Genomic DNA, 57483 nt, shown 5'->3' with positions numbered 1-57483 from the left:
CTCCTCCGCAGGCTGGCCACCCGGCCCGGCCCGACCCACACCGTCCGCGACGACGATGGCACCGTCCGCGCCCAGGTCAACGGCACCTCATACGAGGCCCTCCTGGCCATGACGATCGACGACATCCGACTCGTCGCCCGCCAACAGCCTCGCGTCAGGCGACTGCTGGACACTGTCGTCCGCGACTTGGCGGCCGTTGCGCTTCCCGTCCACCAATCGGCCATCAACCGGCGGCTGTCGCAATCCGGCAACAGTCACTGACAACCATCCGGACGCCACGACGCCATGGCCATCGTTTTTGCCGGGTTCGCCCAACCCGCGCGGCGAAGGGTGCCGGCCGGGCGCGGTCCGGCTGCTCCCACTCACCTGCCGATCGCCGAACATCACCGGCCCCCGGAAGACTGCCGGGATGAGTCAGCAGCTCCCCGAGGCCGTACGCCGGCTCACGAGGCCGCTTCCTTGCGTGCACGCTCAGCACTGAGGAAGAAGGCGCCGAGTGCCCCGGCCAGAGTGCCGAAGACGACCACCGAGTAGACCGCGAGCACCAGTTCGATGACCTGGGCGAACGGATCGCTGGCGTCGAGCGGTTCACCGGTGATGGTGGTCAGAGCGACGTCGTGTAGCGCCTGGCCGTATGACCGGTAAGAGTTGGTGAAGACCAGCAGCTGTCCGACACTGAGGATGATCGTCGTGGTGATGATCGCCAGCCAGGCGAGCCGGTCGGTCAACAATCGGCCGGCAGAGCGGGAGCCTCGAACGGCGGCGGTGATGACATCGGGAATGCCTACCTGCCGATCGACGGTGGGCCAAAGACGGCCCAGAACGACTTCCAGCACGCCCGCGCGCTCGGCGGAGATAGTCGCGTGCCGGCTCAGCTCGCTTCAGGAGCGGGTTCCGGAACTGCTCGACTGGAGCTACGGCCTGGGGTTAGAAGAAGATCGCGGATGACTGGTCGCGGTACCCTTCCCCTACTCAAGGCGTCTGCCGCTATCGGATCACGTCGGCCTTGGCTGACCGTGTTGGCTGTACGAATGGCTGTACGGCTGCGAAATGCTGCCATGACATGGCGGGAGGTTCGGTGGCGCTGAACAAGCGAGGCAGTAGGCCGATCGTTGTCGATGGCAAGGGTTGGCGGCCTGGTCCCGGCGGTCTCTCGTGGCCCCGGCTGGTCCCCGCCGCCCTGGCCCAATGGCACGCTAATGGCACACCGCAAACCCTGCCTCTGGACGACGGATCGACATGATGTTGAAGCGTGACCTCGGCAGATGAACTGCCTCTCCTTGAGGCGCTCCTCGATGCGTTCGACCGGCTATTCGACCGACGGGCCACCGTGGTCGATGTGCATGCGCTGCTCTGCGCCATGACCCGAGCTCTGGCCGACTCGGCCATCCGTCAAGGACGTGGCAGCCGCCGAGTCGGCACTGGAGGGGATCATGAGATCAGGCCGAGGGTTGGCTGAGGCTGTTGAGCAGGCGCTTGACGCGGTGGATCCACTGAGGCGCCGCATTGCCGACCGGTTGTAGCTCTTTAAGGCGGCTATGCAATCTTGGCTAGCGTGCGATGGGTGCCCAGCGATGCTCGGCGTCGGGTCGTCTTCATCTGTGTGGCCGGCGTCCCCAACCCGCAGTTGGCCTACGCTCCAGCGTCCGCGTCATACGGGCCGTACGGTGACGAATCGCAGCAGCAGGAACATGCCCCCCAACACGATGGCACCCAAGCAGGGGAGAGGCTCGTCGCGGAAAAGCACGACGCCGACGGCGACGAAGACAGCGCTGGTAGGCATAAGCAGCAGGTCACGGCGTGTGAAGCCGAACCGTTCCTCGTACACCCCGCCCGACGCGATCATGCTGCCGCCGCCGACCTTGCCGCGAGCCAACGGCATCCTGGGTCGCTGAGTGACGGTGACGTAGGCGAAGGCTCCGAGCCAGCCGGCGACCGCGAAGCTGACCACGCCGTCCCATGGGAACGGCAGCCCGGCAAGGACCAGCCGGTACAGCAGCAGGTAAGCAACGATCGTCACCGCCAGAGCGACGCCAAGCGCCCACCAGCGATGCCGCGGACGGACCACCGCCTGCCACCACAACAGAACCAGCGGGCCGCCCGGAGCCAGCACCACCGGACGCATCCACAGCTCCGGGTCACTGCCCCTCACCACTCCGACCACAACGACGACGCCAAGCATGAGGACCGTCGCGAGAGGCGGCCCCAGGATCGCCCAGCGAAGGCGCAGGAGATTCGCATCGTCCGGCACGCAGGCACCGAACGGGAGACCGCACCGGACATCTCGCGACAGGGGTGATCAACCTGATCATGCACTCCGAAGGCGACGGCACGCTGGCCACGGCCATCGGCCCGAAGCTGCGTTAACTGTTGCTGCGTTAACTGCACCTGTGGCCAACACCGCGGGCGTCGACACACTTCGCCACGGGCAAGCACCAATGGCATGCTCTTCCGGTGTTGAGGCAGTTGGACGACGGCATCGAGATCACCGCCGAGGCCGGGCTTGGGTCGGTCCGTCTTCGTTGCGCCGAGCGACCGTGGGACGACGAGGTACTTGACCTGCGGTGCGAGTTGGCCGATGACGGCGTCAGTGCCCTGGCCTGGGTCCGGACGCTCAATGGTGACGGGATCTTATCGTGGGCAGCCGAGCTCGCTGAGTCGTACGCGGGGTGGGACGACGTGCGAGCCTGGGAGTCACTAGAACATGACCTCCGCATCGACGCGACGCATGACGGCCGAGGCCACGTCAGTCTCCGTTTCGTCATCCGGGGCCCGCGGGGCTACGACCCGAGGGCGTGGGAGGCATCCGTCATGGTGTCTCTTGACGCCGGCGAGGACATGCGACGTCTCGTCGCCGAACTCAGCAACTTGGTCTCGTAACGCGGCCCCGACGTCGGAAGCCTCCCTCGTATGGCGGAGCGGCTGGTCTCTGTCGGGGTCCGGGCGATGGCATGCTGGCACACCGACTACTGCCGAGATGGCCGGATCCGGCCAGTAGCGGGCCAGCGCCCGCCGTCTACGAAGGGCTGCACAACCCAGTAATGAGCGGCGGCCGACGGCACCGGGCCGACGGCGAGAACCCACTCGTCGCCGAGCATGCCGATACGCCACGCCGACACGCTGGCCGTGTGGGAGGAGAACGGCCGGCTGGTCGTCGTCGACCTCACGCGCCGCCAGGCCGTCGCCCGCCTGCGTACGCGTCCTGTGAGCGGCGCGACACCACTCATCGGTCTGCGGGCCACCACCACTGAACAACGCGCGTGCGGCGGCAGAACGGGCCCCGGTTGCCGTCCGGAGCCCGTTCCGCTCAAGCAGGACGGCGTTCAGCTGATGTGGCCGCTACTCCCGGGCCTACCCATCTCGGGCACCCGCAGCGCCGCGACCGATCAGCATCCCCCGCCGCCGGACATGGCGTTTCTGCAGATCGAAGGAGGACGAGGGCGATTGTCCCCAAAAATCGGGGATCGAGGGATTCGCTCGTGGAGCGTGATCGTCTGCGTTTGATCCGGAATCCGCTCGTCGAGCCAGCGGGACCAGAACTGCTTATTTCGCCAGTTTTGATACGCTTTCGAATAACCAAAGATCGGGTGGCGGGTAAGCGATTTGGCCGAGGTGGTGTTGGTAATGGTGATTGTCAGGTCCGCGGCGCCGAAGTCATCGACGTTGCTCGCCTTCCATTTCACTCTGTAGGACCCCATCATCGCAACCTCCAGGTTTCCGTAGGTAGGCTGATTGAGAACGTGTCTTCCAATAACCATCAGCTCCTTGAAGGCAGTTGTAGCGTTCTTGGGATCCCCGAGACTCTTGCCGAGGTCACCCTGAATCTCGCCGGAGTGTATGAGCTTCGTTATTTCCTCGATGGCCTTGCGGAGGAATGGGTCTTTACGGAGCTGTTCGGCGAAGTAGTCGCCATCCTTGAATTCAAAGTTCATCCCCCGCTTGTTGAAGAACTCGCGCAACAGGTCCTCTGCGTTCAGGTCCTTCCATGCCTTGTAATTGCCGCCGGTCCTGATGCCCGTCGGCTTGCCGACGGGACTCTTCTTCCATTTGTCGGTCCGGCCGGCCCAAATTCGCTTCGAGCGAGACTCCGCCTCAGATCGAGTCATTCGGCCGGCCGCGACCTCGTCGGAGATCAGACCGGTGGGATCGGATCGGGTGACCGGAGAGTTGTTTGCGTAGTTGTAGGGGTTCCACTGTTGCGGGTCGGCGGTGTCGATGATGGGGTCGACGGAGATGAAACGGCCGATGGTCGGGTCGTAGGAGCGGGCGCCGACGGTGGTGAGCCCGGTCGGGCTCATCGGCTTGTTGAGGAAACCGCGGTTGTCGGGGTATGCAGCGGTGGTGCCACGGGGTGCGCCGTAGGGCGTGTACTGGCGCCAGGTCGGTGTCTGGGCGGTGCTGTCGAGGTAGAGGGCCGGGGTGCCCTGGTGGTCGGCGAGCGCGAAGGTGTAGTTGCTGCCGCCGCCGGACCGGATGCAGGTGCCGCCGCCGGGCAGCGCGTAGTAGCGGTCAACGTCCATGACGCCGGTAGCGGTGCTGAGGCTGAGTTGTTGCCCGGGTAGGTAGAGGGTGGTCTTGCCGGGTTCCCTCTGCAGGAGCAGGTTGCCGTCAGCGTCGTACAGGAAGGCGTTGGTGCCGCTGCTTCCGCCGGTCACGTCGGTGAGTTTCCCGGCGTCGTCCCAGGTAAGGCTCTGCAAGCCCTGGGCGGCATCGCGACCTGTCATGTTGCCGGCGGCGTCGTACGAGTAGCCGGTGGTGCCGGTGGTGCCGCCGGAGGAGCTGGTGGCGGTGAGGGTGTGGGGTTGGCCTTGGCCGTTGCCGTCGTAGGTGTAGCTGGTCGTGACGTCACCGGCACCGGAGAGACCGCGCTCGACCTGTTTCGTGCGGTTGCCGATCGCGTCGATCTCCCAGCTGGTCCAGTACGCGCCGCCCCCACCGACGTTGTTGCCCACCATGGACCGATTGCCGCCGGTAGGGGTGGTCGCGCAACTGTCGGTGGCCGTCCACGCTTCGGTGAGCCGGTTCAGGCCGTCGTAGCCGTAGCACTGCGTTTCGGCTGCCGCGCCGTGACGTCTGCTGATCTTCTGGTCGATCTTGCCGGACAGGTCGTAGCGGTACTGCTGCTCGTCGAGCGGGGTGGCAGCCGTGCTGCTGGTGGCCTTGCTGACCAGTTGCTTGGCCAGCCGGCCGGTGTGGGTGTCGTAGGTGTTGGTGACCAGGGCGAAGCTCGTCGAGGAGCCAATCTTCTGCTGGTTGGCCCGCCCCCACGCGTCGTAGCTGACGTGCTGGCTGTAGGCGTCGAGGCCAGCGAGGGTCGTCGGCAGGTCCAGCAACCCGGAGTACCCGTGCAGGACGGTCTCGGCCGGCAGACTGCCCGTGGCCGGGTGACTGTCGCTGAGCGGCAGGCCGAGCACGTCGGTGTAGCTGTGCTCGAAGACGTACGACCCCGCCAGGGCACCTTCGCTGTCGGGGATGGTGATGGTCTGACCGAGGCTCTTGCCGAAGACGTTGAAGTCCTTCTGTTGGGTGGTGTACGCCTGCCCGCCCCGGTAGGCGATGGTGGTGGTCAGTTGACCGACCGCGTGGGTGACCCCGGCCACGTCGTTGCTGTTGTCATACACCCACTTCGCCCGTTGGTTGGCCGGGGATTGGTTCGCCACCGTCGCCGCGAACTCGCCGGTCTTGCGGTTGAGCGCGTCGTAGGTGTTTGACAGGACCTTGCCCCGGCCGTCGGTGACCTGCTCCAGGTTGCCGTTGGCATCGTAGGAAAGGCTGCTGTCGCCGGCGTCCGGGTCCGACTTGGCCACCAACCGACCGAGCAGGTCGTACGTCGATGTCCACACATTGTTCTTCGCGTCGGCCAGCGTCGTCTGGTTGCCGCGGGCGTCGTACCCGTAGCTGCTGGTCGTGGTGGTGCCGCCGGTCAGCGTGTAGGTGCCGGTGAAGGTGTCGGACGGCGGCGTCACCGTCGGCCGCACCGGGTATTCCACGAGCTGGGTCTTCCGGTCGAGCGGGTCGGTGATGGTGGTGGCCACCGTGCCCCCGTCCGGGGGGACGACGGTGGTGCGGTCGCCGTGGTGAACGGTGGTCGTGGTCGACACGGTCACCCCGTTCTTCGCGGCGACGACGACCACCGCCCGACCGAGACCGTCGTAGGTGGTGAAGGTCTGGTTCGGCACCTGCTTGTTCAAGCCGGTCGCCGACACCGGGGGGCTCACCGTCGGCAGGGTGCTGTTGTCCCACCATCCGTTGTACGAGGCTCGCGTCCAGCCTCGCGTGTCGTAGAACATGTCGGTGATCAGGCGGCCGCCCTGCGGGGTGATCGCCTGCGTCTGCCGCTCCCGTAACAGGGCGTCGTACAACGTCACCGCCGTCTGGTAGCCGTTCGAGTTGTTCAACGTTCGGCTGGTCACCGCGGTGACACCGGTCTTCGAGACCGTGTACGCGAAGGTGTGGTTCGCCGGGCTGCTCGTCGGTCGCGAGTGCAACCACACCGACGTCGACCGGCCCACCGCGTCGTACTGCTGACGGGTCACCACACTGTTCGCGTCGGTGCTGGTCAGTGTGCTGCCTCGGCGCGGGTTCACCGTCGTCGACGACGTCTGCTGCGAGGGGTTCGTGCTCGACGCGCCGGTCACCAGGCCCACCGCGTTCGTGGTGTAACCGGTGGTCGACTTGTTGCCCTTCGCGTCGTAGCTGTCGACCACCCGCCCCCACGCGTCGTAGGTGCTGCGGCCGGCAGTCTGCCAGGTGTACGCCCCGGAGGCGTGGTCGGTGGCGGTACGGGTCATCGTCACGTTGCCCTTGGACGGCGCCGTCGTCTGCGGGAACGTCTCGGCGAACGTGGTGTCGTCGTAGAAGGTCCGTTCGGTCTTGACGACCTGCGCGGGCCGGTTCACCGTCGCCGGGGCGGTCAGCGTGTTGACGCTGCCCGGTGTCGAGGCGGGGTTGCCGGCGGTGAACCCGCCGCAGGCCACCGCGACGGTCTCGACCTGGGCAGTCAGGCCGAGCAGGTTCTTACCCGTGTTGGCCGGCGCGTAGGTGTAACTCGTACACCGGTCGTACGTCGGGTTGGTCGGCACGGTGTAGGTGTAGCTGTGCTTCAGTGCCCCGAGGGTGGCGCTGGCGGTGCTCGCGTCGTAGCCGTGCTCGGTGGCGGTGTACCGCCACGTCGGTGACGCACCGCTGGTCACCGCCTCCCGGGTGTAGGTCTTGAGCGTCTGCACCCACTGCGCGGTCAAGGCCGGCAGACCGCTGCGGGCCCGGGTCGCGGTGGCCCCGGACGCCCAGTACGACGTGATCGTCGACGTGTCGACCCGCCCGTTCTCGCCGACGTACTCGGTGGACTCCAACTCCCGGCCGGCGAACTCGTCCACGTCCTCGTGCACCCCACCGGCGGAGTCGGTCACGTTCACCGCCGTCGTCGAGTTGTTCTTCGACATGCCCCGGTAATAGGTGACCTCGGACTGGGTGCGGCGGTCGTTGACCCCGTCACCGGTGAAGGTCTGGACCTTGGCGTAGCCACGGAACTGGCCGTAGCTGCGGTACTTGGGCTTGACGACCTCGTTCTCGTCATAGCGCCAGGCCGCGCCATCGAGGTACCGGTAGCTGGTGGTCAGCGCCGGAGCGCCGCCGGTCGGGTCGGTGGAGGTCACCCGGGTGACCGCGTACTTGTGGAACCAGTCCCGGTGCGGGTTCTCGTATCCGTCCGGCATCCAGTAGACCGGGTAACACGACTTCGTGTTCGACGCGGGCGACTGCGACACCGGCGCTGTGCAGGGCACCGGCAACTCGTAGCTCGGGGCGATCACCGAGCCGGTCTCCGTGGTGATCGTCGAGATCCGTTGCCGGTAGAACGATGGCAAACCGCCCGCGGTGTCCACCCGGTTGGGCAACTTGATTCCGCTGAAGCTCACCGACGGCAGCGTGATCGCCTCCGGCGATCCACCCGCACTCGTGTCGTGCCCGGTCCGGACGATCGACGACAACCACAGCGTCGGCGAAGTGCCGTCGCCGGTCGCCGGCATCGTGTGCGTCAGGGCGTAGGAGTCGACCTTCTCGTGCTTGCCGGTGCCAATGTTCCACTGCTGGGTCTCGATGGAGGCCAGCCGCACCGTGGAGAAGAACGACGGACTCCAGCTGTCGCAGTCCGTACCCGAGGCGCAGATCAGGTCGAACGGCACGTCCGGCCAGTTCGCCTTGTTCGCCGAGTTCAGCGGCTGGCAGGTCCCGGACAGACACCGGTCCCCGGCGTGGAACACCACCCGGTTCGGCACCGTCCCGTACGCGTCACCGTTGCGGAATCCGTAGTCGATCCGGCTCAGCCACGAGTCCCGGATGTAGGACACGTCGGTGGCGCCCCTGTTCCGACCGTAACGGTTCGCGTCCTGCCCGTAGTAGTACGCCATCGCGTTCCCGTGCACGTCCACCACGTGGTCCAGGCTCCATCGGTACGCCATGGTGCACACCGACGCCGAGAACCCCGCCGGGTCGTAGCACGGATCGCCCTCGTGCGGTGAGTACACCGGCGCGTAATCCACCGACTTCGTCTCCGGCTTTCCCGACGTCCAACCGGGTAGCCGGTTGCGACCGAACTCGTAGACGGTGCCGTCGCGCAGCGTCACCCGCCAGTAGTCGGTGTCTTCCGTACCGGAGCCGTTGTTCGAATCCGTGACCCGGGTGACGACCTCACCATTGTCCGACTCCGGCTTCCATATCCGCTTGCCGGCATCCCAGACGAGCACGGTGGAGGAACCGTTCAACGACATGGTCAGAATCGACCCGTCCCAGCACCGGTCGGACGTCTTCACCGGCGACGCCCTACCGCCTGGATCGTCCTGGCACGACGCGAACGAGTGCTCGATGAACGATCGGCCCGTCGACCAACCGTCGCCCACCCAGGACGACTGGGCACTCGTCGATGCCGTCTGACCATCCACGCTCGCCGAGTCGTAGGAGAGGTCCACCGACGGCACCAGCTCCGATGCCGCGGGCGGCACCGCGATCGGATACGAATAGGTGAACGAGCCGGTGCTGCCTCCCCCGGTCCACGACCCGGACGGCTTGAGGTCCGTGGCCGCGTAGGTGCCGCCCTTGCCGCCCTCCTCGCCGGCATCCGCGACGGCCGCCAACACGAGGGAAACCCCTTCGGTGGAGCGCGCATTCGTGCCACCTGACCACAGGGACACCTCCGCCGACACCGACTGGGCCGACACGTCATTCGACGACACCAACGGCGTCCCCGACCGGCAGCCGGAAACCGATGGGGTGGTCAAGGCGCACGCCGGGAGCCGCACCAGACCCAGCCGCGATCCGTAGTTGCCGCCGAACGCCTCCGCGAACCCGGCGTAGTCCAACCCGACCCGCACCACGCCGCTCGCCTCGGCGGCACCAGCCCGCACCGATAGCAGCACGCCCTCCACACCAGCGGCCTGCGCGGCTGCCTGATCCGCGACGCGTACCTCGATCTGCTTAGGCCCCTGGTAGGCACCGTCACGCGCGACCGGGCGCACCCACACCGGCGCGTCCGCGGCGCGCACCCGCTCGCCGGCGGTCGTCGGGGCCGCAGCGGCGTCGAGCCTCAGGCGTGACGTCACCGCGGTCGGCCAGGCGGTCCGAGTCGGCCGGTAGGTGCTCTTCGCCGCGTTCGGCGGTGTCACGAATTTCGTCGGCAAGGGCTTGACGCCCTTCACCGACGGGGCCGGCTCAGCGGTAGGCATGGCCGGACTTCTCGACGCGGCTGCTGCCGGCGTCACGGTCATCATGCTCGCCACCAGCGAACCGGCGACGACGAAAGCGACGGTGGTCCGCCCGAATGCGGACACCCTGGTTCGACCGAGCCTGTTCATGCAACCCCACCTCAAGCGAAGATCGACAACAGGCCACGCTCAAGTGTTTGTTGCACACCCCCGTGGCGGTGACAACTTCTCACGTGCACCGCCGGCAAGACATCGATGAGACGCATGGTTGACTCAAATCAGTCACAATTCAACCTTAATGAGAACAAATCACAGCCAAACAATGCGCCTAGGGCTCCCCGCCTGCGTATTAATTTGCTTCACTGTGGCCGCCAGCCGACGCGGAATCCGTGGACCGGTGGCATCACATGGGGGAGGTACCGTGCTGTCCACGTCTCACGTCCGGTCCAGAACACACTCGCTCCGCAGCGGAGCCATCGGTGTCACCGTCAGCGCCGTCCTGATCGCCAGCCTGCCGATATCGGGCTCGTCGGCCGCCGCCGCACCGCCGCCCGCTCCCACGTCGCGGCCCACCAGCCCACTCGACGCGGACGCCGCGATCGATACGGCGAAGCGGACCGGCAGGCCGGTGGAGGCGACAGCCGCGGGCACCCCGACGTCCACCCTCACTGCCCGCCCGGATGGGCTGCTGGAGTTGACGCAGTCAGCAGTGCCGACGCGCAAACGGGTCGACGGCGTCTGGAAGGGATTGGACGCGACCCTGGTCCGGCAGACCGACGGAAGCATCATCCCTTCGGTCACCACGAACACGATCCGCCTGTCCCCCGGCGGGACCGGCCCCATGGCGGAGTTGACCAGCGGCGATCGGGCCGTGGCCTTCACCGCGCCGATGTCGCTACCGGCCCCAACCCTGGATGGTCCGACCGCGATCTATCGGGAGGTGTTGCCCGGGGTTGACCTGACCGTGCGGGTCACCACCGAAGGTGGTTTCTCCCACGTGTTCGTCGTGAAGACCCGGCAGGCTGCCGCACACCCGCAGCTTGCAGCCCTGAACCTGGCCACCACCACCACGGGCGTCACCCTCACCTCCGACCGGGCCGGAAACATCACCGGCCGGGACCGTACGGGCGCCGCCGTTCTCACCGCGGCCGCACCGAGCATGTGGGACTCCACCGCCAGCCGTGCCGCCGAACCCACCGCCGCTCAGGGGCAGGCCAAGTCGGACATCACCGCCCCGAGCCGCGCCGCACGGACCGCCCCGATCGGCGTTGCGATCACCGGTGGCGCACTCGCGCTCAGTCCCGACCGCAACATGTTGACGTCGAAGGAGACCGTGTTCCCGGTCTACATCGACCCCACCTTCGTCTGGACGCCGGTCGGCCCACGGATGTCCGGCTGGGCGACCCTCTCCTACTACCATCAGTCCACCAACTACTGGAAGAACACTCCCGACCCCCTCGGTCGAATGCAGGTCGGCAACTCCGGGGTCCAACACTCCAACACGCTGATCAACTTTCCCGTACCCCATGGCACTCTCCAGAGTGCCGAGATCAGCTCCGCCAATTTCAAGATCACTAATACCCGATCGTGGAACTGTGACGACAAGACCGTCAACATCTACGGACCCAGCACCACACTGACCTCCTCGAACGCCAGGTGGAGTTATTGGGAAGGCGTCAGTAAGGGCTCCGCCATCGCCTCGAAGAGCTTCGCCTACGGCTACGCCGGCTGTGCGACCAATGCCGTCTCCTTCGACATCACCAGCAAGATCCGCAGCGATGTCACAGACAAACGAGCGACCCGCACCCTCTGGATGGTCGCCGCGAGCGAGGCTTCCGACACCCGGAGCTGGAAGGAATTCGACGAGACCAGCCCCACCCTCACCATCCTCTACAACCACACACCCAACAAGCCCACGAACCTAACCACCTCCCCCAAGACGGCCTGCGCCGGAGGCTCCTTCGTCGGCGACAGCGGCGTCTCGCTGTACGCGCCGGTGTCCGATCCCAACGGCGGCACGCTGGGTGTCTCGTTCAAGCTGTGGAAGAGCAGCGACACCACCGAGACGGCCCTGGCCGCGTCCAATCCCAGCCTGCTGACCTATCCGTCCGGAAGCACGGCGGTGCTTGTCGTTCCGGTGGCCACATTGCGTACCGCCGGCGGCGGTGCCGCCACCAACTTCTCCTGGAAGGTGCAGGCGACCGACTTCCGCAGCCCGAGTGACTGGTCGGCCACCTGCACCTTCACCTACGACCCGTCGCGGCCTGGGTCACCGACGGTCAGCCAGCCGAACGACGGGGAGACGGTAGTCGGCCAGCCATGGACCTTCGACGTCACACCCGCGCCAGGGACCACCGTGCCGAAGGGCTACGTCTACCAGGTGAACGCCGGCCCACCGGTCGACGTGACCGCCGACGCCGCCGGCAACGCCACGATCACCGTGGCACCCACCCGCTTCGTCAACACCCTCTCGGTGACCAGCGTGTCCGCCGGCGGCAACTTCGGCGACACCGCCAGCGTCACGTTCAATTCGACTCCGGCCGCCAACGCCGCCGAGGGCGACCTGACCGGTGACGACTCCCCCGACCTGCTCGCGGTGGGCGGCCGGTACGCACTGCCGTCCGGGCTGTGGCTCGCTCCCGGAGGCCACCGGCAGGGCAACGTCGTGGCCACCAACATCGGTGCCCGTGGCAACGGGGTCTCCGGCTCCACCAACCCCGAGGACCCTGGCAGCAACAGCCCGGCGGACTTCAACGGCGCCCAGGCCGTCACCGGTCGTTTCTTCGGCGAAGGCTTCGAGGACGTCCTGGTCTACTACGGCAGCGGTCCACACACCGGCGGGGCCAGCATCCTGCGCGGCAACGGGGACGGTTCCGTGATCGAAGCCCTCCGCAGTGGCGTCCAGCAGAGCATCGTCGCCGATCAGCTCCGCGACGAGAACGGCAACTCACCCCAGCAGTTGGTCAATGCCGGCGACAGCCGCGCGACCGGCTCCACACTGCCCGACCTGATGGGCATCACCGGCAGCACCGAACACGGCTACCACCTGACCTACCACCCCAACCTGGGTGTGCCGGGCGGCTACCTCCTCAACCAACCCACCACCGCCCTGACACCCGCCGGTGACACCAACTGGCACAACTGGCGGATCGCCACCACCCGGACCGCCACCGGCAGCGCGATGTTCCTCTGGGAACGCACCACCGGGGCCCTGCACCTGTGGACCGCACTCGCCTTCGACGAGAACACCGGCCAGCTCACCTACGACGCCCACAGACTGCGAGCCGACGGCTGGAACACCGGTGCCGACATCGACCTCCGGGCAGCCGACATCGACACCGACGGCACACCCGATCTCTGGGTCACGACCAATGGCGGCCAGACCACCGAGTGGCGCGTCAGCGACCTCACCGGCGCAAGTGGTGCCATCACCGCCCAACCCAGCCTCACCATCATCACCGCCGACCACGCCTGGCAGCTGAACGACTCCGCCACCGGGACGGTCGGCGCGGCCAGGGACACCGCCGGCACGCTGCACGCCACCGGCACCCCCGGCGCCACGTGGAGCACCGGCGACCTGTTCGACCCGGACGTGGCCCTCGACGGCACCAGCGGCACCCTCGCCACCAACACCTCGGCCGTGCCCACCAACGCCGCCTTCACCGTCTCCACGTGGGTGAAGCTCAAATCCCACGGCGGCACGGTCGTCTCTCAGGACGGCACGAACACCGCCGGCTTCAAGCTCTGGGCTGATTCGAGCGACCAGTCATGGCGCTTCGCCATGTCACGAAGCGACGTGGCGAGCCCGATCTGGGACACCGCCAGCGCCAGTGCGGGTTCGGCGCGACTGGGCGTCTGGACGCAGCTGACGGCGGTCTTCAGCCCCGCCGCCGGCAACCTGCACAGCATGTTTCTCTTCGTCGACGGCCGCAACGTCGCATCGGCCTCCCACGGCACCCTGTGGAACACCACGAACGCATTCCGCATCGGCGCCGCGAAGACCGGATCGAGCAGCTATGGCGGCTACCTGAACGGGGAGGTCTCGCTGACCCAGACCTGGGACGTGGCGACGATGGGCCCGGACCCGGTGGCCCACGACCTCAACGGGGACGGTCGAGCGGACATCGTCGCCGCGGACTCCTCGGGAAATCTGTGGCTCCACCCGAACACCGGCAACGGCGGAATGTCGACGTTCGGCACAGCCGTCAAGATCGGCAGCGGTTGGGCGAGCCTACGGTGGAACATCCGGGACTGGACACTCGATGGTCGTGCCGATGTCCTCGCCATCCCCTCGGACGGGTTGCTCTGGATGTATCCCAACGTCAACGGGGCGCCGAGTTACCCACAGCGCCGCCAGATCGGCGTCGGTTGGGCCGGCTACACCCACGCCACCGGGCACGCCGACGGCGACCGAAGCCCCGACCACTTCGGCATCAAGGCGTCGACCGGCGAACTGTTCTACTACCCGGACGGATGCTGCAAGATCCTCGTCGGGAGATCCGCCTGGACGAACTACCGCATCTACCCGGCGGACTTCAACTCCGACGGTCGCGACGACATCGTCGCCATCGACGGCTCCGGCGGACTGTGGTTCTACCCGAACACCGGGCAGGCGGGACTGGCAATGTTCGGCACGCCCCGCCAGATCGGAACCGGCTGGTCAAATCTTCGGGTGACGATGGCCGACATGAACTCGGACGAAACGTTGGACATTGTCGGCGTCGACACCAGCAACAACGTGTGGCTCTATCCCGGCACCGGGGCAGGCGGCCTCGCCAGCCGTGTCCAGATCGCGAGCCACTGGACCACCACCAGCGCCAAGGCCATCGGCTGAGTTCCAGATTCACCCGGATCGGGTGGCGCCGCAACTGCCGCCGGCGCCACCCGATCCGGACCGGAGGCGTCCACCAATTCGATCGAGGACGGTGCGCGTGAAGATCCTTCGAAGTCTCACGGCGACGGTGGTCGCGGCGGCCATGTTGACCGTGGTCAGCCCTGGTACGGGGAGCGCCTCCGGAAACGGTTGGTACGACAGGTACGTGGCGATGGATGCCGCGTTCGGTGACAGCATCTACACCGGCCCGGACAGCGCCACCCTGGCGTGGGGCGAGAGCTACGTCCTGAACAGTTACCTGGACGTGTACGAACTCAGCCGGGACACCCGGTGGCTGGACAAGCTGGTGACCCACGTCGACCAGATCATCGCCAACGCCGACGATGACGACAACGACGGCTACCTCGGCTGGAGCACCTCCCGATACTCGCCAGACGAGGTACTGAACACCGGTTTCGAGACCGCCGCCTCGGGTGATTCGACGATGGCGGCGAACTGGACGCGCTGGCAGACCACCAGCGCCACGGCACGCCGTACCACCGATCGGGCCAGCGGCGCCTACGGCATGCAGATCAACTCCGACGGTGCCGCCTGGCGCCGGATCTACCAGCAGCTCGGCACGTACGAGCCGAACACCGTCTACGACCTGACGTTCCGGGCGAGGACCAACGGCTCGGCCGCTGGCGGTCGCGCGCACATCATCGACCGGACGACCAACACGGTCCTGTGCTCGACCGCGTTCACCAACACGACCTGGGCGACCCACAGCACCGAATGCCGCACGCCGTCGGCGGCAGGGCACGACCTGCAACTATTCCTCGGGCACAGCGACTATCAAATCTCCGGCGGCAGCGCGTCCTTCGACGACGTGACCGTCAAGGGCCGGTTCCCCTACATCGTGCACGACGGGATGATCGGCACCGCGATCGCCAAGTTCGCCCGCCTCGTGCACGGTCAGCCGTCGCTGCCCGCGACCTACGCCGAGCAGGCGGCCACATACCGAGCGTTCCTTGAAGACGAGATCGTGCCCCGCTGGGAGTCCAGCCCCTACATTGGGAACACCTGGATCTCGACGGCCGGCACGTACACACAGCCGCCAAACTTCGACTCGTTCTCCCACAGCCCTCGGCCAGCCAACGACTACCTGCCGTACAACCAGTCCCTCGCCTACGGGCAGATGCTGCTGGTGCTGCATCAGGTGAACGGAGACGCCACCTACCTGGACCGGGCCCGCCGCACCGGCCAGTTCTTCAAGGGCAGACTCACCCTCAACGGTGACGCCTACACGTGGACGTACTCGCCGCAGAGCACGGCGGTCGAGGACACATCACACGCGAACATCGACGTCGGCGCGGCGCGCGAACTCTACGAGAGTGGCAACGTCTTCACCGCCACCGACATGCAGCGCTTTACCAACACGCTGACCCAGTTGATGTGGAACGGCTCCCTGACGACGCCACGAGTGTCGAAGTTCGTCAACGGTACCGGTGACGAGTCGTTCAGCTGGCGCCTTGTCGAGTGGCTAGAGTACGCGCAGTGGGCTAAGAATATCTTTCCCATCGCCACTCAGCAGTTCCAAAATTCGAACAATGGTGCGGTCGAAATGTTGATGCTCACGCGGATCATGAAATGGGACCGCTCCAAAGTGGTCAACCAGGGGTTCGAACTCGCGACGAGCTTCGACGCCACCCAACCAGCGCAGTGGAACCGGGCCGGCTCGAGCGCCAGCACCGCCTTCCGCGACCCGGCGAACGCCTACGAGGGCCGCTACGGCCTGACCGTTCGCTCGGTCGGCGGTGCTGCCCAGCAGGTGAATCAGGGCTGGGAGGGCTGGCGGGCCAACGCCACGTACACGTTGAGCTTTGTCGGGAAAGTCGCCGGAGCGGCCGGGGGTCGAGTATGGGTGCTCAACGAGACGACCGGGACCATTTTGGCGAACGTGCCGATCACGACCACCGATTGGACTCCGGTAGCAGTCGACTTCACCTCGCCGAGCGTCGCCACCCAGGTGGTGCGGGTGTACGTCGGCAATACGGATCCCACGGTCACGGGCACCGCACACCTCGATGCCGTCAAGATCCGCGTGGCCGGGGACACCTGGTAAAGGCTCTGGCTTGCGGCGGTCGACCGGGCTCGGACCGGTTTTGGGCCGCCCTTGAGGGCCCGGACATGGGTTCCGTCGATCACCGCCCGGGACATGTCGAGCTGGTCGGCGGCTCTCAGCTTGCCGTGCAGGACTTCGTGCAGGCGTTGCCACACGTCGGCGTCGTTCCAGTCTCGCAACCGGCGCCAGCAGGTCATCCCGACCCGAACCCGAGTTCTTGGGGTAGGTACTCCCACGGGATCGCGGTGTAGAGCACGAACAGGATCCCGCACAGCACCTTGCGGTCGTCGAGGGGCTTGCGGCCCGGGAACCGGTGCCGGCGAGGCGGTCGAGGTCGCAGCAGCGGTTCGACCTCGGCCCAGAGGTCGTCCGAGACGATCCACGGCGGTGGCTCAGCCCTCCTCACGTTCAGACAAAACGACCCTCACGTCCCAGGGATACGCCCAACATCATTTCGTTAGGAGTCTTTAAAGGACAGCTGAGTACGCACACGGATGCGCGGCAACAAACTCGATGATTCTCTGGCCTCATGCCACGACACATCGTCACCCCTCGCCGGCCGTTCGCCTCGGCTTGCCACGGGGCGACAAGCATCAGTGGACTACTGGCCTGCCTTGTTGTGCTGTCATCCGCAGGATGCGGCAACTCCCACAACGTTGCCGAGGACCAGGTGATGGAGCGGGCTGAGCAGGTCGCCCACGAGACCGGGCAACGGGCGACCGACTCGCACAACCTAGAGGGCTGGGCGAGCAACCAGACGGTGCTCAACCGGCTCGTCTCCCAGACTGAGGGCGAGCGGCTCGCCTCCGTGGTCCACAACCCTGACGAGGATGGGGTGGGTCTGCTGGCAACGGTCGAGGTCGTGATGGTGGGCCAGGCATCTGAGCACTGGTTGGGTGGGGAGGAGGTGAACTACAACATCTGCGTGCGCTTCGAGGTCCATAGGGAAACCACCGGACCTCGCGAGATCACGCCGGAGGCCTTCGACTGCCCGCGCGATGTCCCAGCCACCCGGCCACCGGGGTGACGGCGACGGCGACCGGTGTCCGCGTACGGCCGCGACCGCTTCTCGTCCCAGCACAGGTGGCAACGACCTCAGGCCCCGTCCGTCACACACAAGCCAAGCAGCGCCTGGACCCTGCCGAGCAGACCATCGACCTGCGGCACTCGTTCCGACGTCCAGGCATCCGCTGGGAAATCCGCGACGACATCCGCGAACCGTTCCTCACCCTCGCCTGCGCCTGCGCCTGCGCCTGCGCCTGCGCCATCATCTGCTAGCGCCGACTCCAACACTCAAAGAGTTAGGAGTTCTTAAAGCGTAGCGGTCGGCTGAGGCCGTCGGATGAACTGTCTGTCGCGGGCGGTCACCGAAGCCGTTGGGCTGGCCGCTCGGAGGACGACATCGAGGACCAGGTCTGGATCCGCCACGTAGGCGCCGCTGGCCCATGCGGCATTCGCCTCGATCACGGCCCAGTGGCCGTCGACCAGTCCTACGTCTACGACGATGGCGGAGGGCAACGTGTGCCCATATCCGGCGATGAGATCGGTGCCGAAGGCTAGCGCGTCGGTCGACGCAGGGCCGAGGTGCAACCGGCCATGCGCGGCGTATTGGCTGCCTGTGTAGACAACACCGTCGAGCACGTGTAGCCGGTACTCGGCGGTGAAGTCGACGATGTCGCTGACGAGCACTGGAGTCCGCCGGTCGACAGCATCCGGGCCGGGCAGGCGGGAACCATCGGTGTAGATCATCGCCGGGATGTTCTTGTCGTTGGGCGACTTGATGAACGCCGGTCGACGGAGTTCGTAGGCCTCGCCGATGGCGACCAAGGTGATCTCGCGGCCGGTGAGCTCACGAGGAAGGCTAGTCAGCCAGCCAGGTTCAGCCTCCAGGGGCGCGATCCCGAGCAGCGGTGCGGCGACGTCGGCGAAGCTCGGTCCCGCGTGAAGGTGATCAGCACGCAACCCGGCGGGTACTTCGAAAGAGCCGAGCTGGACGGTGCGCAGTCCGCGTCGATGAGCGGCGTCGCGCAAGCTCTGAGCCGAGGCTGTCAGGCGCGGCGGCAGGACGAGTGTCACGGCCGATGATCCTGCCTGAATACACCGTCGCAGTTACAGCGGTTTGCTGCTCGTCGGCGACCTCGACGATGAAGACGCAGAGATATCCTCTTGAGCACCTGTTGGAGGAGGCGTGAATGGGATTGTCTGGCAGGGATTGCCCTGACTGTGGTCGGCGCGTGAGCAAGCCGTTCGAGAAGACCATCACCGGCCGGCAAGTCTGCCCGGACTGCGCGAACGCCCTGTTTATGGGCTCGGCCACTGGCACGATCACCGGCAACGTCGGTTCCGGATACGGAGTGTGGGCGATGCTCATGCGAAAGATCCGACACTCCGACTGACCCCGATTGCTGCGAGCATCGCATCATGGGCATCGCCGGATTCCGCTCGAACATGCGTAGCGTGATCTGGCTGGCGGCCGTCTGCCTGGCCGTCGCGGCGGTCATCAGCATCGCCCCGAACCCTGCTGTACCTGAGCGCGACTGGCGACCACCAGCTGGCTATGTCCTGGCCGACACGGTCTCGCTCGACGACGAGCACACGTTACGGCTCTGGACCGGGCCGTCCGGCTGGTATGTCGAGAGCATGCTGTCCGGTCGGCACCAGGCAGCCGTCGGAGCAGGCAGTGGCGGCGACCAGTCCAGCGTGAGCGAGGTCCTCAATGGGCTAGTGGGCCAGTTGTCCCTTGCTGGCGCGACGGCCGTCGCGGTCGGGTCGCCTACACCTGTGCGCGCCCGGGTTCACTCCGGAGTGTTCCTCGTCTCTACGTCGGTGATCCGATCGACCGATCGGGCAGTTCCGGTGACGCCACTCGACGTCAACGGAAAACCCCTCGCTCCGGAGACTCTCGTAGAGGTCGCCGGCCGCGGCTGATCCCTACGATCCAAAAGTTCAGCACTCGTAGCCCAACGGATGGTGATCATGGGCTGGGCTGAGGCACTCAGTTGGTGGGTTCGTGGGGCACGTACCAGCCGCCGAGTGCCTGTCGTAGTCCGCACAGGAGGATGCTCGCCGCGATCGATGTCGCGATCGCGATGAGCAGACCCACGTACCACCGGTCCCGCGGGTCGCGGCCGATCGAGTCCGCCGGGGGCGGAACTGCGGGCTGCCGGCCAGTGTTTGGTTGGCGCCAGCACTGGATACACGCTGGGGAGCTCGCGGCACGCTATCCCCGTGTCCGCGTCGACCCCAAGGTGCTCTACGTTCACGACCGGGTGTGGACCTCTGCCGGCAGCGCAGCCGGTCTGGACATGTGCCTGGAGATCGTGCGCCACGACCACGACCACGACCACGGCGCCGCCGTCGCCAACGAGGTCGCCCGCCGCCTCGTGACACCACCACACCGACACGGCGGGCAAGCCCAGACCACCAGCCGCAGACCCCCATGAAACCAGCGCCACCCGACAGCGTCCTAGCACGCTACGGTCACCCGGTTCAGACTGGGTAGAAGTGGTTCACTGGTGTCGAGTTCCCAGCCGAGCCCTGGACCTTGGCGAAGGGACGGCGCCCACCAGAGACCTCACCCTGCGGGCACCATTCCCGCACCACGTCATCACCGACGCGGGCGGATTCCCCTCGCCACAGTGCTGACCGGCGGCTGGCGGCTGGTACCTGCCCTTCCCTGGTCATCGCTGCCCGTGCTCGTTCCGGGTCCCGGTTGATCTCCAGGGCCAGACGGCCCGTGCTACCGGCCTGAGCCTGCGGCATCGCGGTGAACCGTTGGCGGATGGCGAGAGCCCCCGAGACCCCCGCCGAACCAGCCCGCCGCCACGGCGTGCCGGCCTCGGCAGTCACCCGTGCTCTGCGGGCAGGCGGGCAGGCACATGCCCGCGGCATGGCCGGACCCCGCCGGCCCGACCGGAGAGCCCGACGACGAGCAGGCGTACCAGGACGAGCTCTCCGCAGCGCTGTAGTAGTCGAGGACGATCTCCTCAAGGTTCGGTTCGCGGCCTGCCAAACGCGGTGACCTCGGCTGCGGCGAGCGCCCGCAACGCCGATGCCGGCGACCCGATGAGCGGGAACCGTAGCCGCCCGGGACTGACCTGCTCGACCGCGTCGACGCCAGGGACCAGATCAAGACCTGGCGAGGGTACGCCGGTGTACGACACGGTCACCTCGGCGCGATGCAGACCCCGTAGTTGTTCGATGATGGCGATCTCGACGAGCCGGCCGGCCCGCAGGATCGCGACACGGTCGCAGACCGCCTCGATCTCGGTCAGTTGGTGCGAGCTGAGAACACGGTCTGCCCCCGGTCCCGGGCCTCGGCGACAGCGAGCCGGAACTCGCGTTCCATCAGCGAATGGTGTTTCTCAACAGGGATATCGGGTAACTCAGGCCGCCCGCTTTGAAGGTGCTTCTACCTCGGGCAAGGCTTCTGTGCGCTTCAGAAGGGCAGTCCCTTTCGATCGCTCACCCAGAAATGGAGACGTCCCGTGTCGACGACAGGCCGCAGAGCGACACCAGCCGACCCGATGCCTCAGGACATGCCTGACCGTCGCATCCAGGACGAAGTGTTGCGGGAGCTACCGCCCGAGCTGGGTCCCAACACGGTGGCGATCCTCGAGGGCAACGCGTTCATGTATTCCGAGGCGACCGGGGACGTGCCTCGCGGTTCGATCGGCGGGTTGGTGTTCGCGGACACCCGGTTCCTCGACTGTTGGCGGCTCACCTTGAACGGGTCCCCGTTGCTGGTGCTGGAGTCGGCTCCGGTGAAGCCGTACGCCGCCGCGTTCTTCCTCACGAACCCCGATCTGCCGGACCTGCGGGCGAACAGTGTCGGCGTGCGCCGAGAGCGTCTCGTCGGCCGGGGAATGCAGGAGAGCGTCTTTGTGCAGTGCTTCTCGAACAAGCCGGTGTCGTTTCAGCTTCGGTTAGAGGTTGGGGCAGACTTCGCGGACATCCTCGAGATCAAGGAGACCGTCACGGACCGGTCGGACAAGATCGTCCGGCAGCACGCGCCGGATGGCTCACGGCTTGTCTTCGACTACCGGAACGGCCCGTTCGCGGCCAGCGTAGAGGTGCAGATCGCGCCGCCGGCCGACCGGGTGGAAGGCGACGAACTCGTCTGGGACCTGAGCCTGCAGCCCGGCGAGAAGTGGAGCTGCGAGCTGATCATTCCGTGTTTCCACGGGCCTGCTCCCGATACGTATCTGACCGCCCGCGAGTTCCAGGAGGTCTTCGACGGCGACAGGAACGACCCAGCACATCGCTGGCGCGCTGCCGCACCGACCGTGCAGGCGGATTACCAGGTGCTCAAGGACGCCTTCGACAAGTCCGTCGACGACCTGGTGGCGCTACGCATCCAGACCGACCTTGACGGCCAGGTCATGGATTTCCCGGCCGCCGGCCTGCCCTGGTTCCTCAGTATGTTCGGCCGCGATTCTCTGATCACCGCCTACCAGACGGTCTGCTTCGGCCCGCGCCTGACCCGCGGCGCCCTACGTACCCTCGCCAAGTATCAGGGCGACGAGGTCGACGAATTCCGGGACGAGGAACCCGGGAAGATCATCCATGAGGTCCGGACCGGCGAGCTGACCCAGCTGGGCATCAAGCCCCACGACCCCTACTACGGCACCGCCGACGCCACCCAACTGTGGCTCATCATGCTGTCCGAGTACTGGCGGTGGACGCTGGACGACGACCTCGTCCGGGATCTGCGTGACAACGTCCACGCCGCCCTACGGTGGATTGACGAGTACGGGGACCGCGACGGCGACGGCTACGTGGAGTATGGGACGCGGTCGCCGCAGGGCCTCGGTAACCAGTGCTGGCGCGACTCCTGGGACGGCGTGCAGTTCGGCGATGGCACGATCCCTGTGCTGCCCATCGCCACCTGCGAGATTCAGGGCTACACCTACGACGCGAAGCTACGGATCGCCGAACTCGCCGACGGCGGCCCGCTCGATGATCCCGCACTGGCGCGGCGACTCCGCGCCGAGGCCGAGGACCTGCGCGCACGGTTCAACCGTGACTTCTGGATCGAGGATCGGGGCGGCTACTACGCAATCGGACTGGACGGTGACAAGCGCAAGATCGACTCGATGACGTCGAACATGGGACACCTACTCTGGAGCGGCATCGTCCCGGAGGACCGGGCTGCCATCCTGGCCGGGCACTTGATGTCCGACGAGATGTTCTCGGGCTGGGGCGTGCGCACCGTGTCTACCGCCGAACGCGGCTACAACCCGATCGGCTACCACATGGGCACCGTCTGGCCGCACGACAACTCCCTGATCGCCCACGGCTTGGCCCGCTACGGATACCGCGACGAGGCCAACCGCATAATCACGGCGATGCTCGACGCCTCCCGATGTTCCGAATTCCGGCTACCCGAGGCCTTCTCCGGCTACGAGCGAGAGTTCAGCCGGATCCCCGTGCGCTACCCGACCGCCTGCAACCCGCAGGCCTGGGCCAGCGGAGCCCCGCTGCTGTTTCTACGCACGGTGCTGGGCCTCGACGCCCGCGACGGGCAACTCGTGCTGGATCCCGCGGTGCCGGAAGGCTTCGGTCGGATCCTGCTAGCCGGCACAAACGCCTTCGGCAAGCGGTGGGACATCGAAGTAACCGACTCAGGTAGCGAAATTCGTCCCGCTCGCTGACGTTCCGCCAGTTCACCATTGACAGGCAGGGGCCTGGCCTATGCGCTACAGCGCCTGCGGTGCGTATCCGAGATCGTAATTGCGAGCGTCACCATGACCGGGCGATCGGAGATCGACTGGCTCTGCCGAGGCGTCGGCCGGTTCTTCCCCGAACAGTGGGAACGCTTTGAAGGAGCCCTTGCACGCCAGGTGACGGCGACATCGTCGCCGCCTACGCCCGCCTCATGGAGCATCCGGACACCGCCGTACGGGAGAAGACCACGGCCGACTGGTGTGCGTGGGAGGACGCGGTCCTATCCAGAGAAACCCGCGGCGTCTCTAATCCGTACGGCGATAGTCCGGACCAGCACCCGCTGCCCGGCGACGAACAGCACGTGCCCGTGCGGCGAGTTGCGGAACGGATCTCATCGTTGAGCCAGCCGAACACCCAGGCGGCGATGCATGCATCGCCGTACTGCGGGCATCGCCGTCAGCGATGACGTGGCCGGACCTGCCGCTGTTGGTGAGGCTCCGCTCAGCGGCAGGTCCGGTCGAGAGCCGGGTTACGGGGGGTGTGATTTCCAGATACCAGAAGTCCTGCGGACAGGATTGACACCCATTCGTACAGGTGTTCAGGCTCGTGTCACCCGGGCGGACCTGCGAGGCTCGCTGCTGTTACTGCCCTGCTACAGCGTTGGCTGCGACGCCGCGACGTGTGCGGCATAGACCTCGGGCGGGCTCGCGATGTACACCATTTCGGTGTCCTCTTCAGCAACTGCGGTGTGCCTTGACCCGGCGGGCAGATAGATGACCTGGCCGGATCGTGCCACGTGGGTGGCCGACGTGGACCGGACTGTGTAGGTGCCGCGGGTGATGACCAGGACCTCGTCGTACGGGAAGGAGATATCCATCGACGCGCCCTTGGCCAAGCGGGCGTACCCGACGGTCATCGTTGCTGCCGGAAACCTTGGCAGATCAACCAGATCGGCTACGAAGATTCCCTGGTCGCCGACAGGACTCCAGGCCTCGACGTCTTCACTGGACAGCCGTATCGAAGTGTGCATTGGGGTGGTCACTGTTGACTCTTTCCTCGGCCGGGGTGCGCAAAGGCACCCAGCCTTTCGTTTCCTCGTTACCGTTCCGATCCGCCTAAACATCCGCTGGCCACATCGCTGCGCTGTTCCACGCGTGCCCAGCCCGGGTGCTGGCACTGATCGGTGCGGTGGTGCTGGTGCGAGGCGGCGGCATCAGCGTATGGAAAAGCGGATCCGGTATGGCGGTCGGCCGCGATTGTCATCTGTGGTTGGACGCGGGCGCTCTGGGGGGGTGGCGAGCCTGCCAGCGGAGTGGTGTCCACGTACAGGACCTCGTCGACGCGTTCGGTGAACTTCCAGCCGTCCGGAGTGCGTTGGTAGCGGTCGTGATACACGGAGTAGTTCAGATGTGAGCCGCCGTCGCGCATGCGCCCGAAACTCAGGACATAGGCGCGGCCGGATGCCCTGTCGCCGTCGAGCTGGATAGTGCCCGGGTGCGTGGTTTGTACCAGGTACTCCCACAGCTGCGTCTTGAGTCGCTCGATCCCGGCGCGGATCTGCTCGCGGCCGGCGAACTCGACATTGACGGCGGGGATGCGCCACACCGAGTCCTGGGTGAACAGTGACGCGAGGCGATCGTAGTCGTCCATCATCCCGGCGTCCGTGAACTCGCCGCGCAGCGCCTCGATCTCGACGCGGTCAGCGATGGCTTGGAGGTTGCTCATCGATTTTCGTCCCTTCGTCGTTGCCACCTACCCGCCAGCGGCGGGGCGGGAAGCGTCCGTCTCGAGCCATTCGGCGAACGTCGGGCCGGCGATGACGGCGTCGGGGCCGGGCAGCACCTGGCCCGACTCGTACAGCACGCTGTCCGGGTCGCCGGGGTCGCTGAGGGGCTCGACCTTGGCTGGGTCACCATTTCGGGCCGCGAGCATGGCCCCCAGGTCAGCCACGGTCTCTACCCGCGGCCCGGCAACCTCGACCATGGACCGCGTCTCGTCGGTGGTGGCCAGGTCGGCGAGCGTCTCGGCGACGGCCCGCGCGGCGACCGGCTGCCTGCGCGCCGCGGGTAGGTAGATCACGTCATCCTGCCGGCTCCATTGCATCATCGGCTCGACGAACTCGTGGAACAGGTCCGAGCGCAGGATCCGGACCGGGATCGGGCCGGCCAGCCATGCCTGCTCCTGGTCGCGTTTGGCCGCGCCGTAGCTGGTGGTCAGCTTGTCCACCCCGACGATCGACACCACCACGGCCAGCCGCACGCCGGCCTGCTCGCCGGCCCGCAGCATGTTGCTCACCGCAGCGGTGAAGAACGCGGCGGCCTGCTGCTTGTCCGGCGATGGCCCGGTGGCCGCGTCAATGATGCACTCCACACCGGTCAGGGCCGGCGCGAGACCCTCGCCGGTGACCACGTCCACCCCGGTGGCGCGTGACATCGGGACCGCCTCGTGCCCCATTTTGTTCAGCACGTCAACGACGTGCCGGCCCAGCCGACCGGTACCCCCTGCAACCGCAATCCTCATGTCATGTTCCTCCTGTCGGATCGACTCCGGCCAGCGCTTCAAGCCCTCGCCGGATTTCCGCCGTAGCGTCGCGCGCCTCGCTCAGTGACCCGGCCGACTGCCACAGCTGCACATTTTCCTGACCCTGTCCAGAGCATAACCGGCAGACCTTGTGAGCTAAACCGGTGGAATGTCCGGACGCCTACCACGCTCGCCGGGCGGCGAGGAGCCGCTGGTCAGCCGCGTAACCTCAACCTCCCTCCTCAGTCGCGCGGCCCGCGACGGATCGACGCCTGGAGCTCGTCGATCCAGTCGCCCTCGGGGTAGATGCCTTCCACGAGCCACGTCACCCCCGCCTGGGCGTACTGGTGGGCAGGGATGCCGGCCGGGTGCGAGCCGGTCGCTCAGCTCACCATCGAGCAGGACCCCGGAGCCCAGGACGTCGCGACGTCGACGCCGGCATGTTGCCCCGTACGAGCCGGCGATGCCCGGTAATCCAGCCGCGCACCTCGGCCGCTCTTGCGTCGGATGGGGGCACGGCATTGCCTGCATTTCGGATAGGAGCCGCGCGGCCCTTCCGTCCTTCAAGAGACGTACGTCAAAAGATAGACTCAGGCGGATGTGTTGGTTGCTACACCGGAGGAGGTTTCGTGCGTGCGAGAACACTTTTCACCGCCGTGGTCGTCGTCGCGGCGCTGGCCGTCACACCGGCTTCGGCCAGCTCGGCGGCTCCCGCCGACCCGCTGACACCGATCGGCTGCGTGCCTACCGATGCGACCGGTCGACCGATCCAGCTCGGGCAGGCCGACAACGGGCGCACCATCTGCCTGCGACGGTGGCAACGGCTGTACGTCACGCTCGCCGTAGACCCGGTGCGATACCCCAACCCGTACAACTGGTGGACCCCAGTCCAAGCCAGCGGCGACGTCATGGTCGCCCTGCCGCTGCCGGCGCCTCCGCCGCCCGGCACGACCGCTGCCGCATACCGGGCTGTCCAGCCCGGCCGCGGCGGCCTGGCCTCCTACCGGGACGTCTGCCCCCCCGAGATACCCTGCGGCGCACCGGTGCTGCCATGGCGGGTGACTGTAGACGTGAACTGATCCCGGGACGGCCGGCCTGCGGGCCATCACTGGGATGATGTCGGAGAGGACCGGCCCGCCGTGGAGGCTGCACGTCGTGGAGTTAGCCGGGCTCGGGCCGATCCCTGTTCGCCACCGTGCTACTGGCCGCCCTCGGCGCTGAGGTCGTCTGAATGGACCGACCCGGCGTCGCCTCCCCAGCGCCCGGCGACCCCCGTGACGACCAGCTCAACCGTGGCGAACACCCCATCGCGGCGATCTCAGGCAGCCGGCCGAGTCGGGCCGTCACATCACACGTACCGCTCGATGTCGGCCCGATTGGCCGTGAGCGGGTCGAGTTCGTGGTCGGTGCACCAGCTCAGGAGGATGCGCAGGTCTGACTCGGGGTGCGGGCGGGTTTCGCCGCGGTAGCGGCCGAGGTAGGCAGAGAGCGCTGTTTGGAGTGCCGCAACCTCGCGGCGGCTGAACGGTTCCATGTGCAAGGATTCTCGGATTGCAGGTGCTCTATCGAGCGGCCGCCGAGTCCGCCGACGAGCACGACCTGGCGATGGTGGGTTGGCCGCATGCCTCATGGCATCTGGAACTGGTCGGCGGGCCGGGCCTGCACGTTGCACCCTCATCCACGACTGAGGATCTTCTCGTACTGTATCTATCTGCGCCGGTAGACGGGTCCTTGGTCGCCAAACTTGAGACGAACGGCGGCCGGAGAGTCGCCCCAAGGCAAAAACTGGGATCGATGGGGCGTGACCGTGGAAGACCCTGACGGATATCACCTGGTCTTGTCCAGCCGCAGTTGGACCAACGCCGGGTAACCCCGCATACGCGCCTGCTCCAGCATGATCGGACGCACTCAACTCGGCAGTTCCGAATGGCGAGCGGCAGCTCCAGCCGTCACGCTGCGTGCCGCGCGGATCGCGGCAGAAGAGTGTGCCGACGGCTCCACACTCTCGCGGCCGCTTGTGATCAGTGTGCAACGACGACGGTGCGTACGACGCCACCAGCAGGTCTCGGATGCTCGGTCGAAAGCCTCACCAGATCACACCCGGTAGTACTGCACGACGCAGAACTCGTTGCCCTCCGGGTCGGTCATGACGAGGACTGCGCCCTCTTGGTAGTCATGCCGTTCACCTGTCCACCGCCCGCCCAACATCCCGATCCGATCGACCGCTTCGTCAACGTCGGTAACGGCGATGTCGAGGTGTAGGCGCGTCTTGCCGGCCTTGGGCTCCGGGACCGGCTGGAATGTCAGCACCGGGCCGCCCCCGGCGACAGTGACGCGCCGCCAGCCGGGAAGAGACTCCGTCACGCGTCCTCCAAGCACCACGGACCAGAAGTCAGCCAGTCGCTGCGGATCCCGGCAGTCGACCGTGACTCCGGCAAGTCGGCCCAGTGTCTCCACGACACCGACCATAGCGACGATGTGCAGCCCGCTCCTACTGAGGCGCACTCATCTCGGCAGTTCCGAATGGCGAGCGGCAGCTCCAGCCGTCACGCTGCGTGCCGCGCGGATCGCGGCAGATCCGGATACTCGATCAGCGTGAGCGCCGGGCGCCGGGATGGCCGGATGCGCTGCTCCCCTGCACGGCGGGTCAGGCCCGGATCCGCAGGTAGAGAAGCAACATTGCCCGACGAGAGGAACGGATGGCTTGCCGGCAGGGATGATTGGGTTGTCGAGACTCAAATCATCTGTTGTCGGGAAGCACCCGTTCGGTGAAGAGGATACGTGGTTTGGCAGGCCGGGTGAGGACGCTCAATGAACATTCGCGTCACTACAACGGTCGGCGCCCCATCGGGCGCTGCAGTTGCAGCCCAACGATCCGATCGTCCCGTCGTTGACCTGACCCACCAGCGGATCAAACGCCGGCCCCACCTTGTAGAGGGGCGACGCCATCGTAGGCACCGGTGACGGTCCTGAGGAGCTCGACATTGCTCGGGTAGGTCGCCGAGAGGAGTTCGCGTATTTCGGGTTCACGGTCATAGTCGTCGGCCAGACGTAAGCCGAGGATGACGTTGGCCATCATGCCGGCGGCGAGGGTCTGACTGGCTTGTTCGGGTGTGAGCTGGCCGCGGTTGACGAGCACTCGGTAGACGCGGAGGAAGCCGTCTCTGGCGAGTGGCCCGATCTCCGGATCGGTGCCGGCGGTGAAGGCGTGCGCGAGGCAGAGTTGCAATCCCTGCTCCTTGAACAGTTGAAGGTAGGCGACACCGAGACGCGGTGCGAGGTCGCCAGGTGCGTCGTCGTCGATCGTCTGTTCGAACACCTCGACCACTCTGTCGAGCGCGTGCTCGATCGCGGCTCGGATGAGCGCGTCTTTGCTGCCGAACAGGGACACCACGTAGGGCTGGCTCACGGCGGCCCCGCGGGCGATGTCTGCCGTGGTGGTTGCGGCGAAGCCCTTGCTGCCGAAGATCCGGATCGCCGCAGTGAGCACGGAAGCGCGTCGCTGGGACGAGGAGATTCGTTTCTGGCCCATAGTTGACATGTTATCAATCAATCAATAATCTTTGCGATGCGCTGCCGATCGGCCACCTCGGCGGGAGCACCGGCGATCGCGGCGATCGGCTCCAGCCGTGCCTTCTCATGCGCGGTGTCACGTCGCGGATGGTGCGGTACAGCTCGCCGATGGGGCGTGACACTGTGCAGTCCAGCACGATGAGAGGACCGGGTATGGACGTGCTGATGTTCGCCACCGTCGCGGTGCTGGGGTTCACGGCGTGCGCCGAGTTCGGCTCCTATGCTTTTGTGCATCCGGTGGTCAAGCGTCTGGCGCCGCGTGACCACATCCTGGTCGAACAGGGTCTGCTGCGTACCTTCGGGATTGTGATGCCGGTGCTGATGACGGCTTCGCTCGTGCTGGCTATCAGCTACGCGGCCCGCCCTGATGGGGCGGGGTTGCCCGAGGTGTTGCGTTGGGTCGCGGCCGCGACCTGGGCCACGGGCATCGTCACGACCGTGGTCGTGAACGTGCCGATCAACCTGTCCACACTGCGCTGGGACAAGGATTTCCCTCCGGAGCGCTGGCAAGAGCGCCGTAACCGCTGGGAGTGGTTTCAGGGATACCGTTCGTGGGCCTATCTCGCGGCCTTTCTGCTCGTCGCCCTCTCGGTCGCCACGGTCGGCTGAGAGAGCGTTGGATTACCCGTTGACCACGTGAAGTGAGTTGACGGGATCCGTTGTGGTCGAGGGGATTACAGAAGCGGATACCGGATCAAGCGCGACCGGCTTGCCGACGGTCAGTCGCGGCCAGTACCCACCTGACTTTGGATGCGGTGCCCGTGGGACCAGGTGGCGTGGTCTTCGTGGTCGTCGTCTACCTCGTAATCTTCCGTACCAGGACGGCCTGCCATGAGGCGCCTCATGACACGTCAGGTCAGGAGTTCGCGGGCCAGGGCCTCGGTCCACCAGCGTTCGACTTGATCGGGCTGCCAGCCGCGTTCGCCAGTCAGTGTGGTGTAGACGTCGATGTTGCAGATCGCCGCATAGATATCGACGGCCGACCGTATGTCCAATCCTTCCCGGAGAACGCCGCCCGGCCACGACGAGAACACCTGGATCCTGGTCTCGTCCCCCCGCTGACGGCCGTCGCGGTAGGCGGTCGCCAGTGCGGGCTCGGTGCGGCCCGCCTCGCGCACGAGCGCGATGATGTCACCGGCGCGCTCGAAGAGGCGCCGGTCGTAGCCGGCCATCGCCGCGAGTTGCCGCACCGGATCGTTCTCGGCCCCTTCCAGTTCGGCGAGCGACTGCGATGGATTCGCGGCGATGTCGGCTGCGTCGGCCAGCGCTTGGATCAGCCCGGTCTTGTTCCCGTACACCGCGTAGACGGTCGGCACCGAGACCCCGGCCTCCCGTGCCACGTCACGTACCGTGGTCGCCGCCCAGCCGCGGGAGAGGAACAGTCGACGGGCGGCGCTGGCGATCTCACCCCTGGTCTCTGCCGCTTGCGCCGCCCGGCGCAGTGACTCGTACCTGCGCCTGCCTGTCTCGGCGGTCATCACTTGCCCCCTTCGGTTTCCGGACCTTATATTGAATATATGTCGCGTAAACTCAGCGTCGGAATCACCTGGACGTTCTCGCGGATCGCCGGACTCGCCGGACTCGGCTTCGCCATCCTGATCGCCTCCACCAACGCCTTCCTGGTGCCAGCCGGCCTGCCCCATACCGGCGCAGAGACCAACGACGTTGTCCAGTTCTTCACCACCCAACAGGACACCGTCGGTCTCGCCTCAGCACTCGCACCGATCGCCTGGGCGCTGGCCACCCTGTTCGGCGCCGGCGCGGTCTCCGTGCTGTGGCGAACCGACCGCGAGCACGGCACAGCCTGGTCCCTGGTCGGGTTCGCCGGGGTGATCATGCAGAACGTCACCTTCACCGGCGTGATGGCCACCCGGCTCGCGCTCGCGTCAACGACCGCGCAGGACAGCAGCACGATCGCCGGACTCTGGGCACTGCACAACGCGCTGTTCGTCTTCAACGGCACCTTCCTGGCACTGGCAATGACCGGCCTGTCCATCAGCGGCCGACGCGCCGGCCTGATCCGCCGCTGGCACGGCGGGATCGGCCTGCTGGCCGCCGCACTCCAGTTCGGCTCGGCCGTACTGAGCCCTCTGGTCATCGACGACCCCGGTACGGTCGGTCTCCTCGGCCTTGTCGGCTGGCTGATCTGGGTCGTGTGGATCGTCGCCTACAGCATCACCCTGATCCGCCTGACATCCGTTTCCATCCAGGCGATACCGAATAACCGACGCACCGGTCCCGTTGAGTCATTTCGATCAGACCATCGGCAGGCCGATCTACCCGACGGCCAGCGTCGCCATCCAGCACAGCAGCGCGTCGAACCGCCGGAGAGCGCGCAGGCATAGACATCCGCTCATCGGCATGAGCGGACACCGCCCCCGCCTCTGCAAAGAATGCCAACGCTGACTCCTTCGGGTCCATCGAAGAGGTCACCACAGAGAATGCGCTGGTCACCGGCTCCCGCATCGGATCGGCGTCTCAGCTAACGGGACCGACGATGGGTCCGACGCCGGCGGTACCGCGCGAGCGGCGTCGACCATGTGCAGACCTGTCGCCGCGACGGCCACGACCTGTCACCCGGGGACACAAGCCATGCTGCGAGCATCAGCCCTGACCACTTCGGTATCCACTGGGAGGTCACGCCGCACCGCTCGACCTCCATCACCGCAGGTCATAGCCCCTCGTCTCCGCCCGGCATCGGTGAGCACCTCGGTCGCGGAGACCTCTTCGCCAACCTGCACCCAATCTGCTCCCAGATGCAAGGCCAGGTCAACCAACGACTCCTTACCGCCTTGACCTGCGCACACTCCCCCAGCAGGCGACATAGAGCACTGTCGACCGCTGCGCAGAACCGCAGAGCACTCCGCGGGAAACAGGACGCCACACCGACTCTGACCTGCGACAACGTGAAGCCGCAGGCAGGGGTGGGTGCAGTTGAGCGCCGTTCGACGCCGTTGGACGCAGTTCACGGCCGTTCAGGGCAGCCCGCTGCTCCCAACCGGCTCCCCCCAAACTGGGCCCGCATCGGACCGCCGACCCGCCGACCCGCCGACCGATCGTGAGCTGCCGGCCCAGTGCTTCGGTTGGCGCCAGCGCTGGCTCTCGCAGCCGCATCCGCCGATCCGGTAGCACGCTCACGATCACCGCGCCTGTCAGCGGCAGAGGAGTGCGCAGGCCCGCCCCGGTCTGGCGTCTCGAGCGATGATTGCGTTATGGCACACCTACCCGAGGACGTTCGGGCATCGTTTCGCTTCTTCGCCTTCTACCTGGCGAATGACACTCTCGTCATGGACTTGCTCGAGGACTTCGACTACCGACCAGTCGTCATGGCGCACGGATCGGGGCTAGAGCAGGTATTCGCCATCTTTGCCAACGTTCTGGACGTCAACGAGTCCGGCGAGGTGACTAACTACGGCGATGCCGAGTATCGAGCCGCCCAGTGGATCCGTCGCTGCTGCGACGACAGCTACAAGGTGGATCCTCCATTCGCCGGTTGGGAGCTCGATCTGCCGCTCTAGACATCGCGCGCTCTGAGGGGATTCGTCCCCTGCGTACCCAATGCGTCTCGTACGCGGATCATTCGGACGAAGATGAGCGTCACGCCGGGCAGCGCGCTACTCGCGGCAGAAGCGGATGCCTGCGGGGTTCAGCCGCGGCTGGCGTACAGGTACACGGTGACTGCATCGGGTGCGTCCAGGTTGACCAGGAGCGCTCGACGTGTGCCCTCTGCCGTGGGTTGCTCCTCGTCGAGGCCGGAGATGGTCTTGGCGGTTTCGGGGTCCCACAGGTTGCCACCACCGACGTTGTGCTTGGCGTCGACTGCCCGAAGCCCCGGCGCGAGAGCCGTTGTGAAATTCGCCGCGGCGACGAAGGCGTCGAGTTCGGTGCGCGGCATGCGGACCTTCGCCGAGAGCTGGGTTTCCAAGCCGTTGCTGTACCCGGCGGTGAGCAGCACGCTGCCGGGCGGCAGGGTCACGTGAGCGACGGCTTCCACCTGGGCCGCGCTGGCGACCTCTGGCTTGGACTGTACCGGGAGCAGGTCTATGTCATTGCTGTCGACAGACAGCCCCGCCACACCGCACGCGATCAGCGACAGGAGCAGGCTGATGCACCCAAGCACGAGTGCGGCCGTGCCACTCCGGTTGCGCGTCCTCGGCGCAGCGGTCTCGATCATGTCCAGCACGATACGGCGCGCGCCTCATCGGCATGTGCGGACACCGATCTGCTGCCGCCGCGAGGCGCCAACGCTGACGCCTTCGGGCGCGCCGAAGAGGTCTCCAGCTTGAAGGTCCTGGTCAGGGCACTGCCTGTGGGATCGGTGTCTCGAATGACGGAACTACGGCGGACTCCAGCAAGCTCACCCGCAACGCCAAGCTCCAGCAAGCTGTTTGAGGCGCCCGCCGCAGGTTCACCCACCACGACGGTCACCGCCAACCCCGATGGCCTGGTCGAATTGACCCAGAGCGCCGTGCCGACTCGCAAACGTATCGACGGCCAGTGGAAGGACCTTGGTCAGCCCTTAACGGAGGGCCGAGGCGCTAACGGATGGTGAAGGTCAGCGGGTTCGAGATGCCGAGGCCGCCGTGGGAATCGTGGACCCGCACGGTGAAGGTGGACGACGTGCCGGCCGACAGGGCCGTCTGGAACTGGTAGCGCTGTCCGCTGTTGGTCGGCGTCACGGCCAGCCGGGTTGCGCCGAGGTAAAGCTCCACCCGGCTGACGAGGTCCCCGGGATCGGTGTCGGCGACGTCGGCGACCAGCGTGACGGTCGTCGGTTCGAGGAAGTAGGTCTGCCCGCCGGGGGTGCTCAGCGCCGCCGCCGGCGGGTGGTTGGTGCCGGTGGACGCCGGCGTCACCACCGTGACCAGCAGCGGCGGCGCAGCGCCGGACAGCGACTGGTCGGTGCCGGCCGAGACGGACAGCACGAAGGTGGTGCTGGTGCCGGGCTCCCCGATCGGTGGTGTCCACAGCGCCTCGTACCGGTCACCGGTCGTCCTCACCCCCCGGGCCGCCGTGACGCCGTCCACCCGGAACGACACCGAGGTGATGCTGTGTCCGCCTCCCACGGTCGCGGTCGCCGCCAGCGGGACGGTTCCCGGCGTGGTGTACACCGCGCCGGCGGTCGGGCTGAGCCAGGTGACGATCGCCGGGTAGTCAGCGACCGGCGGTGTGGTCGTCCGGGTCGGCGTCACGCTGGGCAGGACGCCGCCGGTGCACGTGACGCCGTTGAGCGTGAACGACGTCGGTATGGGGTTGCTGCCCGACCAGGCGCCAACGAAACCGATGTTCGCGGAGCCATTGGTGCCCAGGGTCGCGTTCCAGCCCAGATTGGTCGCGCTGACCTGCTGGCCCGCCTGGGCCCAGGTGGCGCTCCAGGTTTGCGTGAGCCGCTGGTCGACTGCAGGGAACGCGAACCGCAGCGTCCATTCGTTGACTAGGTCACCCAAGTTGGTGACCGCGATGTCGGCGTGGAAGCCACCGGTCCACTGGCTGGTGACGACGTAGTTCACCCGACACCCGGCCGCCGCGTTCGCCGCACTGGCGTGTGAGATCGCGGCCATCATCGCGACCATGGCAACAGCGATGGCGGCCACAGCAGTCAGCGACTTCCGCATGGCACACCTCGCCGCAGATAGCTGGACGTCTATGAATATGTCGACTGTCCTGCTGCTCCGCCTTCCTGTCAAGGCACGCACGGCAGTCCTGCCGCCGGCAGGACAACGGACAGCCCGCCCATGGCTGATCGGTAGCGGCCACAGCGCCGAGCAGGCAGAAGAGTGGATAGCGCAGCTTCCCGCCTGGACCGCGACTGACCGTCAGGTCCTGGACGACTTCGCGTCAAAGAACGCAACGAAGTGGGCGGCCAAGTCCCGGCAGAAAACCGAGTGCCGGGTACGCGACCTCGCAATGTGGACCAGCGAGTGGGCAGATCACCAGACCGACGGCCATCAGTCAGCCCCGAGCCACAGCGCGGGGCGCCCTCGGTGATGTGGGCGCCGGTGCCGCTCTCCCGCCACAGTGGAAGCCGGCCGACACCGGCTACCTCATGACGACGACCTACCGGGCCGACTCCGACACAACTCCTCCATCGCCGTACACCGCACGTCTTCAGACCTCCGGCGATGTTGTCACCGCTATCGTTCTCGACCTTGAGGGGCAGGTCGCCGCGTCCGGCAGGCTCACGACCGCCGACGCATTCGGGATCGTCGACCAGGTCGAAACCGCACCTGCACACCGGAGTCGCGGACTGGGCAACGTGGTCATGCCGCAGGTAGGGGTGGGTGCAGTTGTGCGCCGTTCGGCGCCGTTGGACGCACTTCAAGGCCTTCAGGGCACCCTGCTGCTCCCAGCCTGCTCCCCCTGTCCGGACCCGGCACCGCCTCCTTGTAAGTCACAGGCAGCACCAGCAGTACAGGTCCTCGCCCGCGTCTCGGGCGCGCTGAGCAAGGGCGGCAACCTTCTCGATCACAGGCAGCATCTCGTCGTCAGACAGTGGCCTACTCCACGCCAGTTCCTCGATCCGCCCCCATTGCGCCGACAACTCCAGCGCCTGGGCGTTGCTGATAGAGGCGAGGGCGTCCCGCGCAGCCCGGTCCAGCGACATCAGCCACGGCCCGTCCTGCTCGTCTCCGCTCCACAACAACTCGAGGTCGACCAGGCTCGCATCCCAGTCGACCTGTCGAACGAGGCTGACAAGCTTGCCGAGGGTCACCGTCGGCTCGATGCCCTTCAGGTCAACCGCATCCACAGCTATGCCGCCGCGGCTGGCAGCGAACGGTCCGGCCTCGAAATCCTTCATCAACCTGACAGCCGCAGCGTCGTCGTTGGCCCGGAAGTAGTCGTACAGCACACCCATGGCACGGACTCCACCACAGGGATACGACAGCGGATGCCCCCACATCCGGGGGTCCGTCAGGATGCAGGTCCAGCGCTTCAATGGCGGCGCTGCCGTGGTGCGGGGCAGGTGACGATGTCCCATGGTCCCAAAGGCGACCGCCGGCCGAACGGCGCAGTTATCGTGTCCGACGTGAACCTCGCGGATTGTGATCGATGCGGCCAGCACAGATTCGGCGGCCTGGACGCGCGGGTGGATGGGTTCCGGGTGGGAAGGGTTGGATCGTGGGTATCGCGTGGCGCGAGTCGCCGGAAGAGCTGGTCGGGCTGCTACGCCGACACGGCCTGACTCCGGACCGGGTGGACAACGTCGAGGCGGCGTGGAAGGCGTTCCGCGAGTTTCTTGCCCGGCCGGTCGACGGCTTGGAGCCAGGGCCGGACAGCGACGCCGATGGCTTCATTGTTCAGTGGGGCCGGTACAGCTGGCACGATCGACTTCCCAGCCTGAGCTTCACCAGACAGTTCGCCGTCGACGTGCGGGGAAGCTGGACCGAGACCGACTGGTACCAACCAGAGATCTGGCAGGTGAGCCTGGAGTTGGTCTTCCCAGACGCACCCGCGCTCGCCGACCTAGGCCGGCTCAACGTCCAGAACACCGGGTTCGACTTCAGTCCACCCGGTCCGGAGCGAGACCATGCGATTGGTGAAGCGGAGTGGGAGGTGCAGCGCTACCCCACCTTGCAAGCGCTGTGGGCGAGCACCCCCTTGCGCAGCGCCGTCATGCTGGACCGCGCAGACTAATCACCCGAACGCCCCAGCCGCACCGGGCTACGGATGCCGGTGAGTCACTTCCGACCGACAAGTGCGCGTGGTCTGCAGTGCAGATGCGCGCAGTTGTCTTCAGGTATCGTCGCCGGCATGTCGCTGCCTGATCTGGTGCCGATTTCGCGCGAACCGGACTACCGCACCGACAGGGTAGGGCGACACGCCGACGGCCAGTTCTTCGCGGGAATACACGGCGCGCATCGCGATGACGACCACGAGCCGGATCCGGACCGGGAACGGATCCGCTGGTACGCCTACCTGCACCTGTTCGACGCCAACGGCCGCCACCGCCGGACCGACATCTCGCTCGTGGCCACCGCTCCGTACCTACGAGGTGAGCTTGCTGACCAAGCCGAGGCCCGCTTGGCTGCCCTGCTCGATCAGCTACCTGAACGGCAGTACGGCGACATCGCCATCCAACTGTTCCGCGTGGTCCACGACGGTGTCACGTTCGGCTTGATCGACGAGTCTGACCCTGAGCGAGGCGACTGGGTCGAGTTGTATCCAGACCGCCTCGGGCTCACAGAACCCTGGGACGGGCTCTACAGCACCTGATCGCCGAACACCGCCAGCATCACGTCGCAGGTCAACGCCAGCCGTCAGACCCACGCTGACATAGGCACTATGGGCGTTTCATAGCCGCCGGACGCGTGCCCGCGGCATCGGGTTGAATGCCGGGGTGATCACTATGGAGGCCGTCATCGAGGTACCCGCGGTCACCGACGGATCGCCGTGGCCGGTGGCAGCGATGGCGCCCGGATCGTGGTTGATGCTCAACGCCGGCTGTGCCGGCGACCAGGTCGGGCTGTTCGTGACGGCGCTCGCTGGCCGGATCGAGGTTCAGCCTCCTGACGGCCGCGATGAGGTCGTAAACGCGCTGCTGGCTGACGAATTTCTCATCGCTGCCGGCGACCTGCAGGTCCGCGACCCCACCACCGGGACGGTGATGACGCCGGGCTGCTGTGCCGGGCTGGAGGACTGGCGCGACTGGGCGCAGGTGTTGATCGGCGACTCGCCGTGGCTGGGACATGACCCGGGTCCGGAGGTCGAGTTCGTCAGCGACGATCTGCGGGTGCGGCAGGACGGCGGCGAGACCCGGCATCGCGGCCGGTGGGCCGGCGTCCACGTTGACCTGCCACAAAGCGCGCTACCCGGGCTGCTGATCGGCGTGCAACGGGACCTGGTCGGCTTCCTCGACGCCCTCACCGGATGGGCCACGCGAATCGGACTGCAGCGCCCGGGACCGCTCTAGTTAAAGCGATCGACAAGAACTTCGCGATCACGGCGCCGTTGGACGTACAGCACTTCCGCTAGCGCTGTCATCGGCAAACCACTCGACCAGCAGCCGATCAGGATCGGTGACCTTGGCGCCTCAGCGGGCAGGTGCGCGACGTCCGGTGGCCCCAAGCAAGTCCCACCGGTTGCCGGCGATGTCGAGGAAGACCGCGACCCGGCCGTAGGGCTCGGTTCGTGGCGCTCGGACGAAGGTGACATCGGCCTCGACCATCCGGCGGTATGCGGCGTCGAAGTCGTCGACGCGGAGGAAGAACCCGACTCGGCCGGCTACCTGGTTACCGATTGCGGCCCGTTGGTGTTCTCCGTCGGCGCGAGCGAGCAGAATCCCGGTCTGGGCGCCCGGCGGCCGGACGACGACCCACCGCTTGGGTCGACCGTCATTGGTCAGCGAGGGAGAGTCCTCGACGAGGTCGAAGCCGAGTACGTCGGTGAAGAACGCGATCGCGGGGTCGTACTCGTCGACAATCAGGGCAACCAAGTCGATCTGCACCACGGCACCGTACGTCGGACAGGTCCTTCTGGCCGCCCCGTGCGCCGACAAAGGGCAAAGAGGACGTCTGGTCCTGCGGTGTCCACACGACCTGACGGCGCCGCGGTCAAGGAGGATGCGCTGGCGGCAGCGTTGAACCTGACGGCCCTCACGGCGGACGCGGTTACCGCCCTGGCTGCCGTGACAGAACGCGACCCGCACGAAGTCCTGCGGACCCTTCAATCACCAAGCTCCGGGCAGTTGGTGCCACGTGCAGCTACAAGCGGCACCTCTGATTCACCGCCTGGACTGCAGATCGTCTATCCCGATGCCATGGACGAAAATGACTGGTCGATGACCGAGTCCAAGGGGTGGATCGAGATAACGGTCCATTGGGCCGGTAGCGAGAAAGCGATCACCTTCTACGATCCGACCCGGCTGTCTCAGGAGGTGCAGAGCGCCCTGGCCGAGTCCGGCTACTTTGTCGAAAGAGCTGCGGTTGTCGTGCCGACACTGTCACAGCAAGCCATCGAAGCGGTCGTAGCCCTCATGGCGCGGCGAAACTTCGTGGACATCCGTTGAGGCGGGGTACGGGCGAACCAGCCGCCATGGGCACTGCGAGCGCCTGCTCATCGGGTGATGGGATACCTCCACGGCGAACGACACCGACGAACGCTGACGCCTTCGGACCCGCCGAAGAGGTCACCGTTCAGGAAGCCCTGCTCAGAGGTTCGCCAGTGGGATCTGGGTCTCGGCTCGCGGGATCCGTACAGACGCCACCGCGGCGACAGTCAGAGCCGTGCATCGATGCGGGCTGGCCTCGTGATCGGTGTCGGCAGGCGTCAGTTCGACAGCCAGCAGCCAGTCGGAGGGCTGGAGGGTTGACCTCTTCGGTACCCACTGGGAGGTCACGCCGCACCGCTCCACCGCATCACCGCAGGTCAAAGCCCCTCGTCTCCGCCCGGCATCGGTGAGCACTTCGGTCGCGGAGACCACTTCGCCAACCTGCACCCAATCTGCTCCCAGATGCAAGGCCCGGCCAACCAACGGCTCCTTACCGCCTTGACCTGCACACACTCCCCTGCCAGGAGACATAGAGCACTGTCGACCGCTGCGCAGAACCGCAGAGCACTCCGCGGTGAAACAGGACGCCACACCGACTCTGACCTGCGACAACGTGAAGCCGCAGGTAGGCATGGGTGCAGTGGTCAGGCACGGCCGGGCGAACAACAAAACGACGGTGCGGTCCGCCTCTGGGCGGCCCGCACCGTTATCGAACGCCGGGCGCGTTACGCCCGTCTGCCGGAATGCTGGTGGGTGGCAGTTCCCGGCTACAGGTCGGCCTTCGTCACGCGGGAGGATTCGTACGTCGTGGAGGCCGGGGGGAGGCCCGGCACGGTGGAGACGTCCTTGACCAGCATGCCGGTCGTGGCGTCGATGGTCAGCACCTCGCTGCCCTCGCCGCCGAACACCTCGGGGCCGGCGGTGATCGTCAGCGTGGCCTTGCCGTGGGTGGTCGAGTTCTTGACGCTGACCGCGGAGATGGTGGACAGCAGACGCAGCACACCGGCCCGGACCTGCGTGTTGCCGTCGCCAGCGGACAGCGCCTGGGTGCTGTACGTCCACAGGGCGTTGTCGAAGTGCCGCTGAACGGCCTGGGGGCTGTACGGCTTCGGCTCGGCGTTGCCGCCCTTCTGCTTGATGATCACCTGGGCGTCCGCCTGCTGCTTGTCCCACACCGCCTTCTGCGCTGCGGGGTCGAGGCCGACCAGCGGATCCTTGGCTGCCTTGAGCATCTGGGTCCGGCCGTCGGCCGGGCTGCTGTCCGCCGCGGCGACGGCTGCCTTGAGGAGCGGAGCGTAGCCGCCGTCCGTCATCTGGTCCTGGTGACGGGCGATCGCCCGCTTGATGTCCTTCACGCTGTTGCCCGTATAGATCGCGTGACCGTCGGTGTATAGCGTGTAGACGACCTGCATGGTCTTGGTGCCGTGGACCTGCGTCGCCTTCACCAGCCACGCGTCGCCCGCCGCCGGGGTGACCGTCTTGATGGACCCGGCCAGGGTCATCAGCGGCGCGCGCTCGGCCGACCCGTCGACGGTGGTCGAGCCCGAGGTGGCGGCTGACGAATCCTTGCTGGCCTCCATGCCCCCGGTCGCCGACGAGTTGAGCACCACAGCGACGACTGCCGCCGCGGCGGCAACTCCCACCCCGGCGCCGATGCCCAATCGGCCCGCGATACCGATGCGGCGGCGGCGCTGAGGCGCCGGGCTGGATTCGTGGTCCCGCGTGGTTGTCGTCGTTTTCATGGTTGAAGTCGCCTCCATAGTCGTGTCCGCCGCTGATATCGCGCCCAGCAGCCGCACGGTTCCGGGGTCGGCCATAGCCGCCCGCAGCACCGCCCGCGCCCGCTGATACGCCTCCGGGCGTAGTGGTTCCGCGCTGCCCAACGCACCGACCAGATCGAGCTCGTCGGTCATCGGTGTCTCTCCTTCGCGCTGTTGCGGTCCTTCAGAAGCGCGGACACCCCCGGGGCGTCGCGCAATGCCGTCCTGGCTTGGCTCAGCAGCCGCCGCGCGGTGCCGGCCGGTATGCCGAGTGCCCGCGCGGCGTCGGCTGCGGTCAGGTCCTCCCAGGCGACGAGCCTCAGGACCTCCCGCTCTTCGGGTTTGAGCCGCGTCAGGGCCGACCGGAGCACCGCCCGGGCGTCCACGCCGAGGTCCACCGCCGACCACGGATCCCATCCAGTAGCCACGTCCGGCACGTCCGCGACCAGGTCCTCGGCCGGCCGGGACCGCCAGTAGCGCCGCAAGCGATTCAATGCCACCCCGTACAGCCACGGCCGCGCGTCGTTGTACGACCGGTCGTACGATCGCCGCGACTCGAACGCCGCAACCCAAACCTCGCCCAGGAGGTCCTCAGCCGCATCCCGCCCAGCCCGGCGAACGAGGTACGAACCGACGGCGGCCTCATGACGCTCGACCACCTCTACGAAGGCGTCGACGTCGCCATCCAGGGACCGGCCTATCAAATCCGCATCCGAAGCCATGGCCCTCCTCGGCAGAGTTCGCGCTTCACCCTGACATTGCCGATCAGGCGGCGAAGTGTTCAGGCCCCGAGGTCCGACGGCAAGCGGTCGCCCAATAGCGACCTCTCGGCGGCATGAGCGGCTGCGGCGCGGTCAGCGTTGGCCCCAAGCGTGGCGCCCAGGCCAGGGCCGAGGGCCGAAGTCGGGAGGTAGAGGCAGCGTCGCGGCGGCGAGGCTGCCACTCCACATCGACACTCTCTCCGCCGTTTCAGGGCTGGATCTGGTTCTCGATGGGGCTGCCGGAGGCGCCGAGAAATGGCGGCTCGCCCGACTTGGGCGCGACGACCGAGCCTACCGATCCGAGACTGCCCGACGAGCGGCCCTACCGCCTGGCTCCACGCCTACAATCACCACCGCCACCACACCGCACTCCTTGACCGGCACCGTGACCACGACGATGCCCTCCTTGTCATGTGTCGGAATCATGGCGATTCGGGCCCTTGCCGTCAGCTGGCGGGGAAGTAGTGGCCGTTGTCCAGATCGGCGAGCAGGCGGGGCTGAGCGGGTTCCCAGCCGAGGGTCCGGCGGGTGACGAGGTTGGACGCCGGATAGCTCTGCGTGACGATGTTCGCGAGGAACCCGAAGTATCCCGGCAGCACCAGTTCGTCCAGGGGAACGCTCACGGCGGGCAGGCCCAGACGGCCGCCGATGGCCTCGGCGATCACGCGGAACGGGATGCCTCCGTCGTCGACCGCATGCCAGTATCTGCCGGCTGGGCCCCTCTCCAACGCCAGGCGGAACACGGAGGCGACATCGCGGATGTGCACGGCAGTCCACAGGTTCGCGCCGTCTGCGGGGTAGCCGACGAAGCCCTTCTCCTTCGCGAGCGCGATCAGTGTGGGGAGGAAGCCGGCACGATCGGTCGTGTCATGCGCAATGTTGGCGATCCGCACGACCGAAGACCGCACGCCCTGCTCGGCGAGGCCGATCACGGTGGATTCCACGACGTTCCGAGCCCGCAGGGTGCCCTTGTGCTCATCGCCGCTGGGAAGGGCCGGGTCCTCCTCGGTGGCCGTCCGGCCTAGGAATCCCTGCCCAGGCGAGCCGATGCTCCCCGCCGCGACCAGCGGCTTCCCGGTGCCCGCCAGCGTCTCACCGTAGGCGAGCATGATCGGGACCTCCGCGGCGGCCACGGCGTCGATCCCGCCGGAGAAAAGCAGGTCCTGCCGGTGGGCGACGTGGATGACGCCGTCGGAGTCCGCAGCCGCCTCCTGGAGCCCGTCGAGATCCTGGAGGTCGCCGCGGCGCACCTTCGCGCCGAGCGCGGACAGCGCCGCCGCAGCAGTGTCCGACCGGGCCAAGCCGGTGACCTCATGCCCGGCGGCGATGAGCTCGGGGACGATGTACGAACCGGAATGGCCGGTCCCGCCAGTGACGAAAACGCGCATGCTGCTGTCCTTGTCAGTGATGTGGCGCGAGAAGTGCGGGTGCGGGTGCGCTCAGCTGAAATTGCTGACGCCGAGGGTGAAGTTGAAGGTCCAACGCCGTGGCGGCCAGGCTGATCATTCGCAGGCCCGTCCCTTCCAGCCAGTGCGCCGTCTCCAGGCCCCGGCATTCAGCGGCTCTGTTCGTCGACTGTCTCGTCCCGAGGGCTCAGCCAGTGAATTCGTTGACGCCGAGGGCGAAGTCCCAGTGGGCGACCCCGTTGCCGGCGAGGCCCACCGTGACCAGGCCCATTCCTTCCAGCCAGTGCGCCATTCTCAGGCCGCCGACGTCCAGCGGATGCAGCCCGAGGCTCTCGACGAATGCCGCCACTCCCGCCTTGACCTGCGCATCGTCGCCAGCCATGAAGACGTCGGGCCGGCCGTTCTCCAGGACATTACGAAAGATGGTGTTGAATGCCTTCACCACGCCGGCACCGGCCGGGGCCACCTTGGCGACTTCCTGCGCGATCGAGGTCTCCTCGCTGTGGGCCAGTCCGTCGAACGTGGCGTTGAACGGGTTGCTGATGTCGACGATGACCTTGCCCGCGAGGGCGTCTCCGTACTCGGTGACGACCGGAACGACAGCGGCGTACAACAGGGCCGTGATGACGATGTCCCCGGCCGGGACGGCGCCCCACTCGCCCGCCGTCGTGCCGCCGCCCAGAGCCTTCGCCAGGTCATCGGCCTTGGACTGATCGCGTCCCATGACCTCGACGGTGTTGCCGCCCGCCACCGCGAGCGTGCCGATGGTGCGGGCCATGTTCCCCGTACCGATGAGGGTGATGCTGCTCATGAGGTGTGCTCTCTTCCTGATTCCGGGTGTGTGTTCAGAGGGCGGTGGTGCCGCCGTCGGCGACCAGTTCCAGGCCGTTGACGTAGCTGGAGTCATCGGAGGCGAGGAACAGGGCGACGGTGGCGATCTCCTCGGGGCGGCCCATCTGCCCGCGGGGGATGAGGGACTCGAAGGCGGCCCTGGTCGCCTCGTCGAACAGTTCTTCCTGTTTGGCAGTGCCGACCTGGCCGGGGGTCAGGACGTTGACCCGGATCTTGCGGTCGCGCAGTTCGTTGAGCCAGACGCGGGCCCATGCCTGCTGGACGGCTTTGCTTCCCGCGTAGAGGCTCCAGCCGGGGAAGGCGCCGAGGGAGGCGTTGGATCCGGTCATGAAGACTGAGCCGTTGTCGTTGATCAGCGGGAGTGCCTTCTGCACGGTGAATAGGGTGCCGCGCGCGTTGAGCGAGAAGGCGCGGTGGAACTGTTCCTCGGTGATCTCGCCGAGGACGGCGGGTTCGCCCATCCCGGCGCTGGCCCACAGCACGTCGATCGAGCCCTTTTCCCGCTTGACGGTGTCGTACAAGCGGTCTAGGTCGTCCAGGTCGGCCGCGTCGCCCTGGACGGCGGTGACGTTGCGGCCGATCAGCTTGACGGCGTCGTCCAGTGCTTCCTGCCGCCGGGCCTGGATGAAGACATGCGCGCCTTCCTCGACGAACAGTTTGGCGCCGGCCAGTGCCATGCCGGTGGATCCGCCGGTGATTACCGCAACCTTGCCATCGAGCTTTCCCACGATCACTCCATTGAGTCGATGAGTATTCAAAACAGATGCTGGTCGGAGCGCCGTTGTCAACGGTTGTGTCGTCGAAACCGTCGAATGACGCAACGGGGCTCGGCTCAATTCATCATCTGTCTATGCCGATCCCAGCTCGCTGCTGCCAAGTCCGAGGGCGAATTCTTATACCGATTTCACTCCGGTCCCATCGGGTACCCATGAAGCGTGCCATTGGCCTGAGTAGGTGTCCAAGACCTCTTTCAGTCGTTGCGATACCCTGAAGGCATCGCCCGACCGGGAGGCTCCATGGATCTGGACCTGCGCAAGCTGCGCTACTTCGTCGCCGTCGCCGACAAACTGCACTTCGGCCGCGCCGCTGATGAGCTGCACATCGCGCAGCCGGTGCTCAGCCGCCAGATCCGCGCGCTGGAACACGATCTCGGCACCCCGCTGCTGATCAGGGACAGCCACGGCGTGGAACTGACCGACGCCGGCAGGCAGTTGCTGACCGACGCCGGCCCGCTGCTGGCCTCCGCGCACGCGGTCCGCCGCCGGGTGACCGTGGCCGCGCGCGGCAGCCAGCGGCTAATGGTCGGCTTCCGCGCGGGCATCACGGCCACCCCAGCGGTACGGCAGTTCGCCGTCCAGCACCCAAGCGTGATCGTGGACGTGCAGCGGATCGAAGGGGACGACCAGGCCACGCTGCTGCTCGACGGCCGCATCGACGTCGCCTACGTGCGATTGCCCATCGACGAGACCGGCCTGCGCGTCACCCCGCTGTACACCGAGCCCCGGGTGGCGGTGCTGCCCGCCGGCCACCGGTTAGCCGGCAAGGAGCAGATCACCGAGGCCGACCTGGCCGGCGAGCCGTTGGTCTGGCATGCGGACACGAGCACGCAGCCCACCAGGCGCACGCACCCTAACGCCGGATACCTGATACGCGGGGTGGACGAGACACTCGAGCATGTCGCGGCCGGCCGAGGCATCTCGTTCCTGGCCCGTTCGGCGACCGTGTTCTACTCACATCCGGACGTCAGCTATGTCCCCATCCCGCAGCTGGCACCCGACCAGGTGTGCCTCGCTGTGGCGGCATCGCGCGCCTCGCCGCTAGTCGACGACTTCGTCACCGCGGCTCAGGCGACGGCCGAGATCACGGCAGAATGTGGGAACTATGAAATGTGGCAGCTTGACGGCGGCGCCATTGCAAGAGACGGCTGATTAATCAGCGAGACAGTGTCACTCCTTTATTTCGATCTCATCGATAATGCGGAGAATCCGCGCGGATGGTGTGATCCGGCAAGGGTTGCCGAGATATCCCGAGGCAATATGGGCCAACCGACGAAGTGGGTGTCGCAACCAATTCCAACAGAACGCTCTGTGCACTACATCGGCATGAGCAGACACCGCCCTCGCCTCTACAGAAAACGCCGACGCCGACTCCTTCGGGTCCGCCGAAGAGGTCTCCACCCCGAAGCGCCTGGTCAGAGCGTTGCCTGTGGGATCGGAGTCTCAAATGACGAAACCGCGGCCGACCCCAGCAAGCCCCCACAACGCTTCACATCGACCTTTAGCACACCTACAGGCGTGGCGTTAGGCGGCCCGAGACGCCGGCCGGCGCCAGCCATCCTGGGCGCAGCAACGCCTGACCAGTTCGACCTCTACTGGGAGGTCACGCCGCACCGCTCGACCTCCATCACCGCAGGTCAAGGCCCCTCGTCTCGCCGGCATCGGTGAGCACGCCGCGGCCAGGAAGAGCACGAAGGGCCGCAGGTTGGCCCGGGACGATCCGCGCAGCTCAGCCGGGTTGAGCGCGGCTCGGCACCAGAACCCCTGGCCGCGTGGTCGAGTTGCGATGATGTTGTGGTCAACCGCGCGGCGCTCGGTCCGCAGGAGCGTCGCGACGCCGAGCTGCACGGCTCGGCGGTGCGGGGATGGTGCCGTCAGCGCGAGTCGTGGCCGGCGCAGTCGCAGCCGCAGCCTTGGATGTGCGGCGCTGGAGCGTGAGAGTCATGACCAGCACGACCAGCGCTCCGACGATCAGCCCGAGGATCGCGCTGGCCACCGTGTTGACGAGCCAGCCGAGGAGCCCGCCGAGAACACCCGTGGCGTCGTGGGCGGCGACCTCCACGTCATGCACGGCCTCGTACAGGAAGTGCAGGTTCAGCTCGTTCGTGCCGAGCAGCAGGATGTGCCCGCCCACCCACAGCATCGCCGCGGTGCCGACTACCGTCAGCACGGTGAGGACCACCGGCATGGCCCTCACCAGACCGCGGCCGAACGTCGCGACGGCGCCGGAACGTTGCGACAGGCGCAGCCCGGCGTCGTCCATCTTGACGATCAGGGCCACCACGCCGTACACCAGAACGGTTATGACGACGGCGACGACAGCCAGGATCGCCAGGCGGGACCCGAACGCCTCATCGATCACCTCATTAAGGCTGATGACCATGATCTCCGCCGAGAGGATCAGGTCGGTTCGTACCGCCCCAGACACCAGTGTCGTCTCGTCCTGCACCTTCTCCTCGCCCGCGCCGGAGGCACCGTGATGGGCGATCTTGTCCCACACCTTCTCCGCGCCTTCATAACAGAGGTAGGCGCCGCCGAGCATGAGGATCGGAGTGAGCAGCCAAGGCACGAACTGACTGAGCAGCAGCACCGCCGGCAGGATGATGAAGAACTTGTTGCGCAGCGACCCCACGGCAATGCGCTTGATAATCGGCAACTCGCGCTCGGCCGCCAGGCTCCGCACGTACTGCGGCGTGACGGCAGCATCGTCGACGACGACGCCCGCAGCCTTGGCGCCGGCCTTCGCGGCGGCCGCCCCGATGTCATCGATCGACGCGGCAGCGGCACGGGCCAGCACCGCCACGTCATCCAGCAGGGCTACGAGTCCACCGGCCAAGGGAGGGTCCTTCCAGGGTTGCGCAGAATTCGAACTGGCCCATTCTCGCCCAAGTCCCCGCGCCCGGCACGCCACCGCCCGGTCGCATCTGGGGCGGGAAGCCGGGCGAGAGCTCGAGGTGACCGGCTATCGCGCTCAGCCGACGACCCACCACCACCGCACCCGGCCCGCGCCAGCCATTGCGGAACGACACGCCTGACCACTTCGGCCCCGCCGAAGGGGTCATCACAGAGGATGCGCTGGTCACGGGATCGCCAGTGGGATCGGTGTCTCAGCTAACGGGACCAGCTACTGGTCCGGCACGGCGGGACTGTGCGCTCGAACATCGATGAGGCCACCTTTGAACAGGCGCAGACGCTGCTCGTACGACACCGGTTGGGTCTGGACCTCCCGCAACGGCAACGCCGCGCCCGCAACCCGTACGTCTTCCGCGGCCCGATCTACTGCGCCGCCTGCAACCGGCGGATGCAGGGCCAGTACAACCACGGCGCCGCCTACTACCGCTGCCGCTTCCCCCAGGAACACGCCCTCGCCAACGACGTCTCCCATCCCCGCAACGTCTACCTCCGCGAGGAGACCCAAGCTGAACGGACCCGAGCCGAAACCGAGCTGCACACGGGGACCTCCGCCGCACCACGCCGGATGACCCAGGCAGAGATCACCGCGCTGGTTCACGCCCTCGGGAACATCGTCACCGTGCTCCGCGACGCGGACCCCGCCGACAAAGCCGAGGTTCACCGCCACTCGGCCTGCGGCTGACATACCACCCCGAAGCGCAAACGGTGCACGCTGAAACCGATCTCAGCGCGCACCGTGGGCCTATGGTTCGTGTCCGAGGGGCGACACGATCCTTTACCCCACCGCCGTTGGCGCTCGGCGCAACTCTGAAGCTCACGCAAGCCTAGCTGCGGTGGTGACCTCTTCGGATCCGCCAAAGAGGTCATCGCAGAGGATGCGCTGTCACGGCGCCTCGCCCACGGCGACCACCTGCACCGGTACGGCGCGCTCCCCGGCGTGCACGCGTCGAAAGCGAGATCGTCGCGCGGAGGATCAAGCGGACGGGACCGCTGGTCGCCTCCGGAGCCTGAGCGCGGCTTGCTTTCGAGCGCGCTCGAAGCTCTAGCGTCGGCGTCATGACCACGACGAACGAGACGAAGACATGGATCATCACGGGCGCGAGTTCGGGCCTCGGTCTGGGGCTCGCCGAGGCGGCACTCGAGGCTGGCGAGCATGTGATCGGGACCGCGCGACGGGCCGAACGCTTCGACGGGCTCAAGGCGCGGTACGGGGATGGGCTCCTCGCTGTCGAGCACGATGTGCGCGACACGGCCGGAGCGGCCGGGGTCGTGCAGCGGGCGCTGGAGGTGTTCGGGCGCGTCGACGTGCTCGTCAACAATGCTGGCGCCCCGCCAGTCACCCGAGCTGCACCCCGGCGCCGGTGCCGCCCTGCTGAAGCTGCCCAGACGGGTCAACGACCGCCGCACGGACAACTCAATCGAGGAGAACGGGTGATCACCCCCAACCGAAACCCTTCGCCTTCTACGGCCGCATCTCGACCGAAGACAACCAGGACCCCGAATCATCTAGAAGCTGGCAACTCACTCGGGCAACCATGCTCCTCCAGCCTCACGGCGGCCGAATTGTCGCCGAGTACTTCGACATCGGCCAGAGTCGCTCCCTCCCATGGCAGCGCCGGACCCAAGCCAATCTCCTGCTCGCGGCGCTACGCAATCCACGGCGGGTTCTCCGCCGTCGTCGCGGAGAACCGGCGGCGTCGCTGCCGGCAGCTTCCTCGGCTTGGAGCTCCGCCTTGGCCTCCTTGATCCGATTCCGGCCCCAGCGCTCGCTGCGGCCGAACCCCGTGCCGAGGGCCAGCCCGGTGAGCGGCTCACCGGCGGCGCTGAGTCCCACCACGCCTTCCGCGTCGTCGCGTCAGCCAACGACGGCCCGTCCGCGCTCCACCGCACGGTCCCCGACCCGGCACTGAACACGAACCGGGCCTTGAAGTCGGCCGTGATCGTGCTCCGGAACCACACACTCTCCACCAGCGCGTACGTGCCGCCCGCCGGGATTGGCAGCACCAACTGCGGATCCGACAGGAAGCTGGCCGTCCGGTTCTCCGGCTCGGTTGATTTGTGCGCCCACACCGGCAGCATGGAGGGCCGAGCCGCCCAGCCGGCGATGTGGTTCCAGGCCCGGCAGCGTCCAGGGCCGGGTCGTCGCGCAGGGCGTCGAATGCCGCCACGGCCTGCGTCTCCAGCTGGCCCAGCGCGTCGAGGTCGAGCCCGTCCAGGCTCCCAGGGATCTCGAATTCCACCGTCGGCTCCTCAGCAAGGTAGGGATCTCAGTCCCGACCGGCCCGCAGCCAGCATCTGCAGTTCAGCGCACAGCGTAACCCAGTGAGGGCCACTTCCGATCAAGGCAGCCAGGGCTGCAACATGGCAGGGAATCAATGGATCCCAGGCATGGGTGATGTCTGGAGGTCCACGGCGTGACGGAGGCGGCCTCACCTCGCCACCAAGCTTGCGTCGGCACGGACAGGCGACCAGAATGCTCCAGCCTGCCCGTGCGGTGTGCCATCCGACGAGCCACGAAAGGCGGGCGCCACACATGCCCATGACGAGCAGCTAGGTCCGCAACTGTGGGAGTTCCCGCTACCGCGTGCGCGGCGGCGGCCACTCCCCCGGCGATCGCGATCTTGCTTCTTCTTGTCGTAGTCCTGCTGGTGAGGCAGGTCGACAGGAAGGGCGGAAGCTTCGAGGTCGACTGGAAAACCGTCGCGTTCCGCATCAAGTATTCGTCCAATCCTGATGGCCTCCACTCGCGTGCTGAGGCTCAGGATCAGACCGCGCAACCCGAGGTGACTGCTACGTCCGTACCGCAGCCCGCCGAGGAGGCCGCGCGACCTCCTGCGGGAGGTGGCGGCCCGTGAGATAGACGCGGTGCGGTGCCGTCGGCACCGCACCGCCTTTTTACGCCTGCACCTCGACAGACCGCGCCCGCCACCAGGCGACCCCAATGCAAGTGGGCTCCTATGTGACAGCGCGTCGAGAGTAGACGAGCCTTATTTCACCTACTATCATTAAGCGCATGCCTGACGGACCTGTGCGCGTAACGGGACCACTCCTGGCCGTCCTGAACGCCCTACTCGAAGCCGACGACCACGAGCTGCACGGCTGGGCGATCATGAAGGCCACGGGGAAGTCCGGACCGACCATCTACAAGATCCTGGAGCGGCTCGGTGAGTCGCGGTGGGTGACCTCCCGCTGGGACACGAACACCGAACCCGGCAAGCCTCGCCGCCGGTACTACCAGCTCACCGGACACGGCGTGGACAGCGCCCGACAGCTGATCGCCCAACGGCAGCCCAAGACCGCGTCGACCATTCGGACCCGCCTGGCTTTCGGCTGGTGCCAGGCGTGAACCACTGGGAGATCATCCTCGGCATCCTGTTCGGACTCGTCGTCAACGAGGTCACCGACATCTCGCCCTGGGCCGCGCGGAAGCTGGCCCGGTGGTCGGCCTACCGCTGGACGACGGACCCCGAGATGGCCGCAGGGTACGCCGAGGAGTGGACGGCAGTCATCGACGACCGGCCCGGCAAGCTGCTCAAGCTCCTGACCGCCGTGCGGTTCGCCTTCGGGGCTGCCGGTCGAGCTGCGCCCAGGGCTGCCATTCAGGCCCTCCGCTCGCTCCGTGACCGCTACCTGCAACAGAAGAGGTCTACCAAGATCGTCCTGGAAGTCGTCAAGCATCCGAGACCGGGAGAGGCTGTCTTCTATGTGGACGAGTGGAAGCCCGAGTACGCCCGTCACCTTAACCAGGATGGCGTCGTCGTAGAGGTCAAGAACTATCGGCCGACTAACTGGCATAAGGACAGGCTCTGGCAAAAGCGGATGATCGCTCTGCCTGAAAACGAACACGGCAAGCTCAAGGGGTTCATGCGCCGCCTCATGCCCCGACGCAGGTAGGCCAGCACGCCAGTGCTGTAGCCGTCGAACGGGCAGCCCGTTGCCCAGATGATGCTCTTGGGGTGCGGTGCCGATGGGCACCGCACCCCTCGCGTTCTACCTCTGCACCTGGCGGACGATGCCACCGCCGCCCTTACGCACATCGGCGATCTCCGCGTCTGTCTTCGACACGAACTCACCGCCGGCCCGACCATCCTCGTAGGACAGCACCCACACGGTGCCGCCCCGGGCCTTGCCGCCGCACTTGCAGCCCACAGCGCTCTCTTCCCCTACTTGCCGTGCACGTCGGCGGCCATCGCCGCCACGAGGGTCTTCCGGTCCCGGCCGATCGACGCCGCGATCTGCTCCGCGTTCGCCATCGTGGCCAGGCGGTGCCGCTCGGCCGCGAAGCCGGCGGCCACGGCCCGGCGCACCGCCGCGTCCAGGGCGGCCGGCGACAGCGGGTTGCGCTGCCGGCGGGCGACCGGCTCCGACGCCTTCCACCCGGCCCAGCCGGAGGCGACCATCGCCCCCGTTACCTTTTTGATCGTCCCCAGCCGGGGACCCTCGGTCGCCCGGCCCGGTATGACTTCCTGCCCCTGTCGTTCGGATGATCCGGGGGGTGTTGTCGCCGGGTCGGGTGGCGTCGGCGGACCGCTGATAGGGACACGGCCACCCGTGTTCGGGTAGGTCTCTTCGTAACGTGGCTGCCGCAAGTCCGACGTCCTGACTGCGGCCGAGGCCACGATGCGATGCGTGGAGGCGGGTCTGGTGCACGACGGATATGGCGTCTTCCTGGGCTTGGACGTCGGCAAAGAGGGTCACCACGCGGTCGGGTTGGCCCCGGACGGCAAGCGGCTGCACGACGCGCCGTTGCCGAATACCGAGGCCCGGCTGCGGCAACTGTTCGACAAACTCGCCCGCCACGGCCAGGTCCTGGTCGTGGTCGACCAGCCCGCCTCGATCGGCGCCTTGCCGGTCGCGGTGGCTCGGGCGTGCGGGCATCAGGTGGCCTACCTGCCCGGCCTGGCGATGCGCCGGATCGCCGATCTGCACCCCGGCAGCGCGAAGACCGACGCCCGCGACGCCTACGTCATCGCTGACGCGGACCGCACCCTGCCGCACACGCTGCGGCGGGTCGACACCGGCGACGACACGTTGGCTGAGCTGGAAGTCCTCGTTGGTTTCGACGACGATCTCGCTGGCGAAGCCACCCGGGTGTCCAACCGCATCCGGGGCCTACTCACCCAGATCCACCCCGCCCTGGAACGCGTCCTCGGCCCGAAAGTGCAGCACAAGGCTGTGCTGGAGCTGCTCTCGCGCTGCGGCGGCCCGGCCGGTCTGCGCAAGGCTGGCCGTCGCAAACTGCTCTCGATCGCCGCTGTCCACGCGCCCCGCATGGGTGAGCGGCTCGTCGAGCAGGTCATGGCCGCTCTCGACGAGCAGACCGTCACCGTCCCGGGCACGACAGCGGCGGAAACGGTCCTGCCCCGTCTCGCCGACAGCCTCCGCGACGTCCTGCGACAACGCGACCAGGTTGCCACTCAGGTCGAGAGGATGCTTGATGCGCACCCTCTTGCCCCGGTCCTGACCTCGATGCCCGGCATCGGCGTCAGGACCGCCGCCCGGATACTGCTCGAAGTCGGCGACGGCACCGCGTTCGCCACCCCCGGCCACCTCGCCGCCTACGCCGGGCTTGCCCCCGTGACCCGACGATCCGGAAGCAGCATCCGCGGCGAGCACCCACCCCGAGGCGGCAACAAGAACCTCAAACGCGCGTTCTTCCTCGCCGCGTTCGCAGCCCTCGCCGACCCCGTCAGCCGGGCCTACTACGACCGCAAACGCGCCGAAGGCAAACGCCACAACGCCGCCCTCATCTGCCTCGCCCGCCGCCGCTGCGACGTCCTATACGCCATGCTCCGCGACAAAATCCCCTACCAACCACGGCCGCTGCCGGCTCTAACATCAGCGGCGTGATGGACCTGGACCTTGATGACTTCGCCGACGTCGTCACCGCCCACGCCAGCCAATGGAACGGCGCAGGCGTGCGATGGAAACTGCATCGCGGCCCCACCCGCGACAAGTCAGCAGCCTGGATCGTCTGCACCACCACCGACCACGAGGCCCAGCTGACCGTCTGGACCAGCGGCGAAGCCGAACTTGACCTCGCCCGCATCTCCACAGGCACCGTCATCAGCACCCACTACGAAATGTCCACCACCGCCGACCTCACCGCCCGCCTCGACGAACTCACCCACTGGCTAACGTCGGCCCCTTCCGGGACTTGACCAAACCCATAGGGACACCCCCCCGAGCGGCCCCGCACCACGGAGAACCCGCCGACGTTGACGAACAGCGCCGCGACGAGCTGCCGCGCCCCGCCGATCCACCGCCAGTCCCCCGACAGCGGCGACCGGCGCAGCAGTTGCACCTGCTCCGGCTTCGCTTCGGGCACCAGCGATCCGGCGACCCACGTACCGTGGGCGTCCCGGCCGGCGCGGACCACCGCCACCTGCGTGCCCGTGTCGTCGTGCGCCACCGTGCTCGCCGCGCTGGCCGCGCTGGCCGCCAGGTCGGCGTGCCCGGTCGACGCCGTGATGTGCCCATCCGCGATCAGCTCGCCCTTGGCCGTCTGGATCTCCGGCCGGTGGAACCAGTCGAAGCCGCCTTCCTCCGGCGGCATCACGCACTGCCCGCCAGTCAGGAACGACAGGTGGCAGTCCCGGTCGGCCAGGTGCCCGCCAGGGGTGCTCAGGGACCGCAGGCAGGGCCTCACCGGCCTCCACCTCGATCATCGCGCAGCGGCAGTTCACGACCTGCCTGGCGGGCGCGGCCGCGCCCGCCGGGGAACCGCAGCGGCACCCCGCCGACCATGAACACGCCGTCCAGGGCGACGCGCTGCCCGTCCGCGTCGCGGTGGTCGTCGCGGATCCGCTCGTCGTGCATGGCCACCCACACCTCGTCCAGCTTCTCGTCGAGCGCGTGCTCGGCGGTCAGCCAGGCGGTCAGCGTGCCCGCGTTGTACGCGCCGATCGTCGCCGTCCGGGCGATCGTGACCGCCCGGTCCTCCTACGACAGCTCGCCGAGGATCGCCTCGATCGCGTCGCGGATAAGCGGGATGCTCGCGCCTTCGGCGGTGAGCTCCGCGACGACGGCGGTAGCCTGCGTCCACGCGCTGTCGGGCACCCCGGAGAACGCGTTCGGCAGCGCCGCCAGGTACTCGTCCTTCATCTGCGCCACGCGCAGCAGCTCCAGGTCGCCGCCCGCGTCGGCCACACCCGCGAGGAACGTCGCGTCGACCTCGGGCAGCAGGTGCACCGTCATCGCCTCGAACCACGCCTGCCCGGCCCCGGCGAGCGCAAACGGGTCCGGCGGAAGCGCCGCGGCGGTGACCGGCAGGGTCATGGACCGCGCCGAGCGCAGCCAGCTGCTCAGCGCCGACCAGGCGGCCCGCTCAACGCGCTTCTCGGCGGCGAGCACCCGCGGCTCATGGTCAAGGCGCAACGGCAGCCACAGGTCCGGCTCGGCCACGGTCACCCCTGCAAAGGCAGCACGGCGACCACGTTGATCGTCGAGCCCGTGACCTGCACACCGCTATCGGGCAGGACCGCCGGCATCCCCGACGGGGTGCGCGACACCCGGTGGATCGTCAGCGCGCTCTCGCGCAGCTCCAGCTTCGTGCAGGAGGCTGTGCCGCAAACGGGTGACCTGCTGCGCGGCGAGATCGTGGCGGGCCACCACCACCTGCCCGCCGCGGAGGGCGCACGTCTTCGCGGCGACCTTTGCACCGTCCGCCTCTTCGGCCTGGTACTGCTCGGCGGTCATCTGGGAGTTGGCCCGCCCCTCCTCCTGGACCGCGTACTCACCGGCGACCCTGGCGAACTCGTCGGTGATGATCACCTCCACCTTCTCGGGGCTGGGGATCTCCGCCGCGAACTCGGCGAGCACGGTCCGCCAATTTGCCTGCTGGGCGGTCGGCAGGTCGCGCGCCACCCGGTACGTCACATTGATCTCACCGGACATCCCACCAGTATGTCCGGCGGGTCGGACAGCCAACCGCCGATCGAACCTCTGTACGAGTAGCCTGCGAGCGTGGAGTGGCGCAACCGGTGGCACATCACCATCCGCTGGGACCGGGGTGGTAACAGGCCGTCCGGCGTGACGGTCATCGAGCGCGTCGTGGACTCCCCCGCCGAGCTGCGGTACCTGGTCGACCGGGCCCGCGCCGACCCGCACGTAGTCGCCTACCCGTACCGCCAGATCCGCGAGCTGGTCGGCGAGAAGCCCGAGGTCTGCGAGGAGGGACATCCATACGCCGGCGGCTCGGCGACCCGGCCTGTCCGAGGCTGGCAGCCGTGCTCCTGCGGCGGCCATCTCGTGCTCCGCTGCCGCCTCTGCCCCGACGTCCGGACCGACACGGCCACCGACGTTGACTGCGACGTCTGGCCACGGTGACTCCGTAGCAGTTATGGCGGAGTCCCGTCCACGGGTCTTCGACAAGGCAGTTCGCGTCGTCCCGAGTCCCATCTACGGGTCGGGTGGACAACGCCACCGAGGAGCTGCCGGAACTCGGTGGCAAACTGTCAAATCCTGGACGTCGACCCCCTCTGCCAGGCATTCTTCTCCAGGCGTCGCGCACTTGCGGCCGTCCATCCGGGCCAGAACTATCGGGCTCACCTTGTTCCACAAGGCTTTCGACCCGGGGGGCCCGATAGCGCGCTAACGGGTGCCGTGGGTCCGGGATGCCGTAATTCCCGGTTAGAGTCTCAGGAGTTCGGCACCAAGGACGGGGCCACAGCACGTGGACCCACTTCGAGGCGCCGGACGACGTGCCACGGTTGACCGACCCGGCACACAGAAAGGGCGGGCACCCGGTCTCTGACCACCGGGCACCCGCCGAAGCAACATCTAACCGCCGCCCAGGCAGAAAGAGTGATGCCATGGCCACACTACCGGCCTACACCGAAGAATCGCAGCACAAGGTCCCGAACGCAGCGCCGCAGGGCCGCGCGATCCCGCTGCGCACCGTCGCATTCGCGCTGATCGCGGCCTTCGTCGGCGTCGGCGCGCAGTACCTGCCGGAGATGTCGACGCCGGTAAGCCTGGCGCTGGCCACGTTCCTGGTCTTGGACCGCGTGGACCGGCAGATCCGCTGAACCAGTACGGCCCCCGCACCGGCATCGGTGCGGGGGCTGCCTGGTCCGTCAGCCGGACTAGCTTGAAGCTGGTCCGCCAGCCGGACTAGCCCCGGTCGTCCCGGCGACGATCGCGGCGCCCGCGTCGACGCGCAAGCCGGGCCCGGCGATGTCGCCGCCGACCGCGCGTACCGCTCCGATCCGCTCGAACACCTGCCGGCCGTTCCCCAACGCCGCGACGGACGGCACTACCAGCTCGGCACGGCGGTCGGCGACGTCGGCGACCACCGACCGCCAACTGCGCGTGCCGACGTGCTGGCACACCACGTGCAGGCCCTCCTGGGCGCACCACCGTTGCGCCACTTGGCCAGCTCCTCGGCGGCAGCTTGCCCGCCCCGCACCGTACCGGCGAACACCACCGCCCGGCGCCGCACCCAGCGGCGAGCCGAGGGTCCCACCGCGCGTGCGCATAGAGACGGTTCAGGTCAGGGCCGGACCCGGGCGCGTCCCGGGCGCACCGCGCCCACTTCTGGGCCTCGACATCCCAGCGGACGGGCCAGCCGAACTCGCGGGCCTCGCGGTGGCCCGGCCAGTCGTCGGTCCACGTGGACGCGCCGCAGTCGT

Annotated in this window: 54 protein-coding genes and 3 pseudogenes (1 of these 57 cut by a window edge); 28 read left to right on the top strand and 29 right to left on the bottom strand. The window is 67.3% G+C overall.

The window, feature by feature from the left end:
• Positions 1-261, top strand: partial view of a DUF2254 domain-containing protein gene (locus ABZ794_RS01325; protein WP_357513693.1) — the end only. It extends 939 nt beyond the left edge of the window; 261 of the gene's 1200 nt are visible here — the last part of the coding sequence; the start codon falls outside the window, past its left edge; it ends in the stop codon at positions 259-261.
• Between the two features lie 182 nt (positions 262-443).
• Here the strand turns inward: ABZ794_RS01325 and ABZ794_RS01320 are convergent, their stop codons facing one another.
• Together ABZ794_RS01320 and ABZ794_RS01315 are read right to left on the bottom strand one after the other, a co-directional pair.
• Positions 444-836, bottom strand: coding sequence for a hypothetical protein (locus ABZ794_RS01320; RefSeq protein ID WP_210785975.1), 393 nt, complete (start codon positions 834-836; stop codon positions 444-446).
• A gap of 815 nt (positions 837-1651) precedes the next feature.
• On the bottom strand, positions 1652-2251 hold the full coding sequence (locus ABZ794_RS01315; RefSeq protein WP_210785976.1) for a hypothetical protein: 600 nt from the start codon (positions 2249-2251) through the stop codon (positions 1652-1654).
• Positions 2252-2454: 203 nt separating this feature from the next.
• Between ABZ794_RS01315 and ABZ794_RS01310 the strand changes: the two genes are divergently transcribed.
• Complete coding sequence (locus tag ABZ794_RS01310; RefSeq protein WP_210785977.1) at positions 2455-2880, top strand: DUF6228 family protein; 426 nt, start codon at positions 2455-2457, stop codon at positions 2878-2880.
• Between the two features lie 506 nt (positions 2881-3386).
• Here ABZ794_RS01310 and ABZ794_RS01305 read toward each other — a convergent pair.
• A complete protein-coding gene (locus ABZ794_RS01305) occupies positions 3387-9719 on the bottom strand; it encodes an RHS repeat-associated core domain-containing protein (protein WP_357513691.1) in 6333 nt (2110 codons plus the stop codon).
• A gap of 400 nt (positions 9720-10119) precedes the next feature.
• On the opposite strand from ABZ794_RS01305, the gene ABZ794_RS01300 reads away from it, so the two are divergent.
• Together ABZ794_RS01300 and ABZ794_RS01295 are read left to right on the top strand one after the other, a co-directional pair.
• Positions 10120-14532 (top strand): FG-GAP-like repeat-containing protein, encoded by a 4413-nt coding sequence (locus tag ABZ794_RS01300; protein ID WP_357513689.1) that lies wholly within the window; start codon positions 10120-10122, stop codon positions 14530-14532.
• Positions 14533-14629: 97 nt separating this feature from the next.
• Complete coding sequence (locus ABZ794_RS01295; RefSeq protein ID WP_210785980.1) at positions 14630-16636, top strand: carbohydrate binding domain-containing protein; 2007 nt, start codon at positions 14630-14632, stop codon at positions 16634-16636.
• Between the two features lie 193 nt (positions 16637-16829).
• Here the strand turns inward: ABZ794_RS01295 and ABZ794_RS01290 are convergent, their stop codons facing one another.
• Positions 16830-17042: a transposase gene (locus ABZ794_RS01290; protein WP_210786732.1), complete on the bottom strand. Its 213-nt coding sequence runs from the start codon at positions 17040-17042 to the stop codon at positions 16830-16832.
• A gap of 123 nt (positions 17043-17165) precedes the next feature.
• Here ABZ794_RS01290 and ABZ794_RS01285 point away from each other — a divergent pair, with 123 nt between their 5' ends.
• Positions 17166-17663: a hypothetical protein gene (locus ABZ794_RS01285; RefSeq protein WP_357513687.1), complete on the top strand. Its 498-nt coding sequence runs from the start codon at positions 17166-17168 to the stop codon at positions 17661-17663.
• Between the two features lie 56 nt (positions 17664-17719).
• Complete coding sequence (locus ABZ794_RS01280) at positions 17720-17914, top strand: hypothetical protein (protein ID WP_357513685.1); 195 nt, start codon at positions 17720-17722, stop codon at positions 17912-17914.
• A 33-nt stretch (positions 17915-17947) separates the two neighbouring features.
• On the opposite strand, the gene ABZ794_RS01275 is transcribed toward ABZ794_RS01280, so the two are convergent.
• Entirely contained in the window at positions 17948-18712 is a 765-nt protein-coding gene (locus ABZ794_RS01275) for an ATP-grasp domain-containing protein (RefSeq protein ID WP_357513684.1), read from the bottom strand.
• A gap of 158 nt (positions 18713-18870) precedes the next feature.
• On the opposite strand from ABZ794_RS01275, the gene ABZ794_RS01270 reads away from it, so the two are divergent.
• From ABZ794_RS01270 to ABZ794_RS01255, 4 genes and pseudogenes are all read left to right on the top strand, one after another.
• The gene (locus ABZ794_RS01270; RefSeq protein WP_247670286.1) at positions 18871-19032 is read left to right on the top strand and encodes a hypothetical protein; all 162 of its coding nucleotides are present in this window, start codon (positions 18871-18873) and stop codon (positions 19030-19032) included.
• Between the two features lie 25 nt (positions 19033-19057).
• Positions 19058-19564: a hypothetical protein gene (locus ABZ794_RS01265; RefSeq protein WP_210786740.1), complete on the top strand. Its 507-nt coding sequence runs from the start codon at positions 19058-19060 to the stop codon at positions 19562-19564.
• 260 nt (positions 19565-19824) lie between these two features.
• Positions 19825-20055 (top strand): annotated as a pseudogene (locus ABZ794_RS01260) (AraC family transcriptional regulator); the annotation flags it as partial.
• 1107 nt (positions 20056-21162) lie between these two features.
• A complete protein-coding gene (locus tag ABZ794_RS01255) occupies positions 21163-23289 on the top strand; it encodes an amylo-alpha-1,6-glucosidase (RefSeq protein ID WP_210786742.1) in 2127 nt (708 codons plus the stop codon).
• 665 nt (positions 23290-23954) lie between these two features.
• Here ABZ794_RS01255 and ABZ794_RS01250 read toward each other — a convergent pair.
• From ABZ794_RS01250 to ABZ794_RS01240, 3 genes are read right to left on the bottom strand one after another with little or no spacing between them, the layout of a single operon-like run.
• Positions 23955-24344: an AraC family ligand binding domain-containing protein gene (locus tag ABZ794_RS01250; protein ID WP_210786744.1), complete on the bottom strand. Its 390-nt coding sequence runs from the start codon at positions 24342-24344 to the stop codon at positions 23955-23957.
• A gap of 56 nt (positions 24345-24400) precedes the next feature.
• The gene (locus ABZ794_RS01245; protein WP_210786746.1) at positions 24401-25027 is read right to left on the bottom strand and encodes a nuclear transport factor 2 family protein; all 627 of its coding nucleotides are present in this window, start codon (positions 25025-25027) and stop codon (positions 24401-24403) included.
• 27 nt (positions 25028-25054) lie between these two features.
• On the bottom strand, positions 25055-25735 hold the full coding sequence (locus ABZ794_RS01240) for a hypothetical protein (protein WP_210786748.1): 681 nt from the start codon (positions 25733-25735) through the stop codon (positions 25055-25057).
• A 716-nt stretch (positions 25736-26451) separates the two neighbouring features.
• Between ABZ794_RS01240 and ABZ794_RS01235 the strand changes: the two genes are divergently transcribed.
• The gene (locus ABZ794_RS01235; RefSeq protein WP_210786751.1) at positions 26452-26901 is read left to right on the top strand and encodes a hypothetical protein; all 450 of its coding nucleotides are present in this window, start codon (positions 26452-26454) and stop codon (positions 26899-26901) included.
• Between the two features lie 269 nt (positions 26902-27170).
• On the opposite strand, the gene ABZ794_RS01230 is transcribed toward ABZ794_RS01235, so the two are convergent.
• The gene (locus ABZ794_RS01230; RefSeq protein ID WP_210786753.1) at positions 27171-27356 is read right to left on the bottom strand and encodes a hypothetical protein; all 186 of its coding nucleotides are present in this window, start codon (positions 27354-27356) and stop codon (positions 27171-27173) included.
• Between ABZ794_RS01230 and ABZ794_RS01225 the strand changes: the two are divergent.
• Positions 27318-27692, top strand: a pseudogene (locus ABZ794_RS01225) (VOC family protein). The gene ABZ794_RS01230 and the pseudogene ABZ794_RS01225 sit on opposite strands and share 39 nt — an antisense overlap.
• A gap of 224 nt (positions 27693-27916) precedes the next feature.
• Here ABZ794_RS01225 and ABZ794_RS01220 read toward each other — a convergent pair.
• Positions 27917-28279, bottom strand: coding sequence for a VOC family protein (locus ABZ794_RS01220; RefSeq protein WP_307850686.1), 363 nt, complete (start codon positions 28277-28279; stop codon positions 27917-27919).
• A gap of 454 nt (positions 28280-28733) precedes the next feature.
• Positions 28734-29354: a TetR/AcrR family transcriptional regulator gene (locus tag ABZ794_RS01215; RefSeq protein WP_238688309.1), complete on the bottom strand. Its 621-nt coding sequence runs from the start codon at positions 29352-29354 to the stop codon at positions 28734-28736.
• A gap of 194 nt (positions 29355-29548) precedes the next feature.
• Between ABZ794_RS01215 and ABZ794_RS01210 the strand changes: the two genes are divergently transcribed.
• Positions 29549-30004, top strand: a complete 456-nt coding sequence (locus ABZ794_RS01210; RefSeq protein ID WP_196926089.1) for a DUF1772 domain-containing protein — start codon at positions 29549-29551, stop codon at positions 30002-30004.
• 242 nt (positions 30005-30246) lie between these two features.
• Here ABZ794_RS01210 and ABZ794_RS01205 read toward each other — a convergent pair whose 3' ends face one another.
• Complete coding sequence (locus ABZ794_RS01205; RefSeq protein WP_210786759.1) at positions 30247-30873, bottom strand: TetR/AcrR family transcriptional regulator; 627 nt, start codon at positions 30871-30873, stop codon at positions 30247-30249.
• 39 nt (positions 30874-30912) lie between these two features.
• Between ABZ794_RS01205 and ABZ794_RS01200 the strand changes: the two genes are divergently transcribed.
• The gene (locus tag ABZ794_RS01200) at positions 30913-31740 is read left to right on the top strand and encodes a hypothetical protein (protein ID WP_357513680.1); all 828 of its coding nucleotides are present in this window, start codon (positions 30913-30915) and stop codon (positions 31738-31740) included.
• Positions 31741-32682: 942 nt separating this feature from the next.
• Positions 32683-32913 carry a hypothetical protein gene (locus ABZ794_RS01195; protein WP_247670287.1) on the top strand — a complete coding sequence of 77 codons (231 nt, stop codon included), beginning with the start codon at positions 32683-32685 and terminating at the stop codon, positions 32911-32913.
• Between the two features lie 128 nt (positions 32914-33041).
• On the opposite strand, the gene ABZ794_RS01190 is transcribed toward ABZ794_RS01195, so the two are convergent.
• The 3 genes from ABZ794_RS01190 to ABZ794_RS01180 form a co-directional block, all read right to left on the bottom strand.
• The gene (locus ABZ794_RS01190; RefSeq protein ID WP_210786764.1) at positions 33042-33569 is read right to left on the bottom strand and encodes a hypothetical protein; all 528 of its coding nucleotides are present in this window, start codon (positions 33567-33569) and stop codon (positions 33042-33044) included.
• Positions 33570-33933: 364 nt separating this feature from the next.
• On the bottom strand, positions 33934-35010 hold the full coding sequence (locus ABZ794_RS01185) for a cellulose binding domain-containing protein (RefSeq protein ID WP_357513678.1): 1077 nt from the start codon (positions 35008-35010) through the stop codon (positions 33934-33936).
• A 776-nt stretch (positions 35011-35786) separates the two neighbouring features.
• Positions 35787-36251 carry a hypothetical protein gene (locus ABZ794_RS01180; protein WP_210781870.1) on the bottom strand — a complete coding sequence of 155 codons (465 nt, stop codon included), beginning with the start codon at positions 36249-36251 and terminating at the stop codon, positions 35787-35789.
• 263 nt (positions 36252-36514) lie between these two features.
• On the opposite strand from ABZ794_RS01180, the gene ABZ794_RS01175 reads away from it, so the two are divergent.
• From ABZ794_RS01175 to ABZ794_RS01165, 3 genes are all read left to right on the top strand, one after another.
• Complete coding sequence (locus ABZ794_RS01175; protein ID WP_210781871.1) at positions 36515-37030, top strand: hypothetical protein; 516 nt, start codon at positions 36515-36517, stop codon at positions 37028-37030.
• 39 nt (positions 37031-37069) lie between these two features.
• Positions 37070-37609, top strand: coding sequence for a hypothetical protein (locus ABZ794_RS01170; protein WP_210781872.1), 540 nt, complete (start codon positions 37070-37072; stop codon positions 37607-37609).
• A 124-nt stretch (positions 37610-37733) separates the two neighbouring features.
• On the top strand, positions 37734-38306 hold the full coding sequence (locus ABZ794_RS01165; protein WP_357513675.1) for a hypothetical protein: 573 nt from the start codon (positions 37734-37736) through the stop codon (positions 38304-38306).
• A 120-nt stretch (positions 38307-38426) separates the two neighbouring features.
• On the opposite strand, the gene ABZ794_RS01160 is transcribed toward ABZ794_RS01165, so the two are convergent.
• Positions 38427-38843 carry a VOC family protein gene (locus tag ABZ794_RS01160; RefSeq protein WP_210781873.1) on the bottom strand — a complete coding sequence of 139 codons (417 nt, stop codon included), beginning with the start codon at positions 38841-38843 and terminating at the stop codon, positions 38427-38429.
• Between the two features lie 75 nt (positions 38844-38918).
• Here ABZ794_RS01160 and ABZ794_RS01155 point away from each other — a divergent pair, with 75 nt between their 5' ends.
• The gene (locus ABZ794_RS01155; protein WP_357513673.1) at positions 38919-39401 is read left to right on the top strand and encodes a hypothetical protein; all 483 of its coding nucleotides are present in this window, start codon (positions 38919-38921) and stop codon (positions 39399-39401) included.
• 749 nt (positions 39402-40150) lie between these two features.
• On the opposite strand, the gene ABZ794_RS01150 is transcribed toward ABZ794_RS01155, so the two are convergent.
• The 5 genes from ABZ794_RS01150 to ABZ794_RS01130 all read right to left on the bottom strand — a co-directional run bounded on the left by ABZ794_RS01150 (position 40151) and on the right by ABZ794_RS01130 (position 44890).
• Positions 40151-41182, bottom strand: coding sequence for a hypothetical protein (locus ABZ794_RS01150; protein WP_357513671.1), 1032 nt, complete (start codon positions 41180-41182; stop codon positions 40151-40153).
• Between the two features lie 110 nt (positions 41183-41292).
• On the bottom strand, positions 41293-41865 hold the full coding sequence (locus tag ABZ794_RS01145; protein WP_145780037.1) for a sigma-70 family RNA polymerase sigma factor: 573 nt from the start codon (positions 41863-41865) through the stop codon (positions 41293-41295).
• Between the two features lie 485 nt (positions 41866-42350).
• The gene (locus ABZ794_RS01140; protein ID WP_357513670.1) at positions 42351-43292 is read right to left on the bottom strand and encodes an SDR family oxidoreductase; all 942 of its coding nucleotides are present in this window, start codon (positions 43290-43292) and stop codon (positions 42351-42353) included.
• A 205-nt stretch (positions 43293-43497) separates the two neighbouring features.
• On the bottom strand, positions 43498-44121 hold the full coding sequence (locus ABZ794_RS01135; protein WP_210781878.1) for an NAD(P)-binding domain-containing protein: 624 nt from the start codon (positions 44119-44121) through the stop codon (positions 43498-43500).
• 34 nt (positions 44122-44155) lie between these two features.
• The gene (locus ABZ794_RS01130; protein WP_210781879.1) at positions 44156-44890 is read right to left on the bottom strand and encodes an SDR family oxidoreductase; all 735 of its coding nucleotides are present in this window, start codon (positions 44888-44890) and stop codon (positions 44156-44158) included.
• 288 nt (positions 44891-45178) lie between these two features.
• Between ABZ794_RS01130 and ABZ794_RS01125 the strand changes: the two genes are divergently transcribed.
• A complete protein-coding gene (locus tag ABZ794_RS01125; protein ID WP_357513668.1) occupies positions 45179-46090 on the top strand; it encodes a LysR substrate-binding domain-containing protein in 912 nt (303 codons plus the stop codon).
• A 646-nt stretch (positions 46091-46736) separates the two neighbouring features.
• On the opposite strand, the gene ABZ794_RS01120 is transcribed toward ABZ794_RS01125, so the two are convergent.
• Positions 46737-47774: a DUF808 domain-containing protein gene (locus ABZ794_RS01120; RefSeq protein WP_210781881.1), complete on the bottom strand. Its 1038-nt coding sequence runs from the start codon at positions 47772-47774 to the stop codon at positions 46737-46739.
• A 312-nt stretch (positions 47775-48086) separates the two neighbouring features.
• Between ABZ794_RS01120 and ABZ794_RS01115 the strand changes: the two genes are divergently transcribed.
• The 4 genes from ABZ794_RS01115 to ABZ794_RS01100 all read left to right on the top strand — a co-directional run bounded on the left by ABZ794_RS01115 (position 48087) and on the right by ABZ794_RS01100 (position 51745).
• Positions 48087-48533: a zinc ribbon domain-containing protein gene (locus tag ABZ794_RS01115; protein ID WP_357513666.1), complete on the top strand. Its 447-nt coding sequence runs from the start codon at positions 48087-48089 to the stop codon at positions 48531-48533.
• A 374-nt stretch (positions 48534-48907) separates the two neighbouring features.
• A complete protein-coding gene (locus ABZ794_RS01110; protein ID WP_357513664.1) occupies positions 48908-49597 on the top strand; it encodes an SDR family NAD(P)-dependent oxidoreductase in 690 nt (229 codons plus the stop codon).
• 1267 nt (positions 49598-50864) lie between these two features.
• A complete protein-coding gene (locus ABZ794_RS01105; RefSeq protein ID WP_357513662.1) occupies positions 50865-51197 on the top strand; it encodes a PadR family transcriptional regulator in 333 nt (110 codons plus the stop codon).
• Positions 51194-51745, top strand: a complete 552-nt coding sequence (locus ABZ794_RS01100; RefSeq protein WP_357513661.1) for a hypothetical protein — start codon at positions 51194-51196, stop codon at positions 51743-51745. Before ABZ794_RS01105 ends, ABZ794_RS01100 begins: the two co-directional genes overlap by 4 nt.
• Positions 51746-51841: 96 nt before the next feature.
• Here ABZ794_RS01100 and ABZ794_RS01095 read toward each other — a convergent pair whose 3' ends face one another.
• A complete protein-coding gene (locus ABZ794_RS01095) occupies positions 51842-52000 on the bottom strand; it encodes a hypothetical protein (protein WP_357513659.1) in 159 nt (52 codons plus the stop codon).
• Positions 52001-52014: 14 nt separating this feature from the next.
• The gene (locus tag ABZ794_RS01090; protein WP_357513658.1) at positions 52015-52251 is read right to left on the bottom strand and encodes a hypothetical protein; all 237 of its coding nucleotides are present in this window, start codon (positions 52249-52251) and stop codon (positions 52015-52017) included.
• 220 nt (positions 52252-52471) lie between these two features.
• Between ABZ794_RS01090 and ABZ794_RS01085 the strand changes: the two genes are divergently transcribed.
• The gene (locus ABZ794_RS01085) at positions 52472-53701 is read left to right on the top strand and encodes an IS110 family transposase (RefSeq protein ID WP_357513656.1); all 1230 of its coding nucleotides are present in this window, start codon (positions 52472-52474) and stop codon (positions 53699-53701) included.
• Positions 53701-54012, top strand: a complete 312-nt coding sequence (locus tag ABZ794_RS01080) for a hypothetical protein (protein ID WP_357514193.1) — start codon at positions 53701-53703, stop codon at positions 54010-54012. The genes ABZ794_RS01085 and ABZ794_RS01080 overlap by 1 nt, the downstream gene beginning before the upstream one ends.
• Here ABZ794_RS01080 and ABZ794_RS01075 read toward each other — a convergent pair.
• From ABZ794_RS01075 to ABZ794_RS01060, 4 genes and pseudogenes are all read right to left on the bottom strand, one after another.
• Positions 53928-54500: a hypothetical protein gene (locus ABZ794_RS01075; protein WP_357513654.1), complete on the bottom strand. Its 573-nt coding sequence runs from the start codon at positions 54498-54500 to the stop codon at positions 53928-53930. The two genes, ABZ794_RS01080 and ABZ794_RS01075, sit on opposite strands and share 85 nt — an antisense overlap.
• Positions 54497-54778: pseudogene (locus tag ABZ794_RS01070) on the bottom strand (phage minor head protein); the annotation flags it as partial. The pseudogene ABZ794_RS01070 and the gene ABZ794_RS01075, both read right to left, overlap by 4 nt.
• A gap of 15 nt (positions 54779-54793) precedes the next feature.
• Positions 54794-55255: a hypothetical protein gene (locus ABZ794_RS01065; RefSeq protein ID WP_357513652.1), complete on the bottom strand. Its 462-nt coding sequence runs from the start codon at positions 55253-55255 to the stop codon at positions 54794-54796.
• A gap of 63 nt (positions 55256-55318) precedes the next feature.
• A complete protein-coding gene (locus ABZ794_RS01060; protein ID WP_357513651.1) occupies positions 55319-55747 on the bottom strand; it encodes a hypothetical protein in 429 nt (142 codons plus the stop codon).
• Positions 55748-55816: 69 nt separating this feature from the next.
• On the opposite strand from ABZ794_RS01060, the gene ABZ794_RS01055 reads away from it, so the two are divergent.
• Both ABZ794_RS01055 and ABZ794_RS01050 read left to right on the top strand, forming a co-directional pair.
• On the top strand, positions 55817-56179 hold the full coding sequence (locus ABZ794_RS01055) for a hypothetical protein (RefSeq protein ID WP_357513649.1): 363 nt from the start codon (positions 55817-55819) through the stop codon (positions 56177-56179).
• 485 nt (positions 56180-56664) lie between these two features.
• Positions 56665-56880 carry a hypothetical protein gene (locus ABZ794_RS01050; protein WP_357513647.1) on the top strand — a complete coding sequence of 72 codons (216 nt, stop codon included), beginning with the start codon at positions 56665-56667 and terminating at the stop codon, positions 56878-56880.
• Between the two features lie 57 nt (positions 56881-56937).
• On the opposite strand, the gene ABZ794_RS01045 is transcribed toward ABZ794_RS01050, so the two are convergent.
• Positions 56938-57222, bottom strand: coding sequence for a hypothetical protein (locus ABZ794_RS01045; RefSeq protein WP_357513645.1), 285 nt, complete (start codon positions 57220-57222; stop codon positions 56938-56940).
• Positions 57223-57483: the final 261 nt, after the last annotated feature.

This window comes from Micromonospora sp. NPDC047187 (assembly GCF_040643355.1).
Taxonomy (GTDB): domain Bacteria; phylum Actinomycetota; class Actinomycetes; order Mycobacteriales; family Micromonosporaceae; genus Micromonospora; species Micromonospora salmantinae.
Note: the sequence above shows the minus strand (reverse complement) of the source record. Positions and strands in the feature narration are given on the sequence as shown.

What these genes read in the sequence shown, in the direction of transcription:
- ABZ794_RS01240 (WP_210786748.1), bottom strand. Translation starts at nt 25,735, where the DNA reads ATGTCACGCGCCACCGGGGTGGACGTGGTCACCGGCGAGGGTCTCGCG.
- ABZ794_RS01180 (WP_210781870.1), bottom strand. Translation starts at nt 36,251, where the DNA reads ATGGGTGTGCTGTACGACTACTTCCGGGCCAACGACGACGCTGCGGCT.
- ABZ794_RS01200 (WP_357513680.1), top strand. Translation starts at nt 30,913, where the DNA reads ATGTCGCGTAAACTCAGCGTCGGAATCACCTGGACGTTCTCGCGGATC.
- ABZ794_RS01050 (WP_357513647.1), top strand. Translation starts at nt 56,665, where the DNA reads ATGGCCACACTACCGGCCTACACCGAAGAATCGCAGCACAAGGTCCCG.
- ABZ794_RS01255 (WP_210786742.1), top strand. Translation starts at nt 21,163, where the DNA reads ATGCCTCAGGACATGCCTGACCGTCGCATCCAGGACGAAGTGTTGCGG.
- ABZ794_RS01205 (WP_210786759.1), bottom strand. Translation starts at nt 30,873, where the DNA reads ATGACCGCCGAGACAGGCAGGCGCAGGTACGAGTCACTGCGCCGGGCG.
- ABZ794_RS01215 (WP_238688309.1), bottom strand. Translation starts at nt 29,354, where the DNA reads ATGGGCCAGAAACGAATCTCCTCGTCCCAGCGACGCGCTTCCGTGCTC.
- ABZ794_RS01190 (WP_210786764.1), bottom strand. Translation starts at nt 33,569, where the DNA reads ATGATCGAGACCGCTGCGCCGAGGACGCGCAACCGGAGTGGCACGGCC.
- ABZ794_RS01185 (WP_357513678.1), bottom strand. Translation starts at nt 35,010, where the DNA reads ATGCGGAAGTCGCTGACTGCTGTGGCCGCCATCGCTGTTGCCATGGTC.
- ABZ794_RS01080 (WP_357514193.1), top strand. Translation starts at nt 53,701, where the DNA reads ATGGACCTGGACCTTGATGACTTCGCCGACGTCGTCACCGCCCACGCC.
- ABZ794_RS01305 (WP_357513691.1), bottom strand. Translation starts at nt 9,719, where the DNA reads ATGCCTACCGCTGAGCCGGCCCCGTCGGTGAAGGGCGTCAAGCCCTTG.
- ABZ794_RS01125 (WP_357513668.1), top strand. Translation starts at nt 45,179, where the DNA reads ATGGATCTGGACCTGCGCAAGCTGCGCTACTTCGTCGCCGTCGCCGAC.
- ABZ794_RS01285 (WP_357513687.1), top strand. Translation starts at nt 17,166, where the DNA reads ATGCCACGACACATCGTCACCCCTCGCCGGCCGTTCGCCTCGGCTTGC.
- ABZ794_RS01230 (WP_210786753.1), bottom strand. Translation starts at nt 27,356, where the DNA reads ATGGAACCGTTCAGCCGCCGCGAGGTTGCGGCACTCCAAACAGCGCTC.
- ABZ794_RS01135 (WP_210781878.1), bottom strand. Translation starts at nt 44,121, where the DNA reads ATGAGCAGCATCACCCTCATCGGTACGGGGAACATGGCCCGCACCATC.
- ABZ794_RS01195 (WP_247670287.1), top strand. Translation starts at nt 32,683, where the DNA reads ATGGACTTGCTCGAGGACTTCGACTACCGACCAGTCGTCATGGCGCAC.
- ABZ794_RS01140 (WP_357513670.1), bottom strand. Translation starts at nt 43,292, where the DNA reads ATGCGCGTTTTCGTCACTGGCGGGACCGGCCATTCCGGTTCGTACATC.
- ABZ794_RS01145 (WP_145780037.1), bottom strand. Translation starts at nt 41,865, where the DNA reads ATGGCTTCGGATGCGGATTTGATAGGCCGGTCCCTGGATGGCGACGTC.
- ABZ794_RS01245 (WP_210786746.1), bottom strand. Translation starts at nt 25,027, where the DNA reads ATGAGCAACCTCCAAGCCATCGCTGACCGCGTCGAGATCGAGGCGCTG.
- ABZ794_RS01210 (WP_196926089.1), top strand. Translation starts at nt 29,549, where the DNA reads ATGGACGTGCTGATGTTCGCCACCGTCGCGGTGCTGGGGTTCACGGCG.
- ABZ794_RS01105 (WP_357513662.1), top strand. Translation starts at nt 50,865, where the DNA reads ATGCCTGACGGACCTGTGCGCGTAACGGGACCACTCCTGGCCGTCCTG.
- ABZ794_RS01265 (WP_210786740.1), top strand. Translation starts at nt 19,058, where the DNA reads ATGGGCATCGCCGGATTCCGCTCGAACATGCGTAGCGTGATCTGGCTG.
- ABZ794_RS01085 (WP_357513656.1), top strand. Translation starts at nt 52,472, where the DNA reads ATGCGATGCGTGGAGGCGGGTCTGGTGCACGACGGATATGGCGTCTTC.
- ABZ794_RS01110 (WP_357513664.1), top strand. Translation starts at nt 48,908, where the DNA reads ATGACCACGACGAACGAGACGAAGACATGGATCATCACGGGCGCGAGT.
- ABZ794_RS01090 (WP_357513658.1), bottom strand. Translation starts at nt 52,251, where the DNA reads ATGGTCGCCTCCGGCTGGGCCGGGTGGAAGGCGTCGGAGCCGGTCGCC.
- ABZ794_RS01060 (WP_357513651.1), bottom strand. Translation starts at nt 55,747, where the DNA reads ATGTCCGGTGAGATCAATGTGACGTACCGGGTGGCGCGCGACCTGCCG.